The sequence below is a fragment of the uncultured Georgenia sp. genome (assembly GCF_937958535.1).
GTDB lineage: Bacteria > Actinomycetota > Actinomycetes > Actinomycetales > Actinomycetaceae > Oceanitalea.
The window spans coordinates 1-44,762 of the sequence record NZ_CALGNQ010000036.1; the positions used below are offsets into that span (position 1 = coordinate 1).

Annotated in this window: 46 protein-coding genes and 1 riboswitch; of the genes, 38 read left to right on the plus strand and 8 right to left on the minus strand. The window is 74.3% G+C overall.

Annotated elements, in window-relative coordinates; translation table 11 throughout:
• From Q0195_RS01900 to Q0195_RS01950, 11 genes are all read left to right on the plus strand, one after another.
• A partial coding sequence (locus tag Q0195_RS01900) for an aspartate carbamoyltransferase catalytic subunit (protein ID WP_299273802.1) occupies positions 1–815 on the plus strand: 815 nt, incomplete at its 5' end.
• On the plus strand, positions 812–2,134 hold the full coding sequence (locus tag Q0195_RS01905) for a dihydroorotase (RefSeq protein WP_299273804.1): 1,323 nt from the start codon (positions 812–814) through the stop codon (positions 2,132–2,134). The genes Q0195_RS01900 and Q0195_RS01905, both read left to right, overlap by 4 nt.
• Complete coding sequence (gene carA / locus Q0195_RS01910; protein WP_299273807.1) at positions 2,131–3,345, plus strand: glutamine-hydrolyzing carbamoyl-phosphate synthase small subunit; 1,215 nt, start codon at positions 2,131–2,133, stop codon at positions 3,343–3,345. The genes Q0195_RS01905 and carA overlap by 4 nt, the downstream gene beginning before the upstream one ends.
• A complete protein-coding gene (gene carB, locus Q0195_RS01915) occupies positions 3,345–6,677 on the plus strand; it encodes a carbamoyl-phosphate synthase large subunit (RefSeq protein WP_299273810.1) in 3,333 nt (1,110 codons plus the stop codon). Before carA ends, carB begins: the two co-directional genes overlap by 1 nt.
• Positions 6,674–7,537 carry an orotidine-5'-phosphate decarboxylase gene (gene pyrF, locus Q0195_RS01920; RefSeq protein WP_299273813.1) on the plus strand — a complete coding sequence of 288 codons (864 nt, stop codon included), beginning with the start codon at positions 6,674–6,676 and terminating at the stop codon, positions 7,535–7,537. The genes carB and pyrF overlap by 4 nt, the downstream gene beginning before the upstream one ends.
• Positions 7,538–7,655: 118 nt before the next feature.
• Positions 7,656–7,967, plus strand: a complete 312-nt coding sequence (gene mihF, locus Q0195_RS01925; protein WP_299273815.1) for an integration host factor, actinobacterial type — start codon at positions 7,656–7,658, stop codon at positions 7,965–7,967.
• Positions 7,964–8,551, plus strand: a complete 588-nt coding sequence (gene gmk, locus Q0195_RS01930) for a guanylate kinase (protein WP_299273818.1) — start codon at positions 7,964–7,966, stop codon at positions 8,549–8,551. The genes mihF and gmk overlap by 4 nt, the downstream gene beginning before the upstream one ends.
• Positions 8,552–8,615: 64 nt before the next feature.
• On the plus strand, positions 8,616–8,882 hold the full coding sequence (rpoZ, locus tag Q0195_RS01935; RefSeq protein WP_299273820.1) for a DNA-directed RNA polymerase subunit omega: 267 nt from the start codon (positions 8,616–8,618) through the stop codon (positions 8,880–8,882).
• A gap of 17 nt (positions 8,883–8,899) precedes the next feature.
• A complete protein-coding gene (coaBC, locus tag Q0195_RS01940; RefSeq protein WP_299273910.1) occupies positions 8,900–10,099 on the plus strand; it encodes a bifunctional phosphopantothenoylcysteine decarboxylase/phosphopantothenate--cysteine ligase CoaBC in 1,200 nt (399 codons plus the stop codon).
• A gap of 31 nt (positions 10,100–10,130) precedes the next feature.
• Entirely contained in the window at positions 10,131–11,327 is a 1,197-nt protein-coding gene (gene metK, locus Q0195_RS01945; RefSeq protein WP_299273913.1) for a methionine adenosyltransferase, read from the plus strand.
• A 71-nt stretch (positions 11,328–11,398) separates the two neighbouring features.
• A complete protein-coding gene (locus tag Q0195_RS01950; protein ID WP_299273823.1) occupies positions 11,399–13,429 on the plus strand; it encodes a primosomal protein N' in 2,031 nt (676 codons plus the stop codon).
• Between the two features lie 3 nt (positions 13,430–13,432).
• On the opposite strand, the gene Q0195_RS01955 is transcribed toward Q0195_RS01950, so the two are convergent.
• A complete protein-coding gene (locus Q0195_RS01955; RefSeq protein ID WP_299273825.1) occupies positions 13,433–14,482 on the minus strand; it encodes a putative sulfate exporter family transporter in 1,050 nt (349 codons plus the stop codon).
• 82 nt (positions 14,483–14,564) lie between these two features.
• On the opposite strand from Q0195_RS01955, the gene Q0195_RS01960 reads away from it, so the two are divergent.
• From Q0195_RS01960 to Q0195_RS02000, 9 genes are all read left to right on the plus strand, one after another.
• Positions 14,565–15,221, plus strand: coding sequence for an HAD family phosphatase (locus Q0195_RS01960; RefSeq protein WP_299273827.1), 657 nt, complete (start codon positions 14,565–14,567; stop codon positions 15,219–15,221).
• Between the two features lie 43 nt (positions 15,222–15,264).
• On the plus strand, positions 15,265–16,224 hold the full coding sequence (gene fmt / locus Q0195_RS01965; protein ID WP_299273830.1) for a methionyl-tRNA formyltransferase: 960 nt from the start codon (positions 15,265–15,267) through the stop codon (positions 16,222–16,224).
• Positions 16,221–17,711 (plus strand): transcription antitermination factor NusB, encoded by a 1,491-nt coding sequence (locus tag Q0195_RS01970; protein WP_299273833.1) that lies wholly within the window; start codon positions 16,221–16,223, stop codon positions 17,709–17,711. The genes fmt and Q0195_RS01970 overlap by 4 nt, the downstream gene beginning before the upstream one ends.
• A gap of 39 nt (positions 17,712–17,750) precedes the next feature.
• Positions 17,751–18,410, plus strand: a complete 660-nt coding sequence (gene rpe / locus Q0195_RS01975) for a ribulose-phosphate 3-epimerase (protein WP_299273835.1) — start codon at positions 17,751–17,753, stop codon at positions 18,408–18,410.
• 45 nt (positions 18,411–18,455) lie between these two features.
• Positions 18,456–18,579: riboswitch (FMN riboswitch) on the plus strand.
• 83 nt (positions 18,580–18,662) lie between these two features.
• A complete protein-coding gene (locus Q0195_RS01980; protein ID WP_299273838.1) occupies positions 18,663–19,532 on the plus strand; it encodes an ABC transporter permease in 870 nt (289 codons plus the stop codon).
• Positions 19,529–20,554, plus strand: coding sequence for an ABC transporter substrate-binding protein (locus Q0195_RS01985; protein ID WP_299273841.1), 1,026 nt, complete (start codon positions 19,529–19,531; stop codon positions 20,552–20,554). Before Q0195_RS01980 ends, Q0195_RS01985 begins: the two co-directional genes overlap by 4 nt.
• Positions 20,555–20,604: 50 nt before the next feature.
• On the plus strand, positions 20,605–20,868 hold the full coding sequence (locus Q0195_RS01990; protein ID WP_299273844.1) for a phosphoribosyl-ATP diphosphatase: 264 nt from the start codon (positions 20,605–20,607) through the stop codon (positions 20,866–20,868).
• 20 nt (positions 20,869–20,888) lie between these two features.
• The gene (gene hisG, locus Q0195_RS01995; RefSeq protein ID WP_299273846.1) at positions 20,889–21,731 is read left to right on the plus strand and encodes an ATP phosphoribosyltransferase; all 843 of its coding nucleotides are present in this window, start codon (positions 20,889–20,891) and stop codon (positions 21,729–21,731) included.
• The gene (locus Q0195_RS02000; protein ID WP_299273849.1) at positions 21,728–22,180 is read left to right on the plus strand and encodes a PH domain-containing protein; all 453 of its coding nucleotides are present in this window, start codon (positions 21,728–21,730) and stop codon (positions 22,178–22,180) included. The genes hisG and Q0195_RS02000 overlap by 4 nt, the downstream gene beginning before the upstream one ends.
• Here the strand turns inward: Q0195_RS02000 and Q0195_RS02005 are convergent.
• Positions 22,177–23,307 carry a DUF3866 family protein gene (locus Q0195_RS02005; RefSeq protein WP_299273852.1) on the minus strand — a complete coding sequence of 377 codons (1,131 nt, stop codon included), beginning with the start codon at positions 23,305–23,307 and terminating at the stop codon, positions 22,177–22,179. The two genes, Q0195_RS02000 and Q0195_RS02005, sit on opposite strands and share 4 nt — an antisense overlap.
• Positions 23,308–23,342: 35 nt before the next feature.
• On the opposite strand from Q0195_RS02005, the gene Q0195_RS02010 reads away from it, so the two are divergent.
• From Q0195_RS02010 to Q0195_RS02050, 9 genes are all read left to right on the plus strand, one after another.
• Complete coding sequence (locus Q0195_RS02010; protein ID WP_299273853.1) at positions 23,343–24,314, plus strand: WYL domain-containing protein; 972 nt, start codon at positions 23,343–23,345, stop codon at positions 24,312–24,314.
• On the plus strand, positions 24,307–25,278 hold the full coding sequence (locus tag Q0195_RS02015; RefSeq protein ID WP_299273855.1) for a WYL domain-containing protein: 972 nt from the start codon (positions 24,307–24,309) through the stop codon (positions 25,276–25,278). Before Q0195_RS02010 ends, Q0195_RS02015 begins: the two co-directional genes overlap by 8 nt.
• Entirely contained in the window at positions 25,275–25,586 is a 312-nt protein-coding gene (locus Q0195_RS02020) for a hypothetical protein (RefSeq protein ID WP_299273858.1), read from the plus strand. Before Q0195_RS02015 ends, Q0195_RS02020 begins: the two co-directional genes overlap by 4 nt.
• A 40-nt stretch (positions 25,587–25,626) precedes the next feature.
• Complete coding sequence (tatA, locus tag Q0195_RS02025) at positions 25,627–25,902, plus strand: Sec-independent protein translocase subunit TatA (protein ID WP_299273861.1); 276 nt, start codon at positions 25,627–25,629, stop codon at positions 25,900–25,902.
• A 60-nt stretch (positions 25,903–25,962) separates the two neighbouring features.
• The gene (gene tatC, locus Q0195_RS02030; protein ID WP_299273864.1) at positions 25,963–26,727 is read left to right on the plus strand and encodes a twin-arginine translocase subunit TatC; all 765 of its coding nucleotides are present in this window, start codon (positions 25,963–25,965) and stop codon (positions 26,725–26,727) included.
• Positions 26,724–27,656, plus strand: a complete 933-nt coding sequence (locus tag Q0195_RS02035; RefSeq protein WP_299273866.1) for a diacylglycerol kinase family protein — start codon at positions 26,724–26,726, stop codon at positions 27,654–27,656. The genes tatC and Q0195_RS02035 overlap by 4 nt, the downstream gene beginning before the upstream one ends.
• Positions 27,653–30,493, plus strand: coding sequence for a DEAD/DEAH box helicase (locus tag Q0195_RS02040; RefSeq protein WP_299273869.1), 2,841 nt, complete (start codon positions 27,653–27,655; stop codon positions 30,491–30,493). The genes Q0195_RS02035 and Q0195_RS02040 overlap by 4 nt, the downstream gene beginning before the upstream one ends.
• Before the next feature lie 359 nt (positions 30,494–30,852).
• Complete coding sequence (lnt, locus tag Q0195_RS02045) at positions 30,853–32,406, plus strand: apolipoprotein N-acyltransferase (RefSeq protein WP_299273871.1); 1,554 nt, start codon at positions 30,853–30,855, stop codon at positions 32,404–32,406.
• Entirely contained in the window at positions 32,403–33,149 is a 747-nt protein-coding gene (locus Q0195_RS02050) for a polyprenol monophosphomannose synthase (protein ID WP_299273874.1), read from the plus strand. The genes lnt and Q0195_RS02050 overlap by 4 nt, the downstream gene beginning before the upstream one ends.
• Positions 33,150–33,221: 72 nt before the next feature.
• Here the strand turns inward: Q0195_RS02050 and Q0195_RS02055 are convergent, their stop codons facing one another.
• Positions 33,222–33,572, minus strand: coding sequence for an RNA polymerase-binding protein RbpA (locus Q0195_RS02055; protein WP_299273876.1), 351 nt, complete (start codon positions 33,570–33,572; stop codon positions 33,222–33,224).
• A gap of 161 nt (positions 33,573–33,733) precedes the next feature.
• Here Q0195_RS02055 and Q0195_RS02060 point away from each other — a divergent pair, with 161 nt between their 5' ends.
• The gene (locus Q0195_RS02060) at positions 33,734–34,687 is read left to right on the plus strand and encodes an aldo/keto reductase (protein WP_299273879.1); all 954 of its coding nucleotides are present in this window, start codon (positions 33,734–33,736) and stop codon (positions 34,685–34,687) included.
• Between the two features lie 2 nt (positions 34,688–34,689).
• Here the strand turns inward: Q0195_RS02060 and Q0195_RS02065 are convergent, their stop codons facing one another.
• The 4 genes from Q0195_RS02065 to Q0195_RS02080 form a co-directional block, all read right to left on the minus strand.
• Positions 34,690–35,670 (minus strand): hypothetical protein, encoded by a 981-nt coding sequence (locus tag Q0195_RS02065; RefSeq protein WP_299273881.1) that lies wholly within the window; start codon positions 35,668–35,670, stop codon positions 34,690–34,692.
• A 117-nt stretch (positions 35,671–35,787) separates the two neighbouring features.
• Positions 35,788–36,105 carry a DUF3221 domain-containing protein gene (locus Q0195_RS02070; RefSeq protein ID WP_299273882.1) on the minus strand — a complete coding sequence of 106 codons (318 nt, stop codon included), beginning with the start codon at positions 36,103–36,105 and terminating at the stop codon, positions 35,788–35,790.
• A 31-nt stretch (positions 36,106–36,136) separates the two neighbouring features.
• Entirely contained in the window at positions 36,137–36,928 is a 792-nt protein-coding gene (locus Q0195_RS02075; RefSeq protein WP_299273885.1) for an ABC transporter permease, read from the minus strand.
• Positions 36,925–37,842: an ATP-binding cassette domain-containing protein gene (locus Q0195_RS02080; RefSeq protein WP_366518068.1), complete on the minus strand. Its 918-nt coding sequence runs from the start codon at positions 37,840–37,842 to the stop codon at positions 36,925–36,927. Before Q0195_RS02080 ends, Q0195_RS02075 begins: the two co-directional genes overlap by 4 nt.
• A gap of 88 nt (positions 37,843–37,930) precedes the next feature.
• Here Q0195_RS02080 and Q0195_RS02085 point away from each other — a divergent pair, with 88 nt between their 5' ends.
• From Q0195_RS02085 to Q0195_RS02115, 7 genes are all read left to right on the plus strand, one after another.
• Positions 37,931–38,893 carry a TetR/AcrR family transcriptional regulator gene (locus Q0195_RS02085; RefSeq protein ID WP_299273886.1) on the plus strand — a complete coding sequence of 321 codons (963 nt, stop codon included), beginning with the start codon at positions 37,931–37,933 and terminating at the stop codon, positions 38,891–38,893.
• 33 nt (positions 38,894–38,926) lie between these two features.
• A complete protein-coding gene (locus Q0195_RS02090; RefSeq protein WP_299273888.1) occupies positions 38,927–39,376 on the plus strand; it encodes a helix-turn-helix transcriptional regulator in 450 nt (149 codons plus the stop codon).
• Positions 39,373–39,795, plus strand: coding sequence for a VOC family protein (locus Q0195_RS02095; protein WP_299273891.1), 423 nt, complete (start codon positions 39,373–39,375; stop codon positions 39,793–39,795). Before Q0195_RS02090 ends, Q0195_RS02095 begins: the two co-directional genes overlap by 4 nt.
• Positions 39,796–39,820: 25 nt before the next feature.
• Positions 39,821–42,199, plus strand: coding sequence for an excinuclease ABC subunit UvrA (locus Q0195_RS02100; protein WP_299273894.1), 2,379 nt, complete (start codon positions 39,821–39,823; stop codon positions 42,197–42,199).
• Between the two features lie 82 nt (positions 42,200–42,281).
• On the plus strand, positions 42,282–42,605 hold the full coding sequence (locus Q0195_RS02105) for a hypothetical protein (RefSeq protein ID WP_299273896.1): 324 nt from the start codon (positions 42,282–42,284) through the stop codon (positions 42,603–42,605).
• Positions 42,606–42,704: 99 nt separating this feature from the next.
• Positions 42,705–42,932 carry a hypothetical protein gene (locus Q0195_RS02110; protein WP_299273898.1) on the plus strand — a complete coding sequence of 76 codons (228 nt, stop codon included), beginning with the start codon at positions 42,705–42,707 and terminating at the stop codon, positions 42,930–42,932.
• 39 nt (positions 42,933–42,971) lie between these two features.
• Positions 42,972–43,571, plus strand: a complete 600-nt coding sequence (locus tag Q0195_RS02115) for a hypothetical protein (protein WP_299273901.1) — start codon at positions 42,972–42,974, stop codon at positions 43,569–43,571.
• Here the strand turns inward: Q0195_RS02115 and Q0195_RS02120 are convergent.
• Positions 43,476–43,715: a PspC domain-containing protein gene (locus Q0195_RS02120; RefSeq protein ID WP_299273904.1), complete on the minus strand. Its 240-nt coding sequence runs from the start codon at positions 43,713–43,715 to the stop codon at positions 43,476–43,478. The two genes, Q0195_RS02115 and Q0195_RS02120, sit on opposite strands and share 96 nt — an antisense overlap.
• Positions 43,716–43,819: 104 nt before the next feature.
• Here Q0195_RS02120 and Q0195_RS02125 point away from each other — a divergent pair, with 104 nt between their 5' ends.
• A complete protein-coding gene (locus Q0195_RS02125; RefSeq protein WP_299273907.1) occupies positions 43,820–44,587 on the plus strand; it encodes an SDR family NAD(P)-dependent oxidoreductase in 768 nt (255 codons plus the stop codon).
• Positions 44,588–44,762 lie beyond the last annotated feature (175 nt).

Here is a 44,762-nt window from a genome sequence, read left to right on the forward strand (position 1 = left end):
TCGAGGCTGCCGCCAAGCGGCTCTCGGCCGACGTCATCAACTTCGCCGCCAAGGGTTCCAGCGTGTCCAAGGGCGAGTCGCTCAAGGACACCGCCCAGACCCTCCAGGCGATGGGCGCCGACGCCGTCGTCATCCGGCACAGCGCCTCCGGCGCCCCGCACCGGCTGGCCCACTCCGGGTGGGTCGACGTGCCCGTGGTCAACGCCGGTGACGGCACCCACCAGCACCCCACCCAGGCGCTGCTCGACGCCTTCACCGTCCGGCGCCACCTCGCCGCCGGCGGGGGCGACCCGCGCGGCCGTGACCTCGCCGGGCTGTCCGTCGTCATCGTGGGGGACGTGCTCCACTCCCGGGTGGCGCGCTCCAACGTCGACCTCCTCACCACCCTCGGCGCACGGGTCACCCTCGTGGCACCACCCACCCTCGTCCCCGTCGGGGTGCACACCTGGCCCGCCCAGGTCCGCTACGACCTCGACGCCGCGATCGCCGAGGGGCCGGACGCCGTCATGATGCTGCGCGTCCAGCGGGAGCGGATGTCCAGCGCAGGCGGCGGGTACTTCCCCTCACCCCTGGAGTACCACCGCCAGTACGGCCTCACCGGCGCGCGGCTCGCCGCCCTGCCCGACCATGCCATCGTCATGCACCCCGGGCCGATGAACCGCGGCCTGGAGATCTCCGCGGAGGCCGCCGACAGCCCCCGTTCGACCGTCGTCGAGCAGGTCGCCAACGGTGTCTCCGTGCGCATGGCCGTCCTCTACCACCTCCTCGCCGGGGCACCGGCACCGACCCCGACGACCCAAGGAACCACCCCGTGACCAGCTACCTCATCCAGGGGGCCGCCCCGCTCGGGGGCGAGCCCACCGACCTGCTCCTCACCGACGGCGTCATCGCCGCCATCGGCCCCGACGCCACCGGTGCCGCACCCACCGGCACCCGCACCGTCGACGCACACGGCCTCGTCGCCCTGCCCGGCCTCGTCGACCTCCACACCCACCTGCGCGAGCCCGGCCGCGAGGACGCCGAGACCGTGTGGTCCGGGACGCGCGCCGCCGCGCTCGGCGGCTTCACCGCGGTCCACGCCATGGCCAACACCTACCCGGTGGCCGACACCGCCGGCGTCGTCGAGCAGGTGTGGCGCCTGGGCCGCGAGGCCGGGTGGGCCGACGTCCACCCGGTGGGCGCGGTCACCGTCGGCCTGGCCGGCGAGCAGCTCGCCGAGCTCGGTGCCATGGCCGCCTCCCAGGCACGCGTGCGGGTCTTCTCCGACGACGGCCACTGCGTGTGGGACCCGGTGCTCATGCGCCGTGCCCTGGAGTACGTCAAGGCCTTCGACGGCGTCATCGCCCAGCACGCCCAGGAGCCCCGCCTCACCGAGGGGGCCCAGATGAACGAGGGGGTGGTGTCGGCCGAGCTCGGACTCACCGGATGGCCCGCGGTCGCCGAGGAGTCGGTCATCGCCCGCGACGTCCTGCTCGCCGAGCACGTCGGGTCGCGGGTGCACATCTGCCACCTGTCCACCGCCGGCTCGGTGGAGATCGTGCGCTGGGCCAAGGCCCGCGGCATCGACGTCACCGCCGAGGTCACGCCCCACCACCTGCTCCTCACCGACGAGCTCGCCCGCACCTACGACCCGGTGTACAAGGTCAACCCGCCGCTGCGGACCGCCGAGGACGTGCGCGCCCTGCGCGCGGCGCTGGCCGACGGCACCATCGACATCGTCGCCACCGACCACGCGCCCCACCCGGTGGAGGACAAGGACTGCGAGTGGGCCGACGCCGCGTTCGGCATGACCGGGCTGGAGACCGCCCTGTCCGTCGTCGTCGAGACCATGGTCGAGCCGGGGCTGCTCGACTGGGCCGGGGTCGCCCAGGTGCTCTCCACCCGCCCCGCCCGGATCGGACGTGTCGAGTCTCACGGCCGCCCCCTCGCCGTGGGGGAGCCGGCCAACCTCACCCTGGTGGACCCGGCCGCGCGCGTCGTCGTCGACGGTGCCCAGCAGGCGACCACCAGCCGCAACACCCCCTTCCAGGGCCGTACCCTGCCAGGGCGCGTCGTGGCCACGTTCCTCCGCGGGCGTGCCACCGTCCTCGACGCCCAGCCCGTCGCCGACCACGTACCAGGAGGAACCCGGTGAGGAACCAGCGAGCGGACGCCCTGCTCGTCCTGGAGGACGGCTACGTCCTCCCGGGCCGTGCCTACGCTGCCGAGGGACGGACCGTCGGGGAGATCGTCTTCGCCACCGCGATGACCGGCTACCAGGAGACGGTCACCGACCCCTCCTACCACCGGCAGATCGTCACGATGACCGCCCCGCACATCGGCAACACCGGCGTCAACGACGAGGACGCCGAGTCCGACCGGGTGTGGGTCGCCGGTCTGGTCATCCGCGAACCCGCCCGGCGCGCGTCGAGCTGGCGCTCGGTGCGCGAGTTCGAGGACGAGCTGCGCGACCAGGGCGTGGTCGGCATCTGCCACGTCGACACCCGCGCGCTCACCCGTCGGCTGCGCGACCGCGGTGTCATGCGCGCGGGCATCTTCTCCGGTGCGGCGCTGCCCGCCGGGGCGATGTCGCTGGGCCACCCCGGCCTCGGGGTGCTCATCGACCTCGTGCGCCAGGCCCCGCAGATGACCGGCGCGGCCCTCGCCGGGGAGGTCTCCACCCAGGAGGCCTACGTCGTCGAGCCGAGCGGTGAGTTCGCGGGCCGTGAGCCGGTCGCGGAGATCGTCGCCGTCGACCTCGGGATCAAGGCCCGCACACCCGCCCAGCTGGCCGAGCGCGGGGCCCGGGTGCACGTCGTCCCGCAGCACACCACGCTCGCCGAGATCATCGCGCTGAACCCGGACGGCGTCTTCTTCTCCAACGGCCCGGGCGACCCGGGCACTGCCGACCACGAGGTCGAGCTGCTCCGCGGCATCCTCACCCAGGGCATCCCGTTCTTCGGGATCTGCTTCGGCAACCAGCTCCTCGGCCGGGCACTCGGCTACGGCACCTACAAGCTCGACTACGGTCACCGCGGCGTCAACCAGCCGGTGCTCGACCGCACCACCGGGAAGGTCGAGATCACCGCCCACAACCACGGCTTCGCCGTCGACGCCCCGATCGCCGAGGTGAGCACCGCGCCCTACGACAACGGCCGCTTCGGCCGCGTCGAGGTCTCCCACATCAGCCTCAACGACGGAGTGGTCGAAGGCCTGCGCGCCCTGGACATCCCGGCCTTCTCCGTCCAGTACCACCCCGAGGCGGCGGCCGGCCCGCACGACGCCGCCCACCTCTTCGACCGCTTCCTCGAGCTCGTGACGCAGTACCGGAGCTCGCGTACCCACACCGCTGGAGAGAACGCCTGATGCCGCGCCGTACCGACCTGCGCTCCGTCCTCGTCATCGGCTCCGGGCCGATCGTCATCGGGCAGGCCGCCGAGTTCGACTACTCCGGCACCCAGGCCTGCCGGGTGCTGCGCGAGGAGGGCCTGCGCGTCGTCCTGGTCAACTCCAACCCGGCGACGATCATGACCGACCCGGAGGTGGCCGACGCCACCTACGTCGAGCCGATCACCCCCGAGGTCGTCGCGACCATCATCGCCAAGGAGCGTCCCGACGCCCTCCTGCCCACCCTCGGTGGCCAGACCGCGCTCAACACCGCGATCGCGCTGCACGAGGCCGGGGTGCTCGAGGAGTACGGGGTGGAGCTCATCGGCGCCTCCGTCGAGGCGATCCACGCCGCCGAGGACCGCCAGGCCTTCAAGGAGATCGTCGAGCGCTGCGGCGCCGAGGTGGCTCGCTCCGTCATCGCCCACTCCCTGGAGGAGTGCCACGCCGCCGCCGAGGAGCTGGGCTACCCGCTCGTCGTGCGGCCCTCCTTCACCATGGGCGGGCTCGGCTCCGGCCTGGCCCACACCCCGGAGGACCTCGACCGCATCGCGGGGGCGGGCCTGCAGTACTCACCGACCACCGAGGTGCTCCTCGAGGAGTCCATCCTCGGCTGGAAGGAGTTCGAGCTCGAGCTGATCCGCGACCGGTCGGACAACGTCATCGTCGTGTGCTCCATCGAGAACGTCGACCCGGTCGGCGTGCACACCGGCGACTCCGTCACCGTCGCTCCGGCCATGACCCTCACCGACCGCGAGTTCCAGCGGATGCGGGACATCGGCATCGCGGTCATCCGCGAGGTCGGGGTCGACACCGGCGGGTGCAACGTGCAGTTCGCCGTCGAGCCCACCACCGGCCGGATGATCGTCATCGAGATGAACCCGCGGGTCTCCCGGTCCTCCGCGCTGGCCTCCAAGGCCACCGGGTTCCCGATCGCCAAGATCGCCGCCCGCCTGGCGATCGGGTACACGTTGGAGGAGATCCCCAACGACATTACCAGGTCCACGCCCGCCTCCTTCGAGCCGGCGCTGGACTACGTCGTCGTCAAGGTGCCCCGGTTCGCGTTCGAGAAGTTCCCCGCCGCCGACCCGGTGCTGACGACGACGATGAAGTCGGTGGGCGAGGCCATGGCCCTGGGCCGCAACTACACCGAGGCGCTGCAGAAGGCGCTGCGCTCCATCGACAGCGGCGGCAGCGTCTTCCACTGGGACGGCCCCGCCCCGGACGCCGAGCAGACCGCGGCGCTGCTGGAGTCGGTGCGCACCCCCACCGCCCACCGGCTCGTGGACATGCAGCAGGCCATCCGCGGCGGCGCCACCGTCGCCGAGCTCCACGAGGCCACCCGGATCGACCCGTGGTTCCTCGACCAGATGATGCTCGTCGAGGAGGTCGCCGCCGAGCTGCGCGCCGCGCCCGCCCTCACCCGCGAGCTGATCGCCGAGGCCAAGCGCCACGGCTTCTCCGACGCGCAGATCGGTCAGCTGCGCGACCTGTCGGAGGACGCCGTGCGCGAGGTGCGCCACGCCTACGGGCTGCGCCCCGTGTACAAGACGGTCGACACCTGCGCCGCGGAGTTCGCCGCCGAGACCCCCTACCACTACTCCTCCTACGACCTGGAGACCGAGGTCGAGCCGCGCGAGCGCGAGGCGGTCATCATCCTCGGCTCGGGCCCCAACCGCATCGGCCAGGGCATCGAGTTCGACTACTCCTGCGTCCACGCCACGATGGCGCTGGCCGAGCGGTACGAGACGGTCATGGTCAATTGCAACCCGGAGACCGTCTCCACCGACTACGACATCTCCGACCGGCTCTACTTCGAGCCGCTGACCTTCGAGGACGTCCTGGAGGTCTACCACGCCGAGCTCGCCGTCGGGCCGGTCGCCGGTGTCATCGTCCAGCTCGGCGGGCAGACGCCGCTCAGCCTCGCCCAGCGGCTCGCCGACGCCGGGGTGCCGATCCTCGGTACCCCGCCCGAGGCGATCGACGCCGCCGAGGACCGCGGCAACTTCGGCGCCGTCCTCGACCGTGCCGGCCTGCCCGCTCCCGCCTTCGGCACCGCGACCACCCTGGAGCAGGCCGAGGAGGTCGCCGCCCGGGTCGGCTACCCGGTGCTCGTGCGCCCCTCCTACGTGCTCGGTGGGCGCGGCATGGAGATCGTCTACGACGCCGCCCAGCTGCGCGACTACGCCCGGCGCACCGGTATCGGGGCGACCACCGGCCCGCTCCTCATCGACCGCTTCCTCGACGACGCCATCGAGATCGACGTCGACGCCATCTACGACGGCACCGAGCTCTTCCTCGGCGGCGTCATGGAGCACATCGAGGAGGCCGGCATCCACTCCGGTGACTCCGCCTGCGTGCTGCCCCCGGTGACGATCTCCCAGCGGGAGATCGAGCGGATCGCCGAGTCGACCCGGGCCATCGCCGAGGGGGTCGGCGTGCGCGGGCTCCTCAACATCCAGTTCGCCCTCGTCTCCGACGTCCTCTACGTCATCGAGGCCAACCCCCGCGCCTCGCGCACGGTGCCGTTCGTGGCCAAGGCCACCGGGGTGCCGCTGGCCAAGGCCGCCTCGCTCGTCATGGCGGGGGCCACCATCGCCGAGCTGCGCGAGCGGGGCGTGCTGCCCCTGCGCGACGCGACCCACCCGGACCTCGACGCGCCGCTGGCGGTCAAGGAGGCGGTGCTGCCGTTCAAGCGGTTCGCCACCCGGGAAGGATCGGTGGTGGACACCGTCCTCGGCCCCGAGATGCGCTCCACCGGCGAGGTCATGGGCTACGACGTGGACTTCCCGCGCGCCTTCGCCAAGTCCCAGGCCGCCGCCTACGGCGGCCTGCCGGCCGGCGGCACGGTGTTCGTCTCGGTCGCCGACCGGGACAAGCGGTCGCTGGCCATCCCCGTCGCCCGGCTGCAGAACCTCGGCTTCGAGATCCTCGCCACGGCCGGCACGGCCGCGGTGCTCCACCGCAACGGCATCCCCGCCCGCCTCGTGCGCAAGGCCTCCGACGGGCGCGGCCCCGACGGCGAGCCGACCATCATCGACCTCATCGAGTCCGGCGAGGTCGACATGGTGGTCAACACCCCCTCCGGGCAGGGCACCCGGGCCGACGGCTACGAGATCCGGACCGCGACCACCGCCACGGACAAGCCGATCATCACGACGATGCAGGAGTTCAACGCCGCCGTGCAGGCGATCGAGGTCTCCGGCCTCGGCCCGATGACCGTGACCTCGCTGCAGGAGCACGACGCCGCCCGCGCCGCGCGGGCGGCCCGGGCGCAGGAGGGGGCCGGCGCCGGCCGGGTCGGCCGATGAGCACCCCGGTGCCGTTCGGCACCCGGCTCGCCGCCGCGCTGGACGAGCGCGGCCCGCTGTGCGTGGGCATCGACCCCCATCCCGGGCTGCTCACCGCGTGGGGGCTGCCCGACGACCCGCGCGGGCTGCGCGAGCTCGCCCTGCGGGTGGTGGACGCCCTGGGCGGCCGGGTCGCCGCGCTCAAGCCGCAGTCCGCGCTCTTCGAGCGGCACGGCGCCGCCGGCGTCGCGGTGCTCGAGGAGGTGCTGGTCGCGTGCCGGGACACCGGCGTGCTCAGCGTGCTCGACGTCAAGCGGGGCGACATCGGCTCGACCATGGCCGCCTATGCCCAGGCCTACCTCGCCGATGGCGCGCCGCTGGCCGCCGACGCCGTCACACTGTCCCCGTTCCTCGGGCTCGGGTCGCTGGCCCCGGCCGTCGAGCTCGCCCACGCCACCGGCAGGGGGGTGTTCGTCCTCGCGCTCACCTCCAACCCGGAGGGTGCGACGGTCCAGCACGCCGTCGGCCCGGAGGGGCGCTCGGTCGCCGCCGCGCTCGTCGAGGGCGTTGCCGGTCTCAACGCCGCAGGCCCGGTGGGGGAGGGGCTCGGCTCGGTCGGGCTCGTCGTCGGTGCGACGACGGGGTCGGCCGTGCGTGACCTGGGTATCGACCTCGCCGCCTCCCGGGCGCCGCTCCTGGTCCCGGGGATCGGGGCGCAGGGCGCCGGGAGGGCCGAGCTCGCCGCGGTCTTCGCCGGGGCCGAGCACGCCGTCCTCGCCAGCACCTCGCGGGCCGTGCTCGCCGCCGGCCCGCAGGCGGGCGACCTGCGGGCCGCCGCCGCCGACGCGGGTGCCGAGGTGCGCGCGGCCGTCTCCCGGTGAGCGCGCGGATGCACGGACGTGCGGTCGGGCCCCTGACCCCACGGTCACTGGCAGACTTGGGGCCGTGCTCGGTACCTTGCGCTGAGCAGACCCTGTCCCCGTCCCCGAGGTGATCGTCGTGGCCCTTCCGTCCCTGACTCCCGAGCAACGCGCCGCCGCCCTGGCCAAGGCCGCGGCTGCGCGGAGCCGTCGCGCCGAGGTGAAGAACCGGCTGAAGTACTCCCAGATCTCCCTGGCGCAGGTCATCGAGGACGCGGCCCAGGACGAGGCGCTGGGCAAGATGCGCGTCGTCGAGCTGCTCGAGTCGCTCCCGGGGGTCGGCAAGGTCAAGAGCCGCGCGATCATGGCCGAGATCGGGATCTCCGAGTCCCGCCGGGTCCGCGGGCTGGGCCACAACCAGCTCGAGGCACTGCTCGAGCGGTTCGGGTGACCGTGACCCCGAGCTCGCCGGCCGCCGAGTCCCGCCTCACCGTCCTCGCCGGACCCACCGCGGTCGGCAAGGGCACCGTCTCGGCGGACATCCGCCGCCGCTACCCCCGGGTGTGGCTCTCGGTCTCCGTGACCACCCGCCCCCCGCGCCCGAACGAGGTGGACGGCGTCCACTACCACTTCATCTCCGAGGAGGAGTTCGACCGGATGATCGCCGACGGCGAGCTCCTGGAGTGGGCGGTCGTGCACGGCCGCCACCGCTACGGCACCCCTCGTGGGCCGGTGGAGGAGCAGCTGCGCAAGGGGGAGCCGGCACTCCTGGAGATCGACCTGCAGGGGGCCCGCCAGGTCCGGCGGACGATGCCCAACGCCCGCTTCGTCTTCCTCGCCCCGCCCTCCTTCGAGGAGCTCGAGCGGCGCCTCCTCGCGCGGGGCACCGAGGGACCGGAGGAGCGCGCCCGCCGGCTGCGCACCGCACGGGAGGAGCTGGCCGCCGCCGACGAGTTCGACGACATCATCGTCAACGACGTCGTGACACGCGCCACCGACGAGCTCGTCTCCCTCATGGGACTGCCGACCGAGTAGACTGGATCGCTGCGCGTGCCCGCATCCGCGGGTGCCGCCCCACCACCCGAGACCTGAGGTGACCATGTCCGGAACCGTTGCCCAGCCCGAGGGCATCACCGACCCGCCGATCGACGAGCTGCTCGAGGCCGCGGACTCCAAGTACGCCCTCGTCATCTACGCCGCCAAGCGGGCCCGCCAGATCAACGCCTACAACGCCCAGCTCCAGGAGGGCCTGCTGGAGTTCGTCGGCCCCCTCGTCCCGCACGGTCAGAACGACAAGCCGCTGTCGATCGCGCTGCGCGAGATCAACGAGGGTCTGCTCCAGGCCACGCCGACCACCGAGGAGTGAGCCGGCGCCAGCCCGGGCTGCGCGTCCTGCTCGGGGTCACCGGAGGGATCGCCGCGTACAAGGCGGTCTTCATCGTGCGCGCCCTGCGCGAGGCCGGTCACCGGGTGCGGGTCATCCCCACCGAGGCCGCGCTCGAGTTCGTCGGGCGCCCCACGTGGGAGGCGCTGTCCGGGGAGCCGGTCACGACGAGCGTCTTCGAGGGTGCCACCGAGGTCGACCACGTCGCCCTCGGGCGCAGTGCCGACCTCGTCGTCGTCGCCCCCGCCACCGCCGACCTGCTCGCCCGGGCGGCGACCGGGCGGGCCGACGACCTGCTCACGACGACGCTGCTCACCGTCACCTCCCCGGTGCTCCTCGCCCCGGCGATGCACACCGAGATGTGGCAGCACCCGGCGACGGTGGCGAACGTCGCCACACTGCGCGCCCGCGGTGTCACCGTGCTCGACCCCGACTCCGGCCGGCTCACCGGCGCCGACACCGGACCGGGCCGGCTGCCCGAGCCCGAGGCGATCACCGCCGCCGCGCTCGCCCTCGTCACACCGCAGGACCTCGCCGGCCGGAGGGTCGTCGTCAGCGCGGGCGGCACCCGCGAGCCGCTCGACCCGGTCCGCTTCCTCGGCAACCGGTCCTCCGGCCTCCAGGGCGCCGCCCTCGCGCTCGAGGCCGCCCAGCGGGGCGCGGACGTCACGCTGCTCGCCGCCTCCATCGACGCCCCCGCCCGCGCGCTGGTCGCGCACCCGGCGATCGACGTCGTCGACGTCGAGACGACCGCCGAGCTCGCCGCCGCCGTCGACACCCACACGAGCGGGGCGGACGTCCTCGTCATGGCCGCCGCCGTCGCCGACTTCCGGCCCGCCACCACCGCGGACCGCAAGATCAAGAAGGACGAGTCGGCCCCCGACGTCGTCCACCTCGTGCAGAACCCCGACATCCTCGCCACCGTGGCCGCCCGCCCCCGGGACCGGCTCGTCGTCGTCGGCTTCGCCGCCGAGACCGGCACCCCCGAGGAGGTGCTGGAGCTCGGCCGCGCCAAGGCGCGGCGCAAGGGCGCCGACCTGCTCGCCGTCAACGCGGTCGGCCACGGCCGGGGCTTCGGCGACGTCGCCAACGCCGTCACCGTGCTCGACGCCCGGGGCGAGGCGGTGGGCGAGGCCGCCGGCACCAAGCAGGACGTCGCCCGCGGGCTGTGGGACCTCATCGTCCCGCGGCTGCGCTGACCCGCTCATCTAGGATCGACCGGTGACCTCCATGCCCAGCCTGCGTCTCTTCACGTCCGAGTCCGTGACCGAGGGCCACCCCGACAAGGTGTGCGACCGGATCTCCGACTCGATCCTCGACGCCATCCTCCGTGAGGACCCGGACGCACGAGTCGCGGTCGAGACCATCGTCACGACCGGTCTGGTCACCGTCGTCGGCGAGGTGACCACCGAGGCGTACGTCGAGATCCCGCAGATCGTGCGCCGTGAGGTCAGCGCCATCGGCTACACCTCCTCCTCCATCGGCTTCGACGGCCACTCCTGCGGCGTGCAGGTCTCCATCGGGCAGCAGTCCCCGGACATCGCCAGCGGCGTGGACACGTCGTGGGAGAGCCGGGCGGGGGAGCGGCGCGACCCCTTCGACGACCAGGGTGCCGGCGACCAGGGCTTCATGGTCGGGTACGCCAGTGACGACACCCCGCAGCTCATGCCACTGCCCATCTGGCTGGCCCACCGGCTCGCCGAGCGGCTCGCCTTCGTGCGCAAGGAGGGCATCGTCGCCGGGCTGCGCCCGGACGGGAAGACCCAGGTGACCATCGCCTACGACGGAGACCGGCCGGTGGCGCTGGACTCGCTGGTCGTCTCCGCCCAGCACGACGCCGACGTCACCTCCGCCTGGCTGCGCTCGGCGATCGCCGCCGAGGTCGTCGCCCCCGTGCTCGCCGAGCACGCCCCGCAGCTCGACACCGCCGGCCACAACCTCTACGTCAACCCGACGGGCCAGTTCGTCGTCGGCGGACCGATGGGCGACGCGGGCCTCACCGGGCGCAAGATCATCGTCGACACCTACGGCGGCATGGCCCGCCACGGCGGGGGCGCCTTCTCCGGCAAGGACCCCTCCAAGGTGGACCGCTCCGCCTCCTACGCCACCCGGTGGGTGGCCAAGAACGTCGTCGCCGCTGGCCTCGCCCGCCGGTGCGAGGTGCACGTCGCCTACGCCATCGGCATGGCCCACCCGGTGGGCGTCTACGTCGAGACCTTCGGCACCGAGACGGTGCCGGTGGAGCGGATCACGGCCGCCGTCACCGAGGTCTTCGACCTGCGCCCCGCCGCGATCGTCGACGCGCTCGACCTCCTGCGTCCGATCTACCGGGACACCAGCGCCTACGGCCACTTCGGCCGGGAGCTGCCCACCTTCACCTGGGAGCGCACCGACCGGGTCGAGGAGCTGCGCCGGGCCGTCGGCTGACCCGCCCCCGCCTGTGGAGGGCCTGCCCGACGTCGGTGGCCCGTGGTGAGATGTGAGCGGAGGTGAGACCGGTGCACCAGCCCACGCTGCTCGAGGGCACCTCCGGGGTGCGCACGGTCTCCGGCGTCGAGGCCGCGGGCGTCGAGCTGCCTGTCGCACGCGTGGCGGTGGACGTGCCGCTGCCGCACCTGGACCGGCCCTTCGACTACCGGGTGCCGCCCGAGCTCGACGCCGCCGCGCAGCCCGGCACCCGGGTCTCGGTACGGTTCGCCGGCAAGGACCGGGCCGGCTTCGTGCTGGAGCGCGCCGCCACCACCGACCACCACGGCACGCTCACCCCGATCCGGCGGGTGGTCTCCGCGCAGCCGGTGCTCACTCCCGAGGTCGCCCACCTGTGCCGGGCCGTCGCCGACCGCTACGCCGGCACGCTCATGGACGTCGTCCGCCTCGCCGTCCCGCCCCGTCACGCCACCACCGAGAAGGCGGTGCTCGAGGCCGGCGCCGCGGACCGCACCGGCACGACTGCCGCCCACCTGCCCGGCACCGCCTGGCAGGACTACGTCGGCGGCCCGGCGTACGTGCGGCGACTGGCGGCGGGGGAGTCACCCCGGGCCGTCTGGTCGGCGCTGCCCCAGCACGGGTCCGGGACACCGGACCGGCTCGCGGCGATCGCCGAGGCGTGTGCCGCCACCCTCGCCTCCGGGCGCGGCGTGCTCGTCGTCGTGCCCGCCGCCGCCGACGTCGAGGAGCTGCACGCGGTGCTCACCGAGGCACTGCCCGGCGAGCCCGTCGTCGCGCTGCAGGCCGAGCACGGCCCGGCGCGCCGCTACCGCGCCTTCCTCCGGGTGCTCCTCGGGCAGGCCCGCGTGGTCGTCGGCACCCGGGCCGCCGCGTTCGCGCCCGTACGCAGGCTCGGCCTCGTCGTGTGCTGGGACGACGGCGACGACCTCCTCGCCGAGCCGCGCGCACCCTACCCGCACGCCCGGGAGGTGCTCACCCTGCGAGCCGCGCACGAGCGGGCCGGGCTCCTGCTCGGGGGATGGTCGCGCACCGTGGAGGCCGCCCTGCTCGTCGAGTCCGGCTGGGCGGCACCCGTCGTCGCCACCCGCGCCACGGTGCGTGCCCGCACACCGCGGGTCGAGGCACCGGGGGAGGTCGACCTCGCCCGGGAGGGCCCGGCTGCCGCCGCCCGGATCCCGCACCCGGCCTGGCGGCTGGTCCAGGAGGCCCTGGAGAACGGCCCGGTGCTCGTCCAGGTCCCGCGCGCGGGGTACCTGCCCGTCGTCGCCTGCCGGCGCTGCCGGGAGCCGGCCCGGTGCCGGGAGTGCCACGGGCCCCTCCAGCTCGCCGGGCGGTCCAGCGTGCCCGCGTGCCGCTGGTGCGGGCGTCCGGACCGGACCTGGGCCTGCCCAGCCTGCGGCAGCACCGCGCTGCGGGCCCGCCGCGTGGGCTCGGCCCGCACCGCCGAGGAGCTCGGCCGGGCCTTCCCCAAGGTGCCGGTCCTCCTCTCCGGCGCCCGCGCCGACCACGGGGTGGTGCGCGAGGTCGACGACCGTCCGCGCGTCGTCGTCGCCACACCCGGTGCCGAGCCGGTGGCCCGGGGCGGCTACCAGGGTGCGCTGCTGCTCGACGGCGCCGCTGTCTCCGGGCGCCAGGACCTCGGCGCCGAGGCCGAGGCGCTGCGCCGCTGGCTGGCCGCGGCCGCGCTCGTGCGCCCGGCCTCCGCCGGGGGCCGCGTCATGCTGCTCGGCGACCCTGCCCCGGTCCCGGCCCAGGCGCTCGTGCGCTGGGACCCGGCCGGGTTCGCGGAGCGGGAGCTGGAGCAGCGGCGGGAGCTGCGGCTGCCCCCGGCGGCGCGCCTCGCCGCCGTGCGCGGCACCTCCCGCGCCGTCGCGAGCCTCCTGCGGTACCTCGAGCTGCCTGCCGGTGCGGAGGTCCTGGGCCCGGTGCCGTGGTCGGAGGAGGAGGTCCAGGCCATCGTGCGCACCGACCTGCGCGACGGCGCTCAGCTCACCCGCGCCCTGGCCCAGGCGGCAGCCGTGCGCAGCGCCCACAAGGAGCCCGACACCGTCCGCGTCGAGGTCGACCCCGCGGAGATCTGACCGTCAGCCGGTCCCGGTGAGGGCTATGATCGCCAGCGCGCTGAGCGTGACGAGCACCCAGAGGATCCCGCCGAGCAGCAGCGGCCGCAGCCCGGCGGCGCGCAGCGCGGGCAGGTCGGTGGACAACCCGATCGCCGTCAGCGCCACCGTGATGAGGAACGTCGCCGCCGTCGCCAGCGGACCGTGCCACGCGGCGGGGACGAGCCCGAGGCTGTTGACCGTCGCGAGCACGAGGAAGCCGACGAGGAACCACGGCACGAGACGCACGACCGACGGGCGGGCCGACCCGCCGGTGGCCAGGCGGTCGCGGCGGGCGACCAGGACGGACAACCCCAAGACGATCGGGATGATGAGGAGCGTCCGGACGAGCTTGACGACGACGGCGTGGTCGGCCGCCGTCGGCCCGAAGGTCGTCGCGGCGGCGACCACCGAGGAGGTGTCGTTGACCGCGGTGCCGGCGAACAGCCCGAAGACCTCCTCACTCATCCCGAGGAGCTGGCCGAGCGGCGGGAAGACGAGCACCGCGGCGAGGTTGAAGGCGAACACCGTCGACAGGGCGTAGGCGACGTTGCTGCCCGAGGCACGCACCACCGGGGTGACGGCGGCGATCGCGGACGCCCCGCAGATCGCGGTCCCCGTCCCGATGAGGGCCCGCAGCTCGTCGTTCACCCCGAGCAGGCGCCCGACCACCGCAGCGCCCACGAGGCACACCACCACCGTGCCGAGCATGACGGGCAGCGAGCTGCGGCCGACGTCGGCCACCTGCGCCAGCGACAGCCGCGCCCCGAGCAGGACGACCGCGACCTGGAGCACGAGCTTGCTCGCGACCGTGAGCCCGGGGGCCAGCGTCGGCACCGCCCCGGCCCGGCGGCGCAGCAGCACCCCGACCGCGACGCCGAGGACCACGCCGCTCACCGGCGCCCCCACCACCGGCAGCGCGGTCCCCACGGCGGTTGCCACGACGGCGAGCACCACCGCGAGCGCCAGACCGGGGAGCCTGCCCCGCCACCGTGCGGTGAGTGTGCTGTCGGGTCGGTGGGCGGCGAGGGACATGTCCCCATGATCCGCCTCCGCGGGCCGGGGGAACGAATCGGGATAGGCTCGACGGCGGTCCTGAGAGAAAGGTCGCAGCTCCATGCAGTCCTCGCCCGCCGCCAACGGCCCGATCACCACCGTCGTCTTCGACCTCGGCCGGGTGCTCGTCGAGTGGGACCCCTACGACGCCTTCGCCGACCGCTGGACGCGGGAGGAGTGGGAGGCGTTCTCCGCCGAGATCGACTTCCCGGCCTTCAACCACGAGCAGGACGCGGGGCGGACCATCGCCGACGCGACCGCCGCCCTGGCGGCGACCCACCCCCACCGCGTCGCCGACTTCGAGCACTACATCCGCAACTTCGCCCGCTCCCTCGGGGGGCCGGTCCCCGGCACCACCGAGATCGTCGACGAGCTGCGCGCGGCCGGTGTCCGGGTGCTGGGCCTGACGAACTGGTCGGCCGAGACGTTCCACGAGGCCGCCCGCTCCGCGCCGGTCATCGACCGCCTCGAGGCGGTGCTCGTCTCGGGCGAGGTCGGCCTCGCCAAGCCGGACCCGGCGATCTACGAGCTCCTCGTCGACCGGTTCGCGCTCGACCCCGCCCGCACCGTGTTCACCGACGACTCCCCGCCGAACGTCGCGAGCGCCGCCGCGCTGGGACTCCTCGCCCTGCACTTCACCGACGCCGACCGGCTCCGCTCCGACCTGGCCGGCCTCGGGCTGCCCGTGCGACCGCTCGCACCTTCCGACGAGACCTGAGCGTGAGCGTGGCGGCCGGGCGGTCCACCTAGACTCCTGGACCATGCGCCTCCTCTTCGCCGGCACCCCCGAGGTCGCCCTCCCGTCGCTGCGCACCCTGGTGGACTCCGAGCACGACGTCGTCGCGGTGCTCACCCGGCCCGACGCCCGCCGCGGCCGCGGCCGCACCCTGCACCCCAGCCCGGTGGCCGCCTGGGCCCGGGAGCGCGGCCTGCCCGTGCTCACCCCCCGCACGCTGCGCGACCCCGAGGTGCAGCAGCAGATCGCCGACCTCGACCTCGACGCCGCCGCCGTCGTCGCCTACGGTGCGCTGCTGCCGCGTGAGCTGCTCGACGTCCCCCGGCACGGCTGGGTCAACCTCCACTTCTCCCTGCTGCCGGCCTGGCGGGGCGCCGCCCCGGTGCAGCATGCCCTCATCGCCGGCGACGACGTCACCGGCGCGACGACGTTCCTCATCGAGGAGGGCCTGGACACCGGGCCCGTACTCGGCACCCTGACCGAGACCGTCCGCCCCCGCGACACCGCCGGGGACCTCCTGACCCGGCTCGCCGAGGCGGGTGCGCCGCTGCTCCTGGCGAGTCTCGAGGCGCTCCACGCCGGCACTGCCACCCCTGTCCCGCAGCCCGCCGACGGCGTGAGCCTCGCACCGCGGCTCGAGCCGGCCGACGCACGGGTGGACTGGGCGGCCCCCGCCGCCGCCGTCGACCGCCTGGTCCGCGGCACCACCCCGGCACCGGGAGCGTGGACCACCGCCCCGGACGGCTCCCGGCTCAAGCTCCGCCCCGTGCGACCGCGCCCCGACGTCACCGACCTGGCACCCGGCCAGGTCCGCGCCGGCAAGCACGAGGTGCTGGTGGGCACCGGCAACGGCGCGGTCGAGCTCGGCGAGGTCGCTCCTGCGGGACGCTCGTGGATGGCGGCGGCCGACTGGGCGCGCGGCGCCCGCCTTCCGCAGGACGCTCGGCTCGGTGGGGACGCCCGGCCCGGCGAGGACGCCCGGTGAGCGAGCAGCCGCGCGGCCGCGGCCACGGCCCCCGCGGTGGGCAGCGCCCCCGTCGCCAGACCGGCCGACCCACCGGGCGTCACACGCCCGACGCCGCCCGGGCAGCGGCAGCCGACGTCCTGGAGGCCGTCGCCACCGGGGACGCCTACGCCAACCTCGTCCTGCCCCGGGTGCTGCGCGAGCGTGGCCTGACCGGGCGCGACGCCGCTTTCGCCACCGAGCTCGTCTACGGCACGCTGCGCCTGCGCGGACGCTACGACGCGGTCCTCGAGCACTGCACCCGAGGGCGCCCGCTCGACCAGGTCGACCCGCCGGTGCTCGACCTGCTGCGTCTGGGCACCCACCAGCTCCTGGGCATGCGGGTCCCGCCCCACGCCGCCGTCTCCCAGACCGTCGCCCTGGTCCGTGAGCGGGCCGGGCACGGCGCCGTCGGCTTCGTCAACGGCGTGCTGCGCGCCGTCGCCCGCGCGGACCTGGAGACCTGGCTCGACCGGCTGCGCACCGCGACCACCGACGAGGTCGACCGGCTGGCCGCCGTCGAGTCCCACCCCGCGTGGGTGGTGCGCGCCATGCGGTCCGCGCTGCGCGCCACCGGCCGGCCCACCGACGAGCTGGTCGACCTGCTGCGCGCGGACAACCAGTCACCTGCCGTCACGCTCGTCGCCCGCCCCGGCCTCATCTCCCCGGAAGCGCTCACCCGGCAGGTCGAGGGCACCCTGGCCCAGCACGCCGAGCCGGGGCGCTGGGCACCGACGGCACTGCGGCTGCCCGGCGGCGACCCCGCCGCGCTGGCCGCGGTCCGCGACGCACGAGCCGGGGTGCAGGACGAGGGCAGCCAGCTCGTCGCCCTCGCCCTCGCCGCTGCCCCCCTCGGCCACGCCGAGGAGGAGCACCGGTGGCTCGACCTGTGCGCCGGACCGGGCGGGAAGGCCGCCCTCCTCGGTGCGGTCGCCGCCCGGCGCGGGGTGCGTCTCGTCGCCAACGAGGTCGCCCCCCACCGGGCCCGCCTCGTGCGGCAGTCCACCGCGGCGCTGCCCGCCGACGCGGTCGAGGTCCGTACCGGGGACGGGCGCCTCCTCGGCGAGGAGGAGCCGGAGGGCTACGACCGGGTCCTCGTCGACGCCCCGTGCACCGGCCTGGGCGCCCTGCGCCGCCGCCCCGAGGCACGCTGGCGCCGCACACCCCAGGACCTGCCCACGCTGACCACCCTCCAGCGCGAGCTGCTCACCTCCGCGCTCCGGGCGGTCAAGCCCGGGGGAGTGGTCGCCTACGTCACCTGCTCACCCCACCTGGCCGAGACCGCCGCCGTCGTCGACGACGTCCTGCGCGGGCGGGACGACGTCACCCGCCTCGACGCCCGTGCTGCCGTCGCCGCGGCCGCCGCCACCGAGGTGCCCGCCCTCGGCGACGGTCCGCAGGTCCAGCTGTGGCCCCATCTCCACGGCACGGACGCGATGTTCCTCGCCCTCCTGCGCCGGGACCGCTGACCCGCGGCCCACCCCCGCCCGCCGGGTAGGGTCGGAGCCGTGACCGTACGCATCACCCCCAGCATCCTCAACGCCGACTTCGCCGACCTCACCGGCGAGCTCGCGCGCATCGCCTCCGCCGACCTCGTGCACGTGGACGTCATGGACAACCACTTCGTGCCGAACCTCACCCTCGGGCTACCGGTCGTCGAGCGGATCGTCGCGGTGAGCCCCGTCCCGGTCGACGCCCACCTGATGATCGCCGACCCCGACCGCTGGGCCCCCGCCTACGCCGAGGCCGGCTGCGCGTCGGTCACCTTCCACGCCGAGGCCTCCGTGGCGCCGCTGCGCCTCGCCCGCGAGATCCGTCGCGCCGGCGCCCGGGCGGCCGTCGCGGTGCGCCCCACCACCGACATCACGCCCTACCTCGACTACCTCGACGAGCTCGACATGATCCTCGTCATGACCGTCGAGCCCGGCTTCGGCGGGCAGCCGTTCCTCCCCGGCACTGTGGGCAAGATCCGCGCCGCGCGGACGGCGATCGACGCCTCCGGGCGCGACGTGTGGCTCCAGGTCGACGGCGGCATCTCCCGGAGCACCATCGCGGTCGCCGCGCAGGCCGGTGCCGACACCTTCGTCGCCGGCTCGGCGGTCTACGGGGCGGACGACCCGGACGCCGAGGTCGTCGCGCTGCGCGAGCTCGCCGCCGCCGCGCGGTAGCGGTTCGCCGCGGGCGCGGCACCTGTGGCACACTGACCGCGCAAGTACGTGCTCCGGGGTCGGTGAGATTCCGAACCGGCGGTGACAGTCCGCGACCCGCCTTGCGAGGCGGTTGACCTGGTGGAACTCCAGGACCGACGGTGAAAGTCCGGATGGGAGGATGCACGCGCGCGCACCGGATCCCGGTGCGCGCGGCAGCCGCGCACGCGTCTGTCGACCCCGGTCCACGCCGATGAGGACCGGAGGGACGACATGGCGCAGCCCGCAGCGCACCCGGCGCCGCTCGCGCGCACGCTGGCCGCGCACCGCCGCTCCCGCCGCCTCGTCCTGCTCACCCCGGTCGCGCTGGGCGCCGGCGTCCTCCTCCTGTGGGAGTCGGTGGCCCGTGCCGGGCTGGTCTCCCCGTTCTTCCTGCCCGCCCCCTCCGCGGTGGCCCGGCGGCTGTGGGCCGACCTCACCACCGGCGGCCTGCTCGGGTACACCTGGGTGACCTGGGCGGAGGCGCTCCTGGGCAGCCTGCTCGGCGCCGCGGTCGCCTTCCCCCTCGGCTACCTCATCGCCCGCAACCGGTGGGTCGCCGCCGGCCTGCAGCCCTACGTCGCCGCCTCCCAGGCGCTGCCCGCGGTGGCGCTTGCGCCACTGCTCGTCATCTGGGTCGGCTACGGGCTGCTGCCCATCGTGCTGCTCTGCGCGCTGCTCGTCTTCTTCCCCATCCTCCTCGCCACCGTGCTCGGGATGCGCACCCTGGACCCGGAGGTGGTCGACGCGGCCCGCCTCGACGGTGCGCACGGCTGGACCATGCTGCGGCACATCGAGGTCCCCATGGCGCTGCCCAGCCTGCTCACCGGCCTGCGCAACGGCTTCACCCTGTCCGTCACCGGTGCCGTGGTCGGTGAGTTCGTCATGGGCGGGCAGGGGCTGGGCATGGTGCTCTCCGTCCAGGCCAACTCCGCCGACACCACCGGCCTGTTCGCCACCCTCACCGTCCTGTCCGCCCTCGCCATCGCGATGTACACCCTGCTGCGCGCCGTCGAGCGGGTCGCGGTGCCCGAGGGCCCCACCGCCCGCACCCGGTTCGCCGCCCGGCGCACCGCACGCCGACCCGTAAGGAGCACCCTGTGAGAGCTGTCCGCACCGCCGCCGGCGTCGTCGCCGCGTCCGCCGTCCTCCTCGCCGCCGCCTGCAGCGACCCCGCCACCGACCCCGCACCCGAGCCGGGGGAGGGCACCACCGCCGCCACCGACAGCACCGGCGAGGTGGTCATCGGGCTGACCTACACCCCCGACGTCCAGTTCGCGCCCTTCTACCTCGCCGAGGCCAACGGCTACTACGAGGAGGCCGGTGTGGAGGTGAGCCTGCGTCACCACGGCGCCTCGGAGTCGCTCTTCGGTGCCCTCGAGGCGGGGGAGGAGGACCTCGTCGTCGCGGGCGGCGACGAGATGCTCCAGGCACGCGCCGCCGGCGTCCCGGTGGTCACCGTCGCCACCCTCTACGAGGAGTACCCGGTGGTGCTCATCGTCCCCGCGGACTCCGACATCACCTCGCCCGCCGACCTCGCCGGCCGCTCGGTGGGCGTGCCCGGCCCGTTCGGCGAGACATGGTTCGGGCTGCTGGCGCTCCTCGCCGACGCCGGCCTCACCGAGGAGGACGTCACCGTCGAGCACATCGGGTTCACCCAGCAGGCCGCTCTCGCCGCCGGCCACGTCGACGCCGTCATGGGCTTCGCCAACAACGACGCCGTCCAGTTCGCCCAGGCGGGCGTGGAGGTGCGCACCATCGCGCTCGAGGACGTCCCGCTCGTCGGGATCGGGCTCGGCGCGCACGACGACCTGCTGGCCGAGGACACCGAGATGCTCGCGGCCGTCCTGGCCGCGACCATGCGGGGGGTCCGGGACGTCGTCGCCGACCCGCGGGCGGCGGTCGACGTCGCCGCCGAGTACGTCCCCGGCCTGACCGACCCCACCGCCCGGGAGGCCGCCCTGGCCACCCTGGAGGCGACGGTCCCGCTGTACGGCGCGGCGACCGGTGAGAGCGACCTCGCGCTGTGGGAGGAGATGGCCGCGTTCATGGACGTCCACGGCCTGCTCGAGGGCGAGGTCGACGTCGCCGCGGCCGTCACCAACGACCTCCTCGGTGCCGGGTGACGGTGGACGCCTGCCGCGGGCAGGGTGCGACGGGGCCTATCCTGAGGCACGTGAAGACCTTCGACGACCTCTTCGCCGAGCTGCAGCACAAGGCCGCCACCCGACCCGAGGGGTCGGGCACGGTCGCCCTGCTGGACGCCGGGGTCCATGCGATCGGCAAGAAGATCGTCGAGGAGGCGGCCGAGGTCTGGATGGCGGCCGAGCACGAGGGTGCCGAGGCCACCGCGCTGGAGATCTCCCAGCTCCTCTACCACCTGCAGGTACTCATGGTCGCTCGAGGCATCGACCTCGAGGACGTCTACCGCAAGCTCTGACCCACCACCCCGGAGACCCTGTGCTGCGCATCGCCGTCCCCAACAAGGGCTCGCTGTCCGAGCCCGCCATCGAGCTCCTCGCCGAGGCCGGGTACCGCCGGCGGCGGGACCGGGAGCTCGTGCTGCCCGACCCGGACAACGACGTCGAGTTCTTCTTCCTGCGTCCGCGTGACATCGCCGTGTACGTCGGCTCGGGCACCGTCGACATCGGCATCACCGGGCGGGACCTGCTGCTCGACTCCGGCACCACCGCCGTCGAGCACCGACCGCTCGGCTTCGCCCGCTCGACGTTCCGCTTCGCCGCGCCGCCCGGCACGGTGCGCTCGGTGGAGGACATCGCCGGCAAGCGGGTGGCGACGAGCTACGACGTGCTCGTCGGCAACTACCTCGCCGAGCGAGGGGTCGAGGCGACCGTGGTCCACCTCGACGGCGCCGTGGAGTCCTCCGTCCAGCTCGGCATCGCCGACGTCGTCGCCGACGTCGTCGAGACCGGCTCCACGCTGCGCGCCGCCGGCCTGGAGACCTTCGGGGAGCCGATCCTGCACTCCGAGGCGGTGCTCATCCGCCCCGCGAGCAAGCCCGCCGACGCCGCCGTGGCCGTCCTCGACCGCCGCATCCAGGGCGTGCTCGTGGCGCGCCAGTACGTCCTCATCGACTACGACGTGCCGGTGGAGCACGTGGAGAAGGCGGTGGCCGTCACCCCCGGCCTGGAGTCCCCGACCGTCTCCCCGCTGCACGACGGCAACTGGCGGGCGGTGCGGGCGATGGTGCGCCGGGAGGACACCAACCGGGTGATGGACGAGCTGTACGAGGTCGGGGCGCGGGCGATCATCGTCACCTCCATCCACGCCTCGCGGCTGTGACGGTCCCGCCGGAGCTGCTGCGTCCGTTCCGCCCCCGGGCGGCGCGCTGGGTGGCCTCGGTCCTCTTCGTCCTCACCGTCCTCGGACTGCCCACGCTCCTCGTCGTCATGGCCGTCAACGACCTGGAGATGCCGCTGGGCGACCTCGTCGGCTTCAGCCTCACCGCGCTCGTACTGGCCTGGCTGTGCTTCCGGCAGGCGGCCGTGCGCGCCGTCCCGGACGAGTCCGGCATCACCGTGCGCAACGTCGTCCGCGTCCGGCGTCTGGCGTGGGAGCAGATCGTCGCCGTCCGGTTCGGGCAGAACCACCCGTGGGCCCAGCTCGACGTGTCCGACGGCACCACCCTCGCCGTCATGGCGGTGCAGACCGCCGACGGCGAGCACGGCCGGCGGGAGGCGGGACGGCTCGCCGCCCTGGTCCAGCTCCACGAGAGCGACGAGCCGGGCTAACCGGCGGGCGGCGCCTCCTGCGACGCCAGGACGGCCGCGTGCGCACCTGCCGCGGCGGAGGCGAGGAACGCGGCCTCGTCCTCGTCGAGCCCGCGGCCCATCGTCGAGAGCCGGACCGGCACGTCCTCCAGGGCCCGGCGCAGGCCCCCCGCCGGCACCTCGACCAGCCGGTGTGGGCCGGTCGGTGCGCACAGCGTGCCGGCCTGCTCGCGCACCCCCTGCCAGAAGGGGCCGGGCAGGTCGGGCACGACGACGTCCGCCGGCCGCAGCGCCACCCGCCCGTAGGCGGTGAGGCTGTGGTGCGAGACGCCGCGGTGCCGCTCCCGCGGGTCCGCCTGGGAGACGCGCAGCGCGGCCACCGGGCGTCCGCCCAGCACCGCGGCCGCGTTGAGCGCCTCCCCGGCGGCCACCCCGGAGAACCCCCACCGGGTGCCGGTGCCGAGGTTGCCCGGTCCCTGGGTGACGACGGCGACGTCCGCGCCCACGACGATCCGCGCCGCGAGCAGCGCCGTGTGCACCCCGACGGACTCCAGGTCCCCGCCGAAGGCCTGGCCGGCGGTGATCGTGGCCGCCAGCCACCCGGCCTCGCGCAGCGTGGCCACCGAGCGGGAGAAGGCGAGGGGCAGCGCCCCGCCGTCGGTCATGACATAGACCACGCGCGGTGCGGGCCGGCCGGTCTCGGCGGCCCGGGCCCGCAGGCCGGCGAGCACGGCCGGCAGCGCGGAGTGCAGGTCGGCGACCACGACGACGAGCCCGTCGAGGTCGTCCGCGTCGCGCAGCTGCGTGTGCCACGGCGACTCCTGCTCGTCCACGCCGAGCACCATCGGCTGCAGCGGTGTGTAGCGCGCCTTGACGACGTGCCCCGGGCCGGGTGCCGGGTCCGGCGGCAGTCGGTCCGGCAACGCGACGACCATCGCGTAGCCGCCCGTGCCCAGGCCGCGCACCAGCGCGGAGACGGTGAGCGTCACCCGGTCGCCCGGGCGCGGCTCACCGACGAGGGCGGGGTAGGCCAGCGCCCGCACCGCGGCACGGCCGCCCGCCGGTCGGTCCAGGTCCACGTCGAGCTCCACGGCACCGGCCCACGAGCCGCGCACGGCCCGCACCACTCCGTCACGCCACGAGATCACGCCCGCACGCTACCCGAGCGGTTACGGTGGGGCCCGTGGCTACGCGTGTGGACCCGGCCGAGCGGCTGCTCGACCTGCTCATCGCCCTCCGGCACGCGCAGGGCCGGATGACCAAGGCCGACATCCGCGCCTCGGTCAACGGCTACCGCGACGCGGCCTCCGACGCCGCCTTCGAGCGGATGTTCGAGCGGGACAAGGACCTGCTGCGCCAGCTCGGCGTGCCGATCATCACCGACGTCGACCCGGTCCACGAGGACGCCGTCGGCTACCGGCTCGACACCGCCGACTACTCGCTGCCCGAGGTCTCCTTCACGGCGGCCGAGATCGGGGTGCTCTCGCTGGCCGCCACCGTGTGGCAGGACGCCCACCTCCACGGCTCCGCGCGCCGCGGCCTGACCAAGCTGCGCGCCGTCGCCGCCGGCGCCGAGCCCGACGACCACCTCGGGGTGGCGCTGCGGGTCCAGCCCGCCGAGACCGCCCTCGGCCCGCTGCTGGACGCGATCGGCTCACGCCAGGCCGTGACCTTCACCTACCGGGCCGCGTCCACCGGGGAGGAGAGCCGCCGCCGGGTGCAGCCGTGGCGGCTGCTCAGCCGGGACCGCGGCTGGTACCTCGTGGGCCACGACGTCGACCGCGACGCGCCGCGGGTCTTCCGCCTCTCCCGGGTCGTCGGCGCGGTCCGGCCCACCGGCCCCACCGGTGCCTTCGAGGTGCCCGAGCACGACCCGCAGGAGCTGCTCGCCCTCGGCGCCGGGAGCGGGGTGCGCGCGGTGCTCGCCGTCCTGCCCGAACGGGCCGCGGCCCTGCGCGCCCGGGCCGTGGAGGAGCGCGGCGAGCGGGACGGACGGACCGTCCTCGTCGTCGAGACCGACGACGCCGGCGCCCTGGCCGCGGAGGTCGCCTCCTACGGGGCCGCCGTCCTCGTCCTCGACCCGCCCGAGCTGCGCGAGTCGGTGCTGGAGCGGCTGCGTGCCGCAGCGGCGCTGGGGGAGGGGAACCGTGGCTGAGACCACTGCCGAGCGCCTCACCCGGCTGCTCGCCCTCATCGCCTACCTCGGGGAGAACCCCGGCGTGCCCGTCGCCGACGTCGCGGCGCACTTCGCCGTCACCCCCGAGCAGGTCATCGCCGACGTCAACCTGCTGTGGGTCACCGGGACGCCCGGGTACCTGCCGGACGACCTCATCGACTTCGCCGCCGACGAGTACGACCGCCAGGTCCTCACCCTGACCGACCCGCGCGGCATGGACCGCCCGCTGCGGCTGAGCGCCCACGAGGCCCTCGCCCTCCTCGTCGCCCTCAAGCCGCTGGAGGCGCTGAGCCAGGAGGGTGGCATCGACGACGAGGTGCTGCGCAGCACCGAGGCCAAGCTCACCGCGGCGGCGGGGGAGGCGGCCCGGGCCGCCGAGGCGGTCCACGTCCACGTGAGCGACGCCAGCGCCGCGCTCGCCCCTGCCCGGCGGGCGATGGACGAGGGATGCCGGCTGCACCTGCGGTACGTCTCGGCCGCCGACGTCGTCACCGAGCGCGACGTCGACCCCCTGGAGCTCGTCTGGGACGGCAGCCAGTGGTACCTGCGCGCCTGGTGCCACCGCGTCGAGGGGCTGCGCCACTTCCGGCTCGACCGGGTGCTCGCCGCCGAGGTCCTCACCACCCCCGCCGCGCACCCCCCGGAGCGCACCGGCCGCACCACCGAGCCCGAGCTCGCCGAGGACGACCTCCTGGCCGAGCTCGTCCTGGCCCCCAGGGCGCGCTGGCTGGCCGAGCGGGTGCCCGTCGTCGACCACGAGGACCTGCCCGACGGCGACCTGCGGGTGCGGCTGCGGGTCGCCGACCCGGCGTGGCTGACCAACGTCGTCCTCGGGCTCGGACCGGACGTGCGCGCCGTCGCCCCGCCGGAGCTCGCCGCCACCATCGCCGCCCGCGCCGCCGACGCGCTGGCCGCCTACGAGGACCTATCCTCCTCCTCATGACCTGGTGGCTCTGGCTCGTCCTCGTCCTCGCCGCGCTGGCGCTCTTCGCCGTCCTGGGCGTGCGCCTGTGGCGCAAGGGCAAGGCGCTGCTCACCGAGCTGCAGGCGCTCACCGAGCTCGGGGAGCGGCTCGCCGACATCGCCGGCACCGAGCCGCCGGAGCCGTTCGTGCCCGCCTACCTGGCCCCGCCCGGGGCCCTGGCCGCCGCGCGGGACCGCCGCGAGGACAACCTGCGCGCCCGCCGCGAGCGCCGGGCCGCCCGGGCCGAGCAGGCACTGAGCCGCTGGCAGCGGCTGGGGCTGCGCTGAGACGTAGAATCGACCCACCACCTCCTAGCGAAGGCAGACCATGCGGCTCCAGTTCTGGCACATCGTCGTCATCGTCCTGCTCATCGTCATCCTCTTCGGGGCGAAGCGGCTCCCCGACGTGGCGAGCAGCGTCGGCAAGTCGCTGAAGATCTTCAAGAAGGAGGTCAGCGAGCTGCGGGAGGACGACTCGGCCGCACCGGGTGACCACACCACCGGACCGCACACCACCCCCGGCACCACGCCACCGGCCACCACCCGGGGGGACGACCCCGGCACCACCCACTCACCGGGCGGTACGGGCACCGACCATCGCTAGCCCCGCACGAGGGACGCCGTGGCCCTGAGGAAGCGGAGGAAGGACAACCCCGAAGCCCGGATGCGGCTGGTCGACCACCTGCGCGAGCTGCGCCGTCGGGTGCTGCTCGCGCTCGTGGGGATCGCGGTCATGACCGTGCCGAGCTGGCTCCTCTACGAGCCGGTCTTCGACGCGCTGCAGGCGCCGGTGCTGGCCGTCGACGACGCCGGCCTCACCGCCGCCCTGACCTTCACCACCCCCGCCGCCGCCTTCGACATGCAGATCCGGGTGTCGCTGTGGCTGGCGACCTTCCTCGCCAGCCCGTGGTGGCTCTACCAGCTGTGGGCCTTCATCGCCCCCGGTCTGACCCCACGGGAGAAGCGCCGCAGCGTGCTCTTCCTCGTCGCCGCCGTGCCGCTCTTCCTCGCCGGCGCCCTGCTCGCCTGGCTCGTGCTGCCCAACGCCATCCGGGTGCTCACCCAGTTCACCCCCGAGGGCGCACTGAACTACATGCCGGCCACCGACTACGTGCGGTTCGTCATGCGGGTGGTCCTCGCCTTCGGGCTGGCCTTCCTCGTACCCGTCGTCATGGTGCTCCTCAACGCCATCGGCCTGGTCCACTCCCGCACGCTGCTCGCCGGCTGGCGGTGGGCGGTGCTGCTCATCTTCGTCTTCGCCGGGATCGCCAGCCCCACCCCCGACCCGTGGACGATGATCGCGCTGGCGATCCCGATCTGCGGGCTCTACTTCGCCGCCGTCGGGATCGCCGCCGCCCACGACCGCCGCGTGGCGCGCCGGGAGGCGGCCCGCGACGCCGAGCTCTTCGGCCCCGAGGCTCCGGCGTGAGGGGCCGCATCGGCGTGGTCTGCAACCCCACCGCAGGCCACGGCAGGGCGGCACGCGCCCGCGCCGCCGTGCTGGAGGGGCTCGCCGCGACTGGGCGGGAGGTGCTCGACCTCACCGGCCGGGACTTCACCGACGGCCTGGCCCGGGCGCGGGCCGGTCTCGCCGAGGGGCTGGACGCCGTCGTCGTCGTCGGCGGGGACGGCATGGTCAACCTCGGCGCGAACGCGGTCGCCGGCACCGGCGTGCCGCTGGGCATCGTCGCCGTCGGGTCGGGCAACGACATCGCCGGTGCCCTCGGGCTCCCGGTCCACGACGTCGCCGCCTCCCTCGACGCGGTGCTGACCGCGCTGGCCACCGGTGGGCGGGAGGTCGACTCCGTCGCGGTGAGCGCCCCGGGCGACGCACCGACCCGCTGGTACGTCAGCTCGCTGTGCGCCGGCCTCGACGCCGCCGTCGCGGCCCACGCCGCCCGGTTGCGCTGGCCCCGCAACGGGGGGCGTTACGTGCGCGCCGTCTTCGCCGAGCTGTCCGCCTTCCGCCCCTACGGCTTCCGCATCACGGCCGACGGGGAGACATGGGAGCAGGACGCCACGCTCGTCACCGTCTCCAACACCCCGTTGTTCGGCGGTGGGATGAGGGTGGCCCCCGACGCCTGTCCCGACGACGGGCTGCTCGACCTCGTCACCGCCCGCGGCGTGTCGCGCACCGCGGTGGCCCGGCTGTTCCCGCTGCTCTTCTCCGGACGGCACGTGCACCACCCCGCCGTGCGCGTCCGCCGCGTGCGCAGCGTGCGGATCGAGCCCGCCACCCGTCTCGGCGCCAACCCGCCGGTGGCGATCGTCGACGGGGAGCCGCTGCGCGAGCTGCCGCTGCAGTGCGACGTCCACCCGCGCGCCCTGCGCGTCCTGGCACCTACAGTCGTCCCGTGAGCCCCCGACGCAAGCGGCGCCCGCAGGCGACGCCGCCCTCGCCCCCCGCCGAGCCCAGCCCCGCCGAGCCCAGCCCCGCCGAACGGTACGCCGCCGCGCGGCGCCGGGCCCGGGCCGAGCGCAGCGAGCTGGCCGCCTTCGCCGCCGGCCTGGGCTTCCAGCTCGACGACTTCCAGCGCGAGGCATGCGAGCGGCTCGAGGAGGGCCGCAGCGTCCTCGTCGCGGCACCCACCGGCGCGGGCAAGACCGTCGTGGGGGAGTTCGCGGTGCACCTGGGGCTGCGCACCGGACGCAAGGCCTTCTACACCACGCCCATCAAGGCGTTGAGCAACCAGAAGTACCTCGACCTCGTGGCCGTCCACGGCGAGGAGCGCGTGGGTCTGCTCACCGGCGACACGACGATCAACGGCGAGGCGCAGGTGGTGGTCATGACCACCGAGGTGCTGCGCAACATGCTCTACGCCGGGTCCACGACGCTGGAGGGTCTGGGCTACGTCGTCATGGACGAGGTGCACTACCTCGCCGACCGCTTCCGCGGGCCGGTGTGGGAGGAGGTCATCCTCCACCTCGACGAGGACGTGCGGCTCGTCTCGCTGTCCGCCACCGTCTCCAACGCCGAGGAGTTCGGCGACTGGCTCACCATGGTGCGCGGCGACACCGCCGTCATCGTCTCCGAGCACCGTCCGGTGCCGCTGTGGCAGCACGTCATGGTCCGCAACCGGATCCTCGACCTCTACAGCGCGCGCGTGGACCCCACCGACCCGGGCCCCAACCCGCCGATCAACCCCGACCTCCTCGAGGCCATCCGGCGCGCCCAGCGCACCGGCTCGGCGCCCGCCGGCCGGGGCCGCGACCCCCGCCGGGGACGGCACCCGGCCCGCTTCGTCCGCGTGCGACCGCCCTCCCGTCCCGTCGTCGTGGAGAAGCTCGACCAGGAGGGCCTGCTGCCCGCCATCGTCTTCATCTTCTCCCGCGCGGGCTGCGAGGCCGCCGTCGAGCAGACGGTGCGTGCCGGGATCCGGCTGACGAACGCCGCCGAGGCCCGGACCATCGCCCAGGTCGTGGAGGAGCGGTGCGCCTCCCTGCCGCCCGAGGACCTCGCCGTCGTGGGCTACCACGCCTGGTCCCAGGCGCTGCAGCGGGGGATCGCCGCTCACCACGCCGGGCTCCTGCCGGTCTTCAAGGAGACCGTCGAGGTGCTCTTCGCCGCCGGCCTGGTCAAGGTGGTCTACGCCACCGAGACTCTCGCGCTGGGCATCAACATGCCGGCCCGCTCCGTGGTCCTGGAGCAGCTGGAGAAGTGGGACGGCACCGCCCACACCCCGCTCACGCCGGGGGAGTACACCCAGCTCACCGGGCGCGCCGGCCGCCGCGGCATCGACGTCGAGGGCCACGCCATCGTGCTCTACCGTGACGACCTCGACCCGGGCGCGCTCGTCGGGCTGGCCTCGCGGCGCACCTACCCCCTGCGCTCGAGCTTTCACCCGACGTACAACATGGCCGTCAACCTCCTGGACACGCTTCCCTTCCAGCAGGCCCGGGAGATCCTGGAGAGCTCCTTCGCCCAGTTCCAGGCCGACCGGGGCGTCGTCGGTCTCGCCCGCCAGGCACGCCGCAACGAGGAGGCCCTCGCCGGCTACGCCGAGGCGATGACGTGCCACCTCGGGGACTTCCGCGAGTACGCCCGGCTGCGCCGCCAGATCAACGACCTGGAGAAGGACCACTCCCGGGAGCGGTCCTGGGCCGCCCGGCAGGCGGCGCACGCCTCCCTCGCCGCCGCCCGCCGCGGCGACGTGCTGGAGTACCGGCGCGGACGGCGCACCCAGTGGGTGCTCGTGCTCGACGTCGAGTCCGACCGGCGCGGCGCCCCGGTGCTGCGGGTGCTCACCCCCGAGCCGCGGGTGCGGGTGCTGACGGCCGACGAGCTGCCGCACGGTGCCACGACCGTGACGAGCGTGACCGTGCCCAAGCACGCCAACGTGCGCGACGCGAGGGTGCGCCGTGACCTCGCCTCCCGGATGCGCAGTGCCCTCCAGGCGACCCCACCGACCGCCCGGCCGGAGCGCGGCCGGTCACGGACCGGCACGCAGGACCAGCTCGACGAGCTGCGCCGCCGCCTGCGCGCCCACCCCTGCCATGCCTGCCCCGAGCGCGAGGAGCACGCCCGCTGGGCCAACCGGTGGGCCACCCTCGAGGCCGAGCACGAGCGTCTCCTCCAGCGGATCGAGAACCGCACGTCGTCCATCGCCCGCGACTTCGACCGGGTCTGTGCGCTGCTCACCGAGCTCGGCTACCTCGAGCCCGCGACGACGGACGGCGAGGAGGACCTCGCCGTCACCGCCAACGGCCGCTGGCTCGCCCGCCTCTACGCCGAGAAGGACCTCGTGCTGGCCGAGTGCCTGCGCCGCGGGCTGTGGCGCGGGCTGGACGCGGCCCAGCTCGCCGCCGTCGTCTCCACCGTCGTCTACTCCGCCCGCACCGACGCGGCCTCCGCCCCGGGCGGGGCAGGCCGCGGTGCGCTGGGGGAGGCGGTGCGCGCCACCGTCCGGGTCTCCGACGAGCTCGCCGAGCTCGAGTCGCGCCACGGGGTGCCGCCGGCGGAGCCGGTGGACGCCGGGATCGTCGCGGCGGTGCACCAGTGGGCCCTGGGGGCGGCGCTCGACACCGTGCTGGAGGGCACGGAGCTCGGCGCTGGTGACTTCGTGCGCTGGTGCAAGCAGGTGCTCGACGTCCTCGACCAGCTGGCGACGGCCGCCCCGGACGCCGCGGAGCGGCGCACCGCCCGCCGCGCGATCGACCTCGTGCGCCGAGGTGTGGTCGCCTGGTCCAGCGTGTGAGACGGCCGCCGTCCCCAGGTCGGACGAAAGTCGGAACCGAGGCCCGACACGCCAGACGACACGCCGACCTCAGGAGGATCCCGTACCGAAACTGACCTCGGCTGACCTGCGTGCATGCCGTTGACCTGCGGCTTCATGGGGTTGAACGCAGCCGCCGGTCCGCACTAGGTTCGACTGCCATACCGCCGGCCAGGCAGATGCCTCCACAGTGCAGGCACCAGTCACATGCCGCGGCGGACATGGGCCTGGCCCGCGTGTTCAGTAGATAACGTAGCTGCGCCTGCAGCTCCGGTCCGAAGGACACGCGGGCCGGTCCTGTCCGGTTCGGGACCACCACCGGCGCCGCCTATCCTGGTCCGGTGCCCCGCCCTTCCCCATCGGTCGCCCTGCTGCTGTGCGTCCTCGGCGCCCTCGCCACCGATGCGGCGTTCCCCGGGCGGTCGTGGTGGCCGCTGGCCCCGGTCGGCATCGCGCTGCTCCTCCTCGCACTGCGCGGGGCGTCGGTCCCGCGGGCGCTGGGCTACGGCTGGGTGTGGGGCGCGGTGTTCTTCCTCGTCCACCTGTGGTGGGCGGAGGAAGCGGCCGGGGGTGTCCCGTGGCTGCTCCTCGGGCTGGCCGAGGCGTGCTTCGTCGCCGTCTTCGCCGGGGCCTGGGTGCTCGCGCGTCGCTGGGGCCCGGTCGCCCGGCACCCGGCGCTCGGGGCCCTGGCCGTGGCGAGCCTGTGGGTGGCCACCGAGACGGTGCGTGGGCTGGCCCCCTTCGGCGGGCTGCCCTGGGGCAAGCTCGCCTTCTCCCAGACCACCGGGCCGCTGCTGCGGCTGGCGTCGCTGGGCGGGGAGACCCTGGTGAGCGGCGTCGTCGTCGCGACCGGGGCGTTCGTCGCCCTGGCCCTGACCCACCTGCGCCGGGCCCGGGTGGGACGGGCCAGCGGCGCCGTCCTCGTGGCCGCCGCGCTCGTGGGCGTCGGGCTCGTCGTCCCGGTCGACACCCGCGCCGAGACGGGGACCCTGCGCGTGGGCGCCGTCCAGGGCAACGTGCCCGGCCCGGGCCTGGACGCCTTCGCCGTGCGCCGCGACGTCCTCGAACGCCACGTCACCGGGACCGAGGCGCTGCTCGCGCAGGTGGAGCCCGGGGAGCTCGACGTGGTGCTGTGGCCGGAGAATTCCACCGACATCGACCCGCGGGTGGACGCGGAGGCCGGCCGGCTCGTCGGGCGGGCCGCCGCCGCGGTGGATGCCCCCATCCTCGTCGGCGGGCAGCGGTACACCGGCACCCACCGGTACAACGAGGCGATCCTCTGGGCGCCGGGGGAGGGGCAGGTGGACGTCTACGCCAAGCAGCACCCCGCCCCGTTCGCCGAGTACATCCCGCTGCGTGACATCGCCCGCATGGTGACCGACGCCGTCGACCTCGTCTCCATCGACATGCTCCCCGGCGACGAGGTCGGCGTCATCGCGCTGGACAGCCCCCGCCTGGGCCGGGTGGTCGAGCTCGCGGTGGGGATCTGCTTCGAGGTCGCCTACGCGGACCTCATCCGGGACGCCGTGCTCGCCGGTGGGGAGGTGCTCGTGGTGCCGACGAACAACGCCTCCTTCGGCTTCACCCAGGAGTCGACCCAGCAGCTGGCGATGTCGGTCTTCCGGGCCGTGGAGCACGGCCGCGCCACCGTGCAGATCTCCACGGTGGGGGTGAGCGGTGTCATCAGCCCCAACGGGGTGGTCACCGAGTCCTCCGAGCTGTTCACCGCGGACCGCTTCGTGGCCGCCCTGCCCCTGCGCACCTCGCTCACCGTCGCGGACCGCCTGGGCGTGTGGCCCACTGTCGTGGTCGGGGCGTTCGCGGCCGTCACCGTCGTGGCGGGTGCCGTGGTCGGCGCGGGCCGGCGTCGCACCGCGCGGAGGAGGTCGTCGTGAGGACGCTGGTCATCATCCCGACGTACAACGAGCGTGCGTCGCTGCCGGTCGCGCTCGAACGCACCCGGGCGGCGGTACCCGACGCCGACATCCTCGTGGCCGACGACAACAGCCCGGACGGCACCGGGGCGGTCGCCGAGGCCGCCGCCGCCCGCGACGAGCGCATCCACGTGCTCCACCGTCCGGGGAAGCAGGGGCTGGGCCGGGCCTACGTCGCCGGGTTCCGGTGGGCGCTGGAGCGGGGGTACGACCTGGTCGTCGAGATGGATGCCGACGGGTCGCACCGTCCCGAGCAGCTGCCCGAGCTGCTCGAGCGGGCCCGCCGTCCGGACGCACCGGCGCTGGTCATCGGCTCACGCTGGGTGCCCGGCGGCGAGGTGGTCAACTGGCCGTGGCACCGCGAGGTCCTCTCCCGGGGCGCCAACACCTACGTCCGCCTCGCGCTGGGCCTGCCGGTGCGCGACGCCACCGCCGGGTTCCGGGTGTTCCGCGCCGACACGCTGGCGGCGCTGCCGCTGACCGAGATCCAGTCCCAGGGCTACTGCTTCCAGGTGGACATGACGCTTCGCGTGCACCGGGCCGGTGGCCGGGTGGTCGAGGTGCCGATCAGCTTCGTCGAGCGCGCCGAGGGCGTGTCGAAGATGAGCCGCGCGATCATCACCGAGGCGCTGGTCCGGGTGACCGGCTGGGCGCTGGCCCACCGGACACGCCGGCTCGTCGCGCTGCTGCGCGCTCGGCGCTGACGGGCAGCGCACCCGCCGGGCAGAGCACAGGGCCCGCAGGTGGTGACCTGCGGGCCCTGGACGGTGGGTCGCTCAGGCGCTGCGCCGACGCAGCTGGCCGCTGCGCAGCAACTCCAGACGCTCGGCGAGGAGCTCCTCCAGCTCGGGGATGGTGCGCCGCTCGAGCAGCATGTCCCAGTGGGTCCGCGGCTTCTTCACCGGCTTGGTCGGCTCGGGACGGGTCGCGTCGCGCAGCAGCGCCTCCGCCCCGCAGCGGCACTCCCAGAGCGCCGGCATCTCGGCGTCCGCCGCGAACGGCAGGACGATGGTGTGCCCGTTCGGGCACTCGTAGTGGGCCTCGGTCCGCTCGGCGAACTCGACGCCGGCCTCACTCTCGAGGCTCTTCGCACCGATCCCGACTCCACGCAGGGTTCGATCTGCCATGTCGCCTCTCCTCTCGCCTCGTGGGCGCGCTCGGGCGCGCCGGGTGTGCACGCTCTACTGGGTACCAACGAACGATGGTGTCGAGTTGTTCCACGATCCTGGTGGACGTGCTGTGAAGGTTCCGCGCGTCTTCCCGCCGGTATGGTGCGAGAGTGACCGAGATGACATATCGCCAGCTGGGTGCCAGCGGCCTGGTGGTCTCCACCGCCGGCCTGGGGTGCAACAGCTTCGGGGCGACCCTACCGCCGGACGAGGTCGCGCGCGTGGTGGGGGCCGCGCTTGAGGCCGGAATCACCTTCTTCGACACCGCCGACATCTACGGCGGGGAGCCGGGGCAGAGCGAGGAGCTGCTCGGCAGGGCGCTGGCGGGACGACGGGACGACGTCGTCGTCGCCACCAAGTTCGGGATGGACGCCCGCGGGCTCAACGGCGAGGACCACGGGGTGCGCGGCTCGCGCCGCTACATCCGGCGGGCCGTCGAGGGCTCGCTGCGCCGGCTGGGCACCGACCACATCGACCTCTACCAGCTCCACCGGCCCGACCCGGTGACGCCGTGGGAGGAGACGCTCGAGACACTCGACGACCTGGTCCGCGAGGGCAAGGTGCGCTACGTCGGCTGCTCGAACGTCACCGGCTGGCAGCTCGTCGACGCCGACTGGACGGCGCGGACCGCGGGGCTGAGCGCGTTCATCTCCGTGCAGAACGAGTACTCGCTGCTCTCCCGGGGCATCGAGGCCGAGGTCGTCCCCGCGGCCGCACACGTCGGCGCCGGCATCCTGCCGTACTACCCGCTCGCATCGGGTCTGCTCACCGGGAAGTACCGACGTGGGGAACCCGCCCCCGCCGGCAGCCGCCTGGAGCGACGCCCGGAGCGGCTCGCCGCGGCCGACTTCGACCGGATCGAGGCTCTGGAGGCCGTTGCCGAGCGGGCCGGGGTCGTGCTGCTCACCCTGGCGCTGGGTGGCCTGGCGGCCCAGCCGGGTGTCGCGAGCGTCATCGCCGGGGCCCGGACACCCGAGCAGGTCCGGGCGAACGTGGCGGCCACCCTGTGGGAGCCGGACGCGGAGACGCTCGTGGCCATCGACGAGGCGTCGCCCGGCCCCACACCCCACTGACCTCACCGGTCGAGGGTGCCGGGGTCGAGGACGGCGGCCCCGGCCGGGCCGACGGCGGCGAGCCCCCGCAGCACGACGCCCTCCCGGGCGGCGACGTCCCGCACGAGCCCGGCCCACGCCTCCTCCCGGACGCCGACCCCCGTGGGGCGGCCGAGGACGACGGCGAGCTCCGCCCGGTCCGGCGTGGGCCCCTGGGCGGCGGTGTCCCGGACGACGTCCGCCAGACCTGGCCAGTCGGCCGGCTCCGGCTCCGCCGGGAGGTTCTCCACCACGACTCCGCGCCCACAGACCTCCCCGTCCCCGTCCACCGGCACGACCCACACGCAGCAGGACGGGTCGTCCAGCAGCGCCCACAGCAGGCGGGAGTAGGTGAGGAGGTCGGCCTCGGTCCGGACCCGTCCCGCGGGCAGCTCGCCGGTGAGCCACGGCACGGCATAGCCCGGCGGGACATCAGGGGACCCGTCGCGCGGTGGGGGCGCCGAGTGGAGGAGACGCGCCCGGTGGGCACCCACGGCCACGACGCCGCGGACCGGGAGCCCGCAGAGCTCGGCGGCCTGCAGCAGGGCCCGGCTCCAGGCGAGCTCCCGGTGGCTCCGGTCACCCCCGGCCGGGCGGGCGATGGCCACGACGACGGAGCAGCCCGGGACCCGCTCCCGGAGCTGACCGGCCACGTCGTGGAGCCGCAGCGGGAGGCCCGAGGTGGGTGGGCGCGGCGGCAGGTCGAGCAGCTCGGCGCACTCCTTGGTGCTCCACCCGTCGGGGTCGAGCGCGATGAGCCACACCGTGAAGAAGTACTCGCTGGTGAAGGCCCGGGCGAAGCCTGCGGCACAGGTCACCACGTCCTCGTCGGTCACCACGTGCATGGGGACGGCGGGCCACACGGTGCGGTCCCCGCCCACCGGACCGAACTCGGGCATCCCGTCGCGGACGGGGCGGCCCCAGGCGTCTGTCGTCGGGGCCTGGACGGCGTCGTCGCTGGTCATGTCCCGCACGGTGCCGGGGATGGGGCCGGGCCGGACGTGAGGGGTGGCCGCCTGTGCGCACCGGCTGCCCGACCGGGAGCTGTGGAGCAGCGTGCCGGCCGGCGCCTGGGTGCCCCGTCAGTCGACGACCCGCACCGCCTCGAGCCGGCACTGGACCGGGAAGGACTCCGCGCACGGGCCCATGACCCACACCTCGACGACGTCGCCCACGGACAGCTCGACGTCCTCGCCGTCCGAGCCCACCACCGGGTGGTCGCCGTCCAGGCTCATGCCCTCGTAGTACCGGTCCGAGGCCTCGCGCAGGACGACCCGACCGGACGTCCCCGGGGCGACGACCCCGCCGACGTCCGGCTCCCGGTCCGGCAGCCGGGAACCCGTGCCACAGGCCGCCACGGCGAGGACGACGGCGAGGACCACCCCTGCACGCGCTGTCACGAGGCCCATCGTGGCACGCGCCGGGGACACCTCAGCGACGGCCTGCCCGGCGCCGGAACTGCGTCGCCGCCCAGACCACGGCGAGGAGCAGGACGCCGCCGAGCCAGGCCGTGGCGACCAGGGGGGCGGCTCCGGGGTCGGTGCCCATGAGAAGCCCGCGCAGCGTCTCGATCACCGGGGTGATCGGTTGGTGCTCGGCCACCCCGCGCAGCCAGCCGGGCAGCGTGTCGGCCCCGACGAAGGCCGTGGACACATAGGGCAGGAAGAGCAGGACGAAGCCGTACCCGTTGGCGGCCTCCGGGCTGCCGGTCGCCAGCCCGATCGCCGCGAAGAGGTAGGTGATGGTGAGGATGTACAGGGCGACGAGCGCGACGGCCAGTACCCACGCCGCCCCTCCGGCCGTGGGGCGGAAGCCGATCGCGAGCGCCACCGCGATGACGACGCCGGTCGCCACGAGGTTGCGGGCCAGGCTGGCGACGACGTGGCCGGTGACCACCGCCCAGCTGCGGATCGGCAACGTCCGGAAGCGGTCCATGAGCCCGGAGGAGGCGTCGTCGGCCACGTCGACGGCGGTGGAGGAGGCGCCGAATCCGGCGCAGAGCAGGATGATCCCGGGTACGACGTAGTCGACGTACCCGCCGGAGGGGTCGAGCGCGCCGCCGAAGACGTAGACGAAGAGCAGCATGAGGAACACCGGCAGCAGCACGGCCATGAGCATCGCCTCGGCGTTGCGCAGGCTGTGCCGCAGGCTGCGGCCGACGAAGACGGCCTCCTCGGTGCCGGGGCGCAGCCGCCGGGCGGGTGGTGCGGTGAGGGCGGTCATGAGGCGCTCCTTCCGGTGAGCACGGGTGTGGGGGACGGTCCGGCGGGGTCGCCGGTGAGGGCGAAGAACACGTCGTCGAGGCTGGGGCGGCGGACGAGGAGCTCGCCGTCGATGGCGAGGGCGTCGATGGTGTCGAGCGCGCGGCGCAGTCCGGCGGGCGAGCCGTCGGTGGGCTCGGTGTGGAGCACCTCGCCGCGCGGACCGTGGACCTCGACGACCTCGTCGCCGACGGTGCGCTTGAGCTCGCGCGGCGTGCCCTCGGCGACGATGCGTCCGTCCCGCAGGATGGAGACCCGGTCGGCGAGCTCGTCGGCCTCCTCGAGGTACTGCGTGGTGAGCAGCACGGTGGTGCCGCCCTCGCGCAGCGTGCGGACGACGTCCCACAGCTCGCGGCGGCTCGTCGGGTCCAGGCCGGTGGTCGGCTCGTCGAGGAAGACGACCGGGACGGCGACGACGAGGCTCAGCGCGATGTCGAGCCGTCGGCGCATCCCGCCGGAGAAGGTGCCGACCCGACGGCCCGCGGCGGCGGTGAGGCCGAAGCGCTCGATGAGCTCACGGGCCCGGGCGCGGGCCGCGGCGCGCCCCAACCCGTGGAGCGCGGCCATCATGCGGAGGTTCTCCTCCGCGGAGAGCAGCTCGTCCACCGCCGCGGCCTGACCGGTCAGCGCGATCCGCCGGCGGACGGTGCCGGCCTCGCGCACCGGGTCCGCGCCGGCGACCCGGACCCGGCCGGCGTCAGGCCGCACGAGCGTGGCGAGGATGGTGACGAGGGTCGTCTTCCCGGCGCCGTTCGGCCCGAGCAGGGCGTGCACCGTCCCGGCCGGTACCGCGAGGTCCACCCCGTCGAGCACCGCGAGCCGTCCGAAGCCCTTGCGCAGGCCACGCACCTCGATCATCGGTTCCATCTGGTCCATGTCGTCGTCCCTCCATGGTGTGTACGTACTAAACAGTAGATGGCATATACCGGAATGTCTACGCCGTAAACAGAAGTAGGGTGGGGACATGGAGACGGACCCGGAGGACGTGCCGCTGCCGCGCGGGGTGGCGCTCGCGTGGGGGGTGGCGGCCCACCCGCAGCGCGGGCCGAAGCGCGAGCTGAGCCTCGAGCGGATCGTCGAGTCCGCGATCGAGCTCGCCGACGCCGAGGGGCTGGGCGCCGTCTCGATGGCCGCCGTCGCGGGCCGGCTGGGCTTCACGACGATGGCGCTGTACCGCTACGTCACCAACAAGGACGAGCTGCTCATGGTCATGGCGGACGCCGCCCTGGGTGTGCCGCCGTTGAGCATCCGGGAGGGGGAGACGTGGCGTGATCGGGTGACCGCCTACCACCGCGAGACCCTCGCCGTGTACGAGGCACACCCCTGGCTGCTCGACGTCCCGATCGAGGGCGTCCCGGCCACACCGGCAAGCCTGGGCTGGCTGGAGGAGGGCCTGGCGGCCCTGGAGGGCACCCCGCTGGACTGGCACGAGAAGACGGCGGTCATGCTCCTCGTCCAGGGCGTGGCACGGTGGACGGCGACGATCGAGCGCGGCTACCGCAGCCGGGCGGCCAGCGACGGCGTCAGCCCGGACGAGATCGACCGGGTGACCGAGCACGTGCTGGACACCCTCGTCACGGCGGAGGGGTACCCGCACGTCCGCCAGGCGCTGGACCACGGCATCCTCACCGCCGACGCCGACCCGTTCTCCTTCGGGCTGGACCGGGTCCTGGACGGCGTGGCCCTCTACGTCGAGCGGCGCGCCGAGCACGCCGAGCCGGCACCCGCGGCGACGGGGGAGGAGGCCCCGGCCGCGACGGATGCCTACCCACGCGACCCGAAGGTCAGAGCCGTGCGCGCCGAGCGCCGGGAGGCCGAGCGGGCGCTGCGGGAGGCCGAGCGGCGGCTCCGCGAGACGGTCAAGCGAGAGCGCGAGGCGGTGGCCCGGGCCCGCGAGAGGGAGGGGCGGGACAGTGCCCGACCCTAGCCACCGGCCCCCGCGCGTGGCACGATCACGCCCATGACCGCCACCCCCGCGACCGAGCAGCGGCTGCGGGACCTCTCGCTCCTGCGGCGCGTCCGCGACCGGATCGACCGGGAGTACGCCCAGCCGCTGGACGTCCCGGCGCTGGCCCGCGGCGTGCACATGTCGGCCGGCCACCTGAGCCGGGAGTTCCGGCGTGCCTACGGGGAGTCGCCCTACTCCTACCTCATGACCCGGCGCATCGAGCGGGCCATGACCCTGCTGCGGCGGGAGGAGCTGAGCGTCACCGAGATCTGCTTCGCGGTCGGGTTCTCCTCCCTCGGCACCTTCAGCACCCGGTTCACCGAGCTCGTCGGGATGCCGCCGAGCGTCTACCGGCGCGAGGCCGCCCGCTCGGCCGCCGCCCTGCCGCCGTGCGTGGCGAAGCGGGTGAGCAGACCGATCAGGAATCGAGAAGCCCCGGCCGCCCAGGCGCTACTAGCGTGACGGTCGTGGACATCACCATCCACGCCGGCTTCCTCCCGCACACCGACCCCGAGGCCTCGCTCGCCTTCTACCGTGACGCCCTGGGCTTCGAGGTCCGCCAGGACGTCGGCCAGGGCACCATGCGGTGGATCACCGTGGGGCCACCGAACCAGCCCGACACCGCGATCGTCCTCTACCCGCCCACGGCAGACCCGGGCATCACCGAGGACGAGCAGCGCACCATCGCCGAGATGATGGCCAAGGGCACCTTCGCCGGCATCATGCTCGCCACACCCGACGTCGACGCCGCGTTCGAACGCATCCAGGCCGCCGAAGGCGTCGAGGTCATGCAGGAACCCACCGACCAGGACTGGGGCATGCGCGACTGCGCCTTCCGCGACCCGGCGGGCAACACCGTCCGCCTGCAGCAGATCTCCTGACCCACGACCGGGGAGAGTACGACGTATGGGCACGACGACGCAGCACTCCACGACCACCACGCCGGCAGCCGACGCGCACGACCTCATCAGGGTCCGCGGTGCACGCGAGAACAACCTCAAGGACGTGGACGTCGACCTGCCCAAACGGCGCCTGACGGTCTTCACCGGGGTGTCCGGGTCGGGCAAGAGCTCACTGGTCTTCGACACGATCGCGGCGGAGTCACGCCGGCTCATCAACGAGACCTACAGCACCTTCCTCCAGGCCTTCATGCCCTCCCTCGCCCGGCCCGACGTCGACGTCCTGGAAGGGCTGACGACGGCGATCATCGTCGACCAGGAGCGGCTCGGTGCCAACCCGCGGTCGACGGTCGGCACAGTGACCGACGCCAACGCCTTCCTCCGCATGCTCTTCAGCCGGCTGGGGGAGCCGCACGTCGGCTCGCCCAACGCCTACTCCTTCAACGTGCCGTCGGTGACGTCCTCGGGAGCGATCTCCGTCGGGGGCAAGAAGGCGGTCAAGGCGACGTTCAACCAGCTCGGTGGGATGTGCCCACGCTGCGAGGGCCGCGGGTCGGTGACCGACATCGACCTCACCCAGCTGTACGACGAGGAGAAGTCGCTCGCCGAGGGCGCGATCACGGTGCCCGGCTACGCGCCCGACGGGTGGTACGTCAAGCTCTTCAGCGAGTCCGGGTTCCTCGACCCGCACAAGCCGATCAAGAAGTACACCAAGCGCGAGCTGCACGACTTCCTCCACAAGGAGCCGGTCAAGGTCCCGGTGGGCGGGGCGAACATGACCTACGAGGGACTCGTCCCCAAGCTGAAGAAGTCGATGCTGGCCAAGGACCGCGATGCGATGCAGCCCCACATCCGGGCCTTCGTCGACCGCGCCGTGGTCTACCGGACCTGCCCGGAGTGCGACGGCACGCGGCTGGCGGAGCACGCCCGCCGGTCGAAGATCCGCGGTATCAGCATCGCCGACGCGTGCGCCATGCAGATCAGCGACCTCGCCGCGTGGGTGCGCGACCTCGACGAGCCGTCGGTGGCGCCGCTGCTCGCCAACCTGCAGCACCTCCTCGACTCCTTCGTGGAGATCGGCCTGGGATACCTCTCCCTGGACCGGCCCTCCGGCACCCTGTCCGGCGGCGAGGCCCAACGCACCAAGATGATCCGCCACCTCGGCTCCTCGCTCACCGACGTCACCTACGTCTTCGACGAACCGACCATCGGGCTGCACCCGCACGACATCCAGCGGATGAACGCCCTGCTGCTCCGGCTGCGCGACAAGGGCAACACCGTCCTCGTCGTCGAGCACAAGCCGGAGGCCATCGCCATCGCCGACCACGTCGTCGACCTCGGGCCCGGTGCGGGCAGCGCGGGCGGTGAGGTGGTCTACCAGGGCACCCTCGAGGGGCTGCGGGCCGGCGGCACCCTCACCGGCCGCCACCTGGACGACCGGGTCACGCTCAAGGAGTCCCACCGCACGCGCACCGGGGCGCTGGAGATCCGCGGCGCGCGGCAGAACAACCTCAAGGACGTCGACGTGGACGTGCCCACCGGGGTGCTCACCGTGGTCACCGGGGTGGCCGGCTCGGGCAAGAGCTCGCTCATCCACGGCAACCTCGGCAAGCGGGAGGACGTCGTCGTCGTGGACCAGGGCCAGATCAAGGGGTCGCGACGCTCCAACCCGGCCACCTACACCGGCCTGCTCGACCCGATCCGCAAGGCCTTCGCCAAGGCCAACGGCGTCAAGCCGGCGCTGTTCAGCCCCAACTCCGAGGGCGCCTGCCCGGTGTGCAACGGCGCCGGCGTCATCTTCACCGAGCTCGGCTTCATGGACACCGTGACGACGACGTGCGAGGAGTGCGAGGGCAGGCGCTTCCAGGCCGCCGTGCTCGAGTACACGCTGGCCGGACGGAACATCGCCGAGGTGCTGGAGATGCCGGTGGCCGAGGCCGAGGAGATGTTCGGCGCGGGGGAGGCCCGCACCCCGGCCGCCCACAAGATCCTCCAGCGCCTCGCCGACGTCGGGCTGGGCTACCTCACCCTGGGGCAGCCGCTGACCACCCTCTCCGGTGGCGAGCGCCAGCGGCTCAAGCTCGCGGTGCACATGGGGGAGAAGGGCGGGGTCTTCGTCCTCGACGAGCCGACCACCGGGCTCCACCTCGCCGACGTGCACCAGCTGCTCGCCCTGCTCGACCGGCTGGTCGACGCGGGCCGGACAGTCATCGTCATCGAGCACCACCAGGCCGTCATGGCCCACGCGGACTGGATCATCGACCTCGGCCCCGGCGCAGGGCACGACGGCGGGCGGGTGGTCTTCGAGGGCACCCCGGCCGAGCTCGTGGCCCGCCGGTCCACCCTGACCGGGGAGCACCTGGCGCAGTACGTCGGGGCGGTCTGACAGGGCCGGGGCCCAGGGGATAGGGTCCCGGGCGGGGGGCAGCTGTCCAGACCGTCGGTGCGACGAACACGGAGGTTCGCCCATGGACTCGCCAAGCCCTGACGTGCCGCTCGCCGCGCGCCGGACGAACGCCCGGCCGCTGCTCACCTGGCTCATGGTGGTCTTCGCCGTGCCGGTCCCGCTCGGCATCGTGCTCGCCCTGCTGCCGCAGCTGACGGAGATCGGCGAGGTGTCCCACTGGCCCTGGGAGGAGTACGGCGTGCTCGGCTGGTGGCTGGTGCCGCTGAGCCTCGCGGTGGCCGCCGTGTGCGGGGCAGCCCGTCCCGACCGGGGGCGCAGCAAGGTGGTGTGGCTGCTCAGCGCCCTGGCCGTGCTGACGACCGCAGCGCTGTTCTACAACCCGTAGGCCCACGCCGCCCCACGACGTCCGTGGCACCCTCGCGGGCGGACCGCGGCGAGGACTACACTCGCGGCACCCAGACGTCCTCGCCGAGGTCGGTGCGCCATGAAGGAGAGCCTCCTTCGCGCCGTCTCCACCGTCATACCGGTGGCGATCGGTCTGTGGGGTGCTGCGGCCTGGGGCGACACGGGTGCCGGCAAGGTGGCCACCGCCGTCGTCGTGGCCATCGTCATCGGCCTCATCGAGTGGCTCTTCGTCGTCCTGCCCAGGCACTCGCTGACCGCCCGCCGGTTCCTCGACCCACGGGCGGTCTGGGAGGGCGCCTGGATGTAGCTGGTCAGCAGCGCCACGTCGGACGGGAGCGGTCCCGAGGTGAACCGCTTCGCCCTCTTCGCCGTCCACTACGGCGGTGAGCGGTACCGCATCAGCGGCACGGCCTACGACGAGCGCGGGGAGAAGGTGGCGATGTGGCACTCGGTCGGCAGCCCGACGTTCTCCCGCGACGGCAGGGAGCTGTCGTACGAGTGGCAGGGAGACGCCTACCGCCCGGAGGACGACGGAGCGCTGAGCCGGTCGGGCCTGTCCAAGCTCGAGCTCATCGACGACGAGAGCGGGACCGGGCGGGTTGACCACGTCGCCGCCAGCCGTCAGCTGAGCTTCTACGTCAGCCGGGTGTCGAGGAAGTTCGACTCGAGCCGGTTCTCACCCGCCTGGGAGCGGGACTACGGCGAGGCCTGCGTGCGTGACCTCGGACCCACGGCGGTGACCGACCCCGCCCGGCGGAACGCGCTGGCCCGGCGGCTGGCAGCCGCCCCGGGCTTCCAGGACGTGCTCAGCCGCGAGCTCGGGTACCGGCCCAGGCGGTCGGGGCACGGGTCAGCTCGACAGCAGCCGCTCGAGGGGGATGGTGCCGTCCTGCCAGGGGAGCAGCGCCCACACCACGAGGTAGAGGGCGAACCCGACGCCGGGTAGCAGGAAGGCGAGGAGAACGAGCAGGCGGACCACCGTGATGTTGGCGCCGAGCTGGTGGGCCAGGCCGGCGGCGACACCGCCGAGCATGCGCTCGGGGCCGCGCCGGAAGCCGGTGTTGCGGATGGAGTCGAAGAAGGATCTCATGCAGCGACGCTACGACCGGGCCCGGCCCGCGCACATCCGGGATGCCCCTGATCTGCGTCCCTGAGTCGCTGACCGGCCGCGCCGGCTCCTGCCAGACTGGCCGGATGGGGGAGCGGACCGCCGTCGTCACCGGCGCCACCGGCGCCATCGGCCGCGAGCTCGTGACGGAGCTGCTCACGCGCGGCATGTCGGTCGTCGCCCTCTGCCGCGACCCTGCCCGGCTGGGCGAGCTGACCGACGACCCGCGCGTGCGGGCGGTGCGGTGGGACCAGGGGGAGGGGAGCGAGCCGCCGGGGGAGGTGCGCGAGGCGGCCAGGGTCGACGTGCTCGTCCACACCGCGGGTGTCGCCCCGGTGACACCGGTGGCGGACACGACGGTCGCCGGACTCACCCGGCTGATGTCCATCAACGTCGTCTCCGCCGCGGTGCTCACGGCCACCCTGCTCCCGGCGCTGCGAGCGACCGGTGGCCACGTCGTCCTCGTCAACAGCGCGCCCGGGCTGCGCGGCGTACCGGGCTGGTCGGGCTACCTGGGGAGCAAGTCCGCGCTGCGCGTCCTCGCCGACTCGCTGCGCGTCGAGGAGCCGGCCCTGCGGGTGACCACCGTGTACCCGGGGGCCGTGGCCACCGACCTGCTGCGGGAGGTGCGCCATGCGCGGGGCCAGGAGTACGACCCGGACCGGGCCGTCGGTGTGCGCAGCCCGGCTCGCTCACATCGGCTACGACATCGTTCGCGTAGTCGAGCGCCTCATCCGGGTCGTCGAACATCCTCCACTCTTCCCGGACGCGGTCGGACGCCTCACCGGTGCCATCCACCGCGTAGTAGGTCTCAACGACCTCCCCGCCCTCGGCGATCGTGTACGCATCGGTGACCCACACGAACTCGCGGTCGTTCTCGCTCGCGAGACGCTCGGCGACCTCCCGCCGGGCTTCGTGCGGGGCAACCTCCCCGGCTGGTGTGCTCAGGGCGTCTGCCGCAGCTCCGTGGCACAGCGCGCCGATAATGCACATTATGTCAACTCAGGTCGGCGGGCGGGATGGTGCTCC

Bases quoted from the DNA above. Each gene is read 5' to 3' on its own strand.
- Q0195_RS02020 (WP_299273858.1), top strand. From the start codon at position 25,275: ATGACCTGGTGGCTCTGGCTCGTCCTCGTCCTCGCCGCGCTGGCGCTC.
- Q0195_RS01955 (WP_299273825.1), bottom strand. From the start codon at position 14,482: ATGTCCCTCGCCGCCCACCGACCCGACAGCACACTCACCGCACGGTGG.
- tatC (WP_299273864.1), top strand. From the start codon at position 25,963: ATGCGGCTGGTCGACCACCTGCGCGAGCTGCGCCGTCGGGTGCTGCTC.
- tatA (WP_299273861.1), top strand. From the start codon at position 25,627: ATGCGGCTCCAGTTCTGGCACATCGTCGTCATCGTCCTGCTCATCGTC.
- pyrF (WP_299273813.1), top strand. From the start codon at position 6,674: ATGAGCACCCCGGTGCCGTTCGGCACCCGGCTCGCCGCCGCGCTGGAC.
- Q0195_RS02100 (WP_299273894.1), top strand. From the start codon at position 39,821: ATGGGCACGACGACGCAGCACTCCACGACCACCACGCCGGCAGCCGAC.
- fmt (WP_299273830.1), top strand. From the start codon at position 15,265: ATGCGCCTCCTCTTCGCCGGCACCCCCGAGGTCGCCCTCCCGTCGCTG.
- Q0195_RS02120 (WP_299273904.1), bottom strand. From the start codon at position 43,715: ATGAGATCCTTCTTCGACTCCATCCGCAACACCGGCTTCCGGCGCGGC.
- carB (WP_299273810.1), top strand. From the start codon at position 3,345: ATGCCGCGCCGTACCGACCTGCGCTCCGTCCTCGTCATCGGCTCCGGG.
- metK (WP_299273913.1), top strand. From the start codon at position 10,131: ATGCCCAGCCTGCGTCTCTTCACGTCCGAGTCCGTGACCGAGGGCCAC.
- Q0195_RS02125 (WP_299273907.1), top strand. From the start codon at position 43,820: ATGGGGGAGCGGACCGCCGTCGTCACCGGCGCCACCGGCGCCATCGGC.
- Q0195_RS01960 (WP_299273827.1), top strand. From the start codon at position 14,565: ATGCAGTCCTCGCCCGCCGCCAACGGCCCGATCACCACCGTCGTCTTC.
- Q0195_RS02065 (WP_299273881.1), bottom strand. From the start codon at position 35,670: ATGACCAGCGACGACGCCGTCCAGGCCCCGACGACAGACGCCTGGGGC.
- Q0195_RS02110 (WP_299273898.1), top strand. From the start codon at position 42,705: ATGAAGGAGAGCCTCCTTCGCGCCGTCTCCACCGTCATACCGGTGGCG.
- Q0195_RS02105 (WP_299273896.1), top strand. From the start codon at position 42,282: ATGGACTCGCCAAGCCCTGACGTGCCGCTCGCCGCGCGCCGGACGAAC.
- Q0195_RS02085 (WP_299273886.1), top strand. From the start codon at position 37,931: ATGGAGACGGACCCGGAGGACGTGCCGCTGCCGCGCGGGGTGGCGCTC.
- Q0195_RS02075 (WP_299273885.1), bottom strand. From the start codon at position 36,928: ATGACCGCCCTCACCGCACCACCCGCCCGGCGGCTGCGCCCCGGCACC.
- Q0195_RS02060 (WP_299273879.1), top strand. From the start codon at position 33,734: ATGACATATCGCCAGCTGGGTGCCAGCGGCCTGGTGGTCTCCACCGCC.
- rpoZ (WP_299273820.1), top strand. From the start codon at position 8,616: ATGTCCGGAACCGTTGCCCAGCCCGAGGGCATCACCGACCCGCCGATC.
- Q0195_RS02090 (WP_299273888.1), top strand. From the start codon at position 38,927: ATGACCGCCACCCCCGCGACCGAGCAGCGGCTGCGGGACCTCTCGCTC.
- Q0195_RS02055 (WP_299273876.1), bottom strand. From the start codon at position 33,572: ATGGCAGATCGAACCCTGCGTGGAGTCGGGATCGGTGCGAAGAGCCTC.
- Q0195_RS02080 (WP_366518068.1), bottom strand. From the start codon at position 37,842: ATGGACCAGATGGAACCGATGATCGAGGTGCGTGGCCTGCGCAAGGGC.
- Q0195_RS01980 (WP_299273838.1), top strand. From the start codon at position 18,663: ATGGCGCAGCCCGCAGCGCACCCGGCGCCGCTCGCGCGCACGCTGGCC.